Raw genomic sequence first — 57,671 nt, 5'->3', positions numbered from 1 at the left:
GATTGCCGACATGAACAACGCCATGATCCGCCCACGGCGGAAGGTCGGAAACCACTGCGAGAGGTACAGCACCACGCCTGGGAAGAACCCGGCTTCAGCGGCACCGGTCAACAGGCGCAGGCCGTAGAAGTGTGTCGGCGTGGTCACGAACAGCAAGCACGTGGAGAGCGTGCCCCACACGATCATCATCAGCGCAATCCAGCGCCGCGGGCCGAACCGGGTCAGCGCCAGGTTGCTCGGCACGCCGCACAGTACATAACCGATAAAGAAAATCCCGGCCCCCAGGCCGTAGACCGTTTCACTGAATTTCAACGCATCGAGCATCTGCAACTTGGCAAAACCAACGTTTACCCGGTCAAGGTAATTAAACAGGTAGCAGATGAAAATGAAGGGGATCAGGCGCAGGGTAATGCGCTTGTAGATGGCGTTTTTATCGTCATCGGTGGCCAGTGTGGCAGCGGCGCTCTGTGACATGTCAGTCTCTCTTTATTATGATTTTTCGCGATGCGAAGGTAACGTTGATCGCTCAATGAGTCTCGGCCACCTTGCGGGGTGCTGTCTTTGTGCTTGCGCACAGTCAGGCACGCTTTGCGCTGTGCCTATGACCAACTCGCTTTTTTCAGGAATTTAGCCCCATGTTCGAGCTGGATCATGACCTGGCGCAGGATATCGTCAATCGCACCATGGCGATCCTGCCCTATAACGTCAACGTCATGGACAGCCAGGGCCTGATTCTGGGCAGCGGCGAGCCTGAGCGCATCAATACCCGCCATGAGGGTGCGCAGCTGGTGCTGGCCAACGGCCGGGTAGTCGAGATCGACGGCCAGACTGCCAAGCACCTCAAAGGCGTGCAGCCGGGCATCAACCTGCCCTTGATGCACGACCAACGCCTGATCGGCGTTTTGGGCATTACCGGTGAACCCGAGCTGTTGCGCACCTACGCTGAACTGGTGCGCATGACCGCCGAGATGTTGGTCAGCCACCGGCATCAGCAAGCCGAGCAGCAATGGCGACGCCAGCGGTGCGACGACCTGCTTGCGTTATTGCTGGCCGAACGCGGTGACTCGCCGCGCCTGGTGGACGAGGCCCAGCAACTGGGGCTCAAGCCGCACATGCCGCGCACGCCGTACCTGTTTGAGCTGGGTGTGGGTCAGTCGGCCGACGCGCTGAGCGCCTGGCTGACCAGCCGTTACCCGGACAGTTGGTGTGTCAGCTCTGCGCAGTTTTCCCTGTTGTGGTGCCGGCCGGCGGCGGTGCAGGTGGACAACCCACGGCTGCTGGAAAAACTTCAGGGCCTGGGTTGGAACATCCTGCGGGTTGCCGTCGGTGGGCAAGCAGATGGCCTGGCGGGCCTGCGCCGGTGCTATCGCCGGGTCGGCGATCTGCTGGCCTACGGTCGTGACATCTTGCCCCAGTCACGTTTGTTGACGCTCAACCGCTATCGCCTGCCGGTGATGCTCTGGCGCCACCGCAACGACGATGCGCTGGATGAACTGCTGAACCCGTTGCGCAAAGTGCTGGCCAAGGACACCAACGGCCAGCTGCTTGCCACGCTGCGCAGTTGGTGCGACCACGACGGCCAGAGCCAGGCCTGCGCCGACGCGCTGGGCATCCACCGCAACAGCTTGCGCTACCGCATGGAACGCATTGCCGAGCTCAGCGGCGTCGACCCATTGACCCTCGATGGCATGCTGGCCCTGTACCTTGGCGTACAGCTTTTGCCCCAGGCTTTGTCGGAATGAACAACAAACCTGCGCCACACTTGTGCATCGGACCGGCGTCATTGCCGCAGCCAACTGGCAGCATGGGCATTATAAAAACCGGAGAACGCCCATGAAAATCATCATCGCCCCCGACTCGTTCAAGGACAGCCTGAGCGCCGAAGGCGTCGCCCAGGCCATCGCCGAAGGCTTGGCCGAGGTCTGGCCGCAGGCACATCTGGTCCAGTGCCCGATGGCGGACGGTGGTGAAGGCACGGTGGATTCGGTCCTTGCTGCCTGCAAGGGCGAGTTGCGCAGCCAAACCGTTCGAGGCCCCTTGGGCGCGTCGGTTGAAGCACGCTGGGGCTGGTTGGCCGACAGCCATACCGCCATTATCGAAATGGCCGAAGCCAGTGGTTTGCAACTGCTGGCGCCGGGCAAACGCGACGCCTGTTCGAGCAGCACCTACGGCACGGGCGAACTGATCCGTGCAGCCCTGGACGCCGGTGCCCAGCGCATCATTCTGGCGATTGGCGGCAGTGCGACCAACGATGCCGGTGCCGGGGCGATGCAGGCGCTGGGTGTGCAACTGTTCGATGCGCAAGATCAGGCACTTGCCCCGGGTGGCCTGGCGCTGGCGCGGCTTGCGCGGATCAGCCTTGAACAGCTGGACCCACGTTTGGCTCAGGTGCGTTTTGAAATTGCCGCCGATGTGAATAACCCGCTGTGTGGTCCGCACGGCGCGTCTGCCATTTTCGGCCCGCAAAAAGGTGCCAGCGCGCAGCAGGTCGAGCAACTGGACGCAGCCCTGGGTCACTTTGCCGATCATTGCACCAAGGTCCTGCCCAAAGACGTGCGCGATGAACCCGGCAGCGGCGCCGCCGGTGGCCTGGGCTTTGCCGCCAAAGCGTTCCTTGGCGCGCAATTTCGCGCGGGTGTTGAGGTGGTGGCCGACCTGGTCGGCCTGGATGCAGCGGTGCAGGGGGCTGACCTGGTGGTCACCGGCGAAGGCCGTTTCGACGCCCAGACCCTGCGCGGCAAAACCCCCTTCGGCGTGGCGCGCATCGCCCAGCAGCACAACGTGCCCGTCATCGTGATCGCCGGCACCCTGGGCGACGGCTACGAGCATATGTATAGCCACGGCGTGAGCGCCGCATTCGCCTTGCCGTCCGGGCCGATGAGCCTTGAACAGGCGTGCAGCGACGCGCCGCGCCTGCTGCGCGAGCGCGCGGCAGATATTGCGCGACTGTGGCGCACAGCGACCGGGCGCTGACGCAACACCGTGAACATGGGACAATCCGCGCCGTTTTTCGACACGGAGAGTCCCCATGCTGCGCACCACCGCTTTGCTGGCCCTGTTGCTGACTGGCATCAGCGCCCCGGCCCTCGCTCAACCCGCGACTGAAACCGTCCCGCTGCTGCGGGAAATCAAGAATTGGGTCACCGGCTGCGACAACCTGCGCAATTGTCACGCCCTCAGCGCGCCCAGTGGCGTGGATGAGGAAGATGCCAGCTCCCTGACCTTGCATATCTGGCATCAAGCCGGCCCCGAAGGGTACCTGCGCTTACGCGTTGATCATCGCGGTGAGGCGCTGGACCTCTCTACTCTGCAATTGGACGGAAAGCCCCTGGACCAAGCACTGACGCGCAGCCTGGAGGTGCAGTTGGACGATCAGGGTGTTGATCCCCACCTGCAATCCTACGGCGTGATCGAGGACGCGCCGGCGCGGCTCTGGCTGCAGCGCTTGCGCAACGGCCAGCGTTTGCAGTTACCGGGCGACGACACCGCGCATGTGTCCCTGAGCGGGCTGAGTGCCTCGCTGCTGTTGATGGACGCGGTGCAAGGGCGGGTGGATAACGTCACCGCACTTGCGCGGCCTGGCAAGGGCGCGGCCAGCGACGTGCCGGCACGCTTGCCGCCACCGGTGCTGCGCCCCTTCACGTCGGCGCCGGCGCTCAACGACCAGGAATACGCCGCGCTGGCCGCCGCTGCGGTGAAGGCGATCACCACCACCGACACCGCGATGAAACCCGAGGCCGAAGTCGGCGCATTGAGCGAAGCTCAAGCCCTGACAGTGGTGCGCTATGACTGCGCGGCCTACACCTGCGAGTACGAAGTCAGCAGCCGTGAGCGCAAGGCGCCGTACGCCGAAACCACGTTGAGCATTCAACCGCTACCTGTGGACGGCGCTGCCTTGCAAGGCTCGGTCGGCTACGACCCAACCACCGGCACCTTGAGCTATTTCTACAAACTGCGTGGCGTTGGTGATTGCGGCGAGGGCGGTGTCTGGGTGTTTGACGGCAAGGCTTTCCAACTGCGCGAGTTGCATCAGATGCCGCGCTGCAATGGGGTGGGTTACGGCGATTGGCCTACGTTGTGGACGACAGTGCCAGCACCCTAGCCAGCGTGGCGGCTTGGCCTCTACACTGGGCAGCCACTTGTTTTTCCAAGGAAGAAACGCAATGCGCACACCTGAATCCCCTATCGTGATCCAGCGCTTCACCGAGGCCCACCTTGAAGGCGTCGCTGCGCTCTACAACGAACCGGCTGTGTGCCGTCAGGTGCTGCAAATGCCTTTTCAGTCGGTGCAGGCGTGGCGTAACAAGCTGGCGCTGGATAACGAGCGGCGGCTACAGCTGGTGGCGATGCATGCAGGGGAGGTGATCGGCCAGCTTGGCCTGGAGCAAACCCTGCGGGTGCGCCGCAGCCATGTCGGTTCGTTCGGCATGGGCGTCGCCACGGCCTGGCAAGGCAAGGGCGTCGGCTCCAGGCTGTTGACGGCCGCGCTGGACGTGGCCGACAACTGGATGAATTTGCGCCGCGTCGAACTGACGGTGTACGCCGACAACGAAGCCGCGCATAACCTCTACCGCAAGTTCGGCTTCGAGGTCGAAGGCCGGATGCGCGATTACGCCCTGCGTGACGGCGTCTTCGTTGACACCCTGAGCATGGCGCGCCTGCGCCAGACGGCTTAACCCCCCAGAGCAAACGCCACTGCAGCCTGCGCATGCAGCTCGGTGGTGTCCAGCAATGGCAGGTTGCTGTGCTGCGGTTTGATCAGCAGGCCGATTTCCGTGCACCCAAGAATGATTGCCTGGGCGCCCCGTGCGGCCAGCGACTCGATTACCCGCTGATAGACCTGGCGCGAGGCAGCGCTGAGCACGCCGACACACAACTCCTCATAGATGATTCGGTGCACGGCCTGGCGCTCGTCAGCGTCGGGCACCAACACGGTCAAGCCTTGGGCGGTCAGGCGTGCGGTGAGAAAGTCCTGCTCCATGGTGAATGCCGTGCCCAGCAAACCGACTGTCAGCGTACCGGCTTCTACCGCAGCGGCACCGGCGGCATCGGCAATATGCAGAAACGGAATCGACACGGCCGCCTCGATACGCGCTGCAACCCGATGCATGGTGTTGGTACACAGCACCACGCAATCCGCACCGCCAGCCTGCAAGCGGCGCGCCGCATCCTCGAGGATCAGCGCGGCGTCATCCCAACGGCCGGTATGCTGGGCCTGTTCGACCGGGCCGAAATCCACGCTGTACATCAACAGTTGCGCCGAGCGCAGCGGGCCCAGCTGGTCACGCACGCGCTGGTTGATGATGCGGTAATACTCGGCGCTGGACTCCCAGCTCATGCCGCCGATAAGGCCGATGGTGCGCATGCGATGCTCCTGACAGGGGATGTCGCCTCACCATACCCATCGGCTGCGCAATAGTCATACGCAGTTGCCGGTCAAATGACCGGTGCAGTTAAGCCGCACGCTGAACCGCCGCATCTGCCATGATCAGCGTTCGCAACCTGGCCCACCCAAGGAAATCCGCAATGGACGATGTACAGCAATTGGGCGAGATGCTTCGTCATTACGCCGACAGCGAAGCGCACAAAAAACAGCAGTTCGACGTGCAGTCCGCACGCTGGGCGCAAAAGCTCGGCGAGCTGTTCGGGCAGATCGAGCAGTGGCTGGAACCCGTCAAGACCACTGGGCTGCTGGAAGTCCACCGTGAGGCCTATGTCGCCAGCGGCCCGAGCCTGCCGGTTGAGACGTCGACCTTCAAAACCGAAAAACTGACGGTGCACATCACCGGCAAGACGGTGGAGTTCGTGCCGGACGTGATGGGGGCGGGCGGCTCGATTGCCGTGTCGGTGATGGGCTTGACCGCCGCACGGCACGGCAGCGTATCACTGGTGCTGCCGGCTGATAAAAACGATTGGCTATGGAAAAAAACCAACGGCCTGAAGGACCCGGACACGTTTGCCTTCGACGCAAATTTTTTGGCGTCGCAGTTGCAGAGCCTGATCCCGCGCGATCGCGTTTGAGCGGGCTCGCCCGGCGCCGGGTGCCCCGGCGCAATCCTGAGCTGGGCGCAGCACGCACTCAGGGCTAGAACGCATTTCTTGCCGGGCGGTTGTAATAGCTGAGCAGCGCGTCGTAGCGGCGAGTCACGAGGTAGTAATCGTCACTCAGCTGTTGCGGCGGGGCGTGGTCCAGCCAGTCTTGAAGCAGATTGTGCAGTGCGATGAGGTAGGCATCGGCGGGCTGCCTGATGACGTACCAAAGGTGCAGGGCTTCATCATTAAGGTTTTTATTCGGGATGTGGTCCACGAAGGTTGCGCTGTTTTCGTTGGCGCGCTGCACCGCCGCCGTCAGCTTCGCCAGCGCCTGGGGCGTCAGGCTGGCAGTGCGCACGCCGTCGTCGATCTGATCCACCGCCGCGCGTGCGCTGATCATGTAATTGAGCAGGTGCCAGTGCAGGTCCTGGCCCAGACGCGCTTCCAGCACAGCCCGTTGCTCAACGCGCAGACGCTGATCTTGCACCGCCAGGGCGCGGCGCAGCTGGCTGGACACCGTCGCGTAGGCTTCGCCATTTCTGCTGAGTTCGTCTTCAATGCGTTGCTGCAAGACGTCGCCGAACAGCCGCCGCTGGTTCGAGGTGCCCAGCGTTGAGGAGATTTTCTGCAGGCTCGCGAGGTACTCAGCGGTCATCCCGATCAAGGGGCTGGCGGGGTGCTGATGCGCCAGCTTGGTGGTGAGGGTGGGGGCGCACACGTCGTTCTGGATCACCCGCGCCTGCGGCTCGCTGTTGTCGCCGAACTCTTCGCGTGACCTGGCGTAGCGACCTGCTGGCAAAGAGGTTCGCGCTTGAGGCGCTGACTCGGCCATTGGCGGGTGTACTAAACGCTGGTAGGCCAGCCGCGTGTCTCGGTCAACGCGGTTCATGCAGTCGATGATCGGCGTTAGCGCACTGGCGGCCGCGGTTTGCGGGCCGTCGAGCCTATCCAGCCACAACTCGAGCACCTGGGTGTGTTTGCCCGCGCCGGCCAGGCCGACCAGCATCAGCATAAACACGAGGCCAATGGGGAGTAACAGGGCTGGGTTCATTGCTCGGCCTCCTGGCCATACCATTGCGCGTGTGTGGCCGGGGCCTGACAGTCTTCAGCGGTTTGCGGCATGCGGCTGCACACGCGTTCGGTCCATTGCTGCAGACCTTGGTGGCGACCGACCTGATGGCGGCTGTCGAGGTATTTAAACCCGGCAAACACCAGGGCGAAGGCGAGGGCGCCCAGGCCGATGGCGCCCAAGGCCCGGCGCGGAAAATGGGCGGCCCACTCCTTCACGCTCATGCCTGCCCGGCGCTTGCCCGCGCCGACGGCAGCCAGGACCGCCACCAGTGTCAGGCCGGCGACGGGCCCGAACTGAGCGCTGATGGCAATGCCCATGGCCGCACCCGGGATCAGGTCGCGTACCGGCAACAACGGCAGGCGGGTGGGGCTCATCCAGCGCGGCAGTGTTGCACCGAGACGTTCATCCAGCACGCGCAGCCAATGCGCCAACGGGCGCCACACCTGCCAGGCCAGTGCGCCAACGGCCATGTAGGCCATCGACCAGGCCAACGCGTCCCCCGCAGTGTCCACTAACGCGCCCGCTTGCCAAGGCGACTGGAACAGCGCTCCGACAAGGCAGCCCAGCACAATCGCGAGCAGCAGCGGCAAGGTGTCGAAAGCAGTTTCCCAATCCTGCCAGAAATACGGCGTGCCGCCTGGCATCGCCTGTGCTATGTCGGGATGGTCGGCTTTAAGGGTCGCGGCCAAGGTTCGGCACGCCTCCCAGTCTTGTTCACTCAGGCGCTGGGCGAATGCACGCCGCTGGCCCAGAGACATCGGCGCCAGCAATAAGCGCGCGGCGCGTTGCTGTGGGGTATTGGGCGCTGTGGCTGCCAACGCGTACTGGTGGGCCATGAATACCGGGCCTTGCTGGCGCCGTATCAAGTGTTGCCATTCGTCTGCGGGGCATGCGTGGTCGCTGCCCTGCCATCCCTGGCCGGTGCGCACGGCCTCAAACACGGCGGGGGACCAGAACTGGCTTTCGGTCAACAGCGTCGCCAGCATGCGGTGAACCCACTGGGCATGCGCCGGTTGCTGGAGCCAGGGCTGATCAACGCGCGCGGCATAAGCTGCGAGAAAAGCCGCTTCGTCACGCTCGGCCATGGCCAAGCTCAGCGTGTGTTGGAAGGCTTGCCTGCGCTGTTCGGCCAAGGCTTCGATCAGCGCTTGCGGCAACTCCAGGCGTTGCCAGGCGCTAAGCCACTGGAAAGTGTCAAACGCCCAACGCCGATCCTCTTCGTTGAGCTCCTCGTCCCAGAGGCAGCGTTTAAGCAGCCCCACTTCAAATTCCAGCCCGGCACCCGCGGCCATCGCCAGCGTGTAGTGCTCCTGCAAGGTCTGGGCAGCCAAGGCCGTCGGCACCGTGGCCACTGCCAGCTCAGCGCCGTCGTCTTCCTGCGCCCATTGTTGCCAATTCAAGGCGTGTTCGTACGCTTCACGCAGGCGTTGAAAACCTTCCGGATCATCATCCGGTCGGGTTTTCTTCAGCAAGGTGGCGTATTGGCGTTTGATCGTGCGGCTATCGGCATTCGGGGATAGGCCGAGGAGATCCCAGCAAGTCATGTGCGGTAAAACTCCATAAATAACGCGCGCACCTTACCCGGTTTAGTGTCCGCTGAACCAGTGGGAGTGAGGGAGGGCGCGGTCTTGCTGGCGTACTTGGCGCACCCGCTTCGACGATCCGCAGGGTGCGTGCCCGGTCGCAAACCGGTGGCGAACGGGCACGCGGCTGTTAGCCGAGGATTATTTGAGCGGCGTCAGCGGTGGCAACTTCCATTGGCCGTTACTTGCTTCAGGCTTGGGCAAGTAGATGCGCAGTACTGCGTAGAACGGGCCGGGCGGTGCCGGCAGCCAGTTGCTCTGTTCGGCCTTCGGTGGCTCGTGGTGCTGCAATGCCAGGGTCAGGCCGCCGTCGGCATCCAGTTTGAGGTTGGGCAACATCCGCGAATTGATCAGGTAGCGCTTCTTGAGGTTGGGCGCCAGCAGCTTGGTCTTGGCGTCGTACATGGTCAGCGACCAGAACGCTTCAGCGGGCGGCAGTTGATCCTTGTCAAAGTGCACGGTGTAGCTGTGCCGTGCGCCGTTGGCCGGTTTACCCTCGCTGTCGACGAAGTAGTTCAGGTAAATGGCCTCATCGGGGGAGTTGCCGAAAATTCCCAGGTCCGCCCCGGCGTAGCGGTACAGGTAGTTGTTTTTCAGGCGGTCGCGGCTGCCGAACAGGTCGCCGCTGGCCACTTGGTGGGTGTCGATTTTGTCTTTCTTGAACGCGGCGAATTCGGCTCGGCCGTCGGCAATCCCGTCTTCCAGGGCTTTGCGCTGCTCTGCGGTCAAGTCCTTGACCTTGAACGGCGCGCCCGGGGCGATGCCGATCTTGGCAAAGCGCGCCAGCAGGTCCTTTTCGCTGTCCTGAGGGGCGGCGAAGGCCAACATGAAGTTCAGGTAACGAAACAGCTGCGGGCCTTCGGTCATGGTGGCCATCGGCTTGGGCCAGTCAATTTTCGGCACCGCGGCCGGCGCAGGCTGTTTTACGTAGCTGCTCAGGGGCTGCACTTTGTAGCCGTTCTGGATCTGCTTGACCTTGTTCAGGTCCTTTTCATCAAACAGCTGCGTGCGGTACAGGGCGTAGGCGATATTGCTTTCGCTGTACACCACGCGGTCAACGTCAACCGGCTGCTGACCTTTCCAGTCCGGGCCGGCGATCATGTAGTGGCCGCCGTTGTTGCCGGTGCTGCGGGTGCCCAGGTAAGCGATGTTCTGCGTGTAGAGGTCGATCAGCTGCACCGAGTAGTAACGGTTGTCTTCGATCTTGGGCAGGGTCAACACCAACGGCTCTTTGCGCAGGTCCATCCATACGAAGGAGTAGGGCGTGTCCGAATTCGGTGTGGCGAACGCAGTGTCCTTGGGGGTGAACACCTGCGCGGTATTGCCGATATGGTTGAACGGCGCCTTGAAGTTGGGCCCGCCTTTATCGACGGCCTGGGTGTAGAGCGTCTTGTACATCGCCACGACCGGGTAGCCATACAGGTAGGCTTCCTTGGCAATCGCCCGTGCTTCGGCGGGGGTTGCCGTGAAGTCAGCCCAGGCACCGGTGCTCATGAATATCGAGAGGCTCGCCAACAGCAGGCGCGTCGGTTTTCCAATCATGTTGTTGCGTCCTTCCAGAGTTCTTTTGACTGACGGGAGTTGAAGGCGACGAGTTTCCAGTTTTATTTCGCGAACGTCACGTTAATCCCTGCAAACCAGGCCAACTGAGGTAAATCATCGCCTTGGCGCGCCCCTGTCTGTTGCGGTTTGACGCAGGTGTTGACGATGACGCGCTTGGGCATTCACGGATGATATCGATTCAAGCTAGCAGCAAATCCCTGACGCGCGAGCGGCTCAGTCAAATGAGCGCGCAGCGCCATTGGGAATGGCGAAATACGCTGAGGTCGGGAATGCCCCCGTATCCGGCGGCCTGCGGCAAATGAGGGACTATGCGTGGGGCAGCATGGATTTGACTTTGTCGCGCAATTGATCGATCGAGAAGGGTTTGCCAATTACTTGCATGCCGGCCGGCACGTCGATGCTTTCGGCATAGCCGCTGGCAAACAGGATTGGCAGGGCAGGGCGTAGCTCACGCACCTTGGCGGCCAGTTCTTTACCGTCCATATCAGGCAGGCCAACATCGGTCATCATCAGGTCGATCACCTGTGAGGTGTTTTCGACCACTTTCAAAGCTTCTTCAGCGTCCGCCGCTTCTATCACTGTGAACTCCAATTCTTCGAGTACATCGACGATCAGCATGCGCACGATGGCGTCGTCTTCGACTACAAGGAGGGTGGAGGGGGTGGCGGACATAATCAAAATTCCCGAAAAAATGAAGTGGGCAGGTCTTTAGCGGTTGAAAGACCATTCTCTAATGAGTCGCGTCAATCTCGGCAAGTTCCGTTGGCGCAGGCATTGTGAAGGGAATGGGCGCAAATGTCGCGTGCAAGTCCGCGGCAAGGGGGATGACGCGCTGCGTGAATGGCACCGTCCAAAAGTGCCATTCACGCCAGTGAGTCACCTGTGGATCAGAGCGCGGTATTGAACAGTGCGTACGGGTTGTTGTAAGGAACCGTCGCCAGAAAGTCTAAGTCATTGAAGGTGCTGACGTCGTACTCCGGAATGCCGTGGTTAATGGCAACCGGTTTAAGCGTGCCGGCGCTCCAGCCGCTATTCAAGGTAGCGTCCAGCCCCCGGCGCATTGAAGCTTCGTCCGGGAACTTCGCCAGGCCGAAGTTGGGATCAAAGAAAAACCATTCTTTCTGGTTGTTATTGACAATGACGCCCGCCAGAAGCCCGTGATTTTGGGTGCTGATCTTGAGGGTGGTTGATGTGGTTCTATTACTGAGGTCAGTAATAATGTCGGTGTACGCTTGCCGGGAAACCGGATTGGTGCCGTGAAAGTTCACGCGAAGCGCTTGGTGCATGCTGTTCAGTTGTCGGCGGAAGCCAGTAATGGTGGGGTCGATGGAATTTAAGCTGGCTTTGAAGAAGTTATCGATCAGTACACGCTCTTTACCATGCTGAATAGCCAACGCCATGGTGTTAGCCAACGCAGCACATTCTCCTGATGAAGTAATGTCGTTTGAAGCCAGGTAGAAGGTTTGCGGCATGCCGATCGCTTTACCGCCTGCCTTTGCAATTTCTTCGCTAAACATCCTGGAGTACTCAAGACTGTTTTTGGTCTGGAGATTTTCTATCAGTTTGGCCAGTGCCCCTGTCTCTTCGGGGGTTCGGCGGGGGAGGATGGCCAGCTCTTTAAGTTCAAGCACGTTCATGGTGGGGTAGTAGCCGTCTATGGTTTGGCCCCTTGGGTTAGCGTAGCCACGGTTGTAACCAGCGATATCCTTGAGCTTGACGTCATCTATGGCCTTCTTAAACACTTCGCCAAGATTAGGGGTCCGGGGGGTTGGCGCCACCCACGTGGACAACCAGTTAATGAAGTTGTGGTTTATCTCACCATTCCCAGCAACAGTGACAGGTTTGAAGTCGAGCAGCGGTTGCCCAAAGGGTTTCTGGCTGAGGGGGTCAAGGGCATACCATTTATTGTTCTGTAGGGTCGCGCCCACGTCCACTCGTTGCTCCAAAAACTTGTAGGTGCCCGTTGCTGTTATGCCCTGACTTTTACTCGCGGCTTTAAGCAGGTCATAGCTACCGGTAGCCCCTTTGAGTTTGTTAACGGCTTCAAGACTTTTGTTCAGTGCGTAGCGCCCGCCTTTGAGCAGCAGTTTGCCCCCCTGCGCCGCCATTTCATTCAAGCCACTGAGAGGGTTAAGTAGGGAAATGGCTTCGGCGCCGATGACGCGGGTGCCGCTCAGTACCTTGGAGCCAATGGAGAGCGCTGAGCGGCCGATTTTGATCAGCTTGCCTGCGACTGCAGCGCCGGCAGTGAGAAAGCCGAATATATCCATGGTGAGGTCTTGGGCTGCTTCACCGTAGTTGCCGCTATTGAAATTGACAATGGCTGATCTGAACGGGATCAGATTCAACAAAAAATCGTCAAGTGGTTTGGGGCCGCCTTGTAACGCATCCAGGGTGGTTTGCCCGCGGGCGTCTTCTTTTATGCTGGGGTCATCAAGTTCGAGGTGATCGACAAATGCGCTGGCAATCAAGTTGGATCGAATGCTGTTAAAGCTATCCATAGGTAACGCCAGCACGCCACGTTCTGTACCCAAGTCATGCACGTGATGGTTGAACGTGATTTCCTTGGTCTCATGCACCTGGTTGGCTACTCTCGACACCTTGGTTTGTGCCCGGCTCAGATTGATCTGTTTGATCGTGCTTTCATTTAAATTGATTTCGTAGGCTTGAGACTGACCATTCAGTTCGGTTCGGAATAGCAGCCCTGGTTCTTTTTGGTGCTCCGTGTTATTCGGTAAAAAGCCCATGCCCAGCCGATGTGAACTCTCTTCAAAGACAGTGACTTTTCCAAACTCAAAGTTTTGTCTGTCTTCGAGTGGAAGCTGCGCGATCATATGCCTGACCGTTGCGTTAGTGCCGGTCTTTTTATCCCAGATCGCTTGGGTGAACTGCTGATCGAAGGCTTTCTGTACACCCACTATCGGGGCTGCATTGAGCTGCTCCAATGGGATGCTGGGGTCGTCTGACCTCCAAGGACGCGGATTCGGCATGTCCATCATGGCGATATCCAACATCGAATGTCGGCCGACCAACCCGGTTTGGTCCTCGGTGCCGCGATAGCTATCAGTGCCCAATACTTTCTTTTCAAATACCGGGCCCAGATCCCCAAAGCGTTCCTTTAATGCAGCCAGGGCAATTTCTTTTCGCGTCGGTATTGCTCCGTAGAGCATTTTGGAAGCCGAGAGCCGCTCTTCCAGTTGTTGGTTGAAGCTGTTTTTTATGCTGTCGAGTTGTGCGGGCGTATAGGTGTCGTCAGCATTTTTTGCAATGACGCCGTTGGCGACAGCCCAATCAACCAGCGCGGTACTTTGGGCGTATTCGGTAGCGGGTGATCGGCCTTTGGAGGCGTTGTACTCCAGCATGACCTCGGCGTACGTCATGTGCCTCACGGCGCCAGGTCGCTCGGCTTCTATAGTTGCCGCTGCAATCGACAGGAAAGCCCACGCCTGGCTGCCGACGGTCAGATTGCCGGGAATATCTTTAATCAGAAACTGCGGGGCCGTATGGCCTAACAACAGGTGAGTGGCGAGCTTGGCGGTATCTACCGTGGCTTTTTGGGTGGCGACAAGATGCTGGCCAAGGCTTTCAATGACCGAGGAGGGTGAATGACCCCAATGCTGCGGGTCCGCCAGGTCAAATTCGCCCACTACGTTGCGTTCATGCGAAAGATAGGACTTTGGATCCATTCCAAGGTTGAGCGCGGTCAATAGATAGTCGTAGATACTGCTGTCCGAGGAAGCGCCGTTCATCTGCGTTTGCAGGGTTTTACCCAACGCTTGGGCCCTGGGGGTGTCGAGCAGTTTTTGCAGGGCCTTTTCTGGGTCCTGCAGGTCGCTTGCCGTCAATGCACTGCCTCTGATCAAGTAACCGAGCGTCGCCTGGCTGTCAGGTGACAATGCCCCGCCTGGCGCACCGGGCTCGGCGCTGTAGAGGAAATCCAACATTTTTTGTTGATCGGCTTGCGACATCGGGATTGGCCAGGAAAGTGCGCCACCCAGATTGCCCAGAGGGCTCAATTGCGACTGCTGCTCCAACGTGGTCGCCAACGCAGTGAGCTCTTCCATGGTGCGCGGAAGTGCCAGGCCGAGGTCGTTCAGCGCTACTGCCAATGTGGGCGCCGGGCCTTGCGCCATGGCGTATGTTGAACCGACGAAAGGGACTAACCGTTCATTGTTCAAACTGTATGCGATCTGGGCAGCGGTAGCAGGCTGACCATCACCCTGGGTGGCTGCGTACCGGAGCTTGACGGCCAAGTCGTAAAGATCTGCCTTGTCTGCTATGAGGTGTTTTACCGTTTTGGTCAGCACCGCCGTGCCTGTGGCGCTACCGTCCTGGGGCTTGGCGGCATAGAACGTTTCAGCACTTAACCGTTGATCTGCAATTGCCAGCACAGAGCGGGTCGCGGCAGGTCGCAACGGGTCGCCTGCCGAGATAGGGCGCAAGCGCTTGGTGGCGATCAATATCTGGATTTCGCGTTCTACCTGAACCTCGTCACCGTCGATGCGCGGTTGGCCATAAAAATCGCCCACAACCGCCAGAGGCACCTTCAGGACGCCATTCTCGAACGACAGGTGCAACGGGGTGTCCGGCGTGGGCGTGATGACGCGCGCCGCTGCCAGTATTGGCTCGGCGATAGCCTTCCAGCCTGGGGTATCGCTCAGGGTAAATCTTCTGGCTACGCCATCAACCGTGGCATGCAACACGCCGGTGCTGGCAACGATGCTGACGGTGGCAGGATCGATGTGCTGCTGGCGCATCCACTCCTGTACAACCGGACGTTCAAGCTGGGCGTGATAGAGGGTTAACCACTGACCCAGCAGCGTGTTTTTTGGCACCTCGATCTTTTCATCGACGCCTTTCAACTTGTTCTGCAGGGCAGCGATATATTCGGCGAGCAACGTTACGTCATCGTTGGCGGCGCCGGTCGCGGCGTTCAGTGCAGCCGGTGTAGGCGCTTTGGCCATCGGCGCCAACTGTAGCCTGAAGGTTTGCTGTACTGCATTCGTGTTGGTCATCTGGTTTACCTTGCTGGGTTAAAAAGACGCCTTCCCAAAAGATCTTCCGTGTTCCCGAGGCGCACACCTGAGTGCTGAAACGAGGAAATTTCGTTCCAGCACGGCGCCACGTACCTGTATTTATTTGTGTAAATGAATTGATGAATTCGGACAGAATCCTTTGGAAATTCACGTTTAGAGCGTAGGAAGTCACCTCAAATCAATGCAGAAACATAGCCTTGGCCGTCGATATTCGGGCAAACTCCCAGCTTTTCCATACCTGGCCAAGGCATGCCCATGACTCCCGCGTCGTCTGTCGATGAAAAGAGCTTTCGTAAACTCCTGAGCCGTAACGTGGCCCTCCCTTTGGGTGTGGGCGTGCTCAGCGCGGCGTTTTTCGTCGTGCTGATCACTTACCTGTTGTCGGTGATCCAGTGGGTAGAGCACACCGACCGGGTCATCAATAACCTCAATGAGTCTTCGAAGCTGACGGTGGACCTGGAAACCGGGCTGCGCGGCTTCCTGATCACCGGCGACGAGCATTTCCTGGACCCGTATGAAGTGGCAAAGCCGCGCATCATTGGCGATTTGCACAATTTGCAGGAGCTGGTAGCGGATAACCCGCAACAGGTGGACCGCCTCAAGCGTCTTGAGGCCATGCAGGCCGAATGGAACAAATACGCCCAATCGATGATTGACCTGCAGCGCCAGAGCGGTGACTACCGCGCAGCGGTCAAGGCCGGCCGGGGCAAGAGCCTGACCGACGCGATTCGCCAGGAATACGCGGACGCGGTGGGCATGGAGCAGCAGTTCCGTGTGACCCGTAACCAGGACGTTACCCGTACGACGGTGGTCAGCGTTACGTTGTACCTGGTCTTTGTGCTCGGTCTGAGCGGCTTTCTTGCCTATGTGGGTCGCAAGCATTTAATCGCTCTATCAGACAGTTACAGCGCAAACCTCGCGTCGCAACAGAAGATTGCGCGTCGCCTGGAACAGCAAGCCTGGCTGCGTAACGGCCAGACCGAATTGGCCGAACAAGTGCTGGGGCAACTCAGCCTGAACATGCTGGGCCGTAACATCCTGCAGTTCTTTGCCCAGTACATGGGCTCGGCGGTCGCTGCGCTGTATGTGCGTGAAGAACACGGCGGTCTCAGGCGTGTGGCCACGTATGGTTTCTCCCGCGAACAGGAGCAACGCGAGCAGGCGATCTACAGTGACGAAGGCATTGTCGGCCAGGCGGCCCAGCTCGATCGCCTGATTCGCCTGGACGATGTACCGGTGGACTACTTCAAGGTCAGCTCCGGCTTGGGCGAAGGCGCTACCCGCAGCGTACTGGTGATGCCGACCAGCGACGACGACCGTGTCAACGGCGTGATCGAACTGGGTTTCCTGCGCCCACTGGACGAGCGTGACGTCGAACTGGTGGAGCTGATTGCCGGCAATATCGGCACCTCCATCGAAGCTGCGCGCTATCGCCAGCGCCTGCAGGAAGTGCTGGCCGAAACCCAGCAGCTCAACGAAGAGCTGCAAGTGCAGCAAGAAGAGCTCAAGACCGCCAACGAAGAACTCGAAGAACAGTCGCGCATCCTCAAGGAATCCCAGGCTCACCTGGAAACCCAGCAGGCCGAACTTGAGCAGACCAACGAACAGTTGGCCGAGCAGACCCAGACCCTGGCCGAGCAGCGCGACGCCATGGACCGCAAGAACGTCGAGCTCAACCAGGCCCAGCTTCAACTCGAAGACCGCGCCGACGAACTGCAGCGCTCCAGCAAGTACAAGTCAGAGTTCCTGGCCAACATGTCCCACGAGCTGCGCACGCCGCTGAACAGCTCATTGATCCTGGCCAAGCTGCTGGCGGAAAACCCTCAGGACAACCTCAGCGCCGAGCAGGTCAAGTTTGCCGAGTCGATCTATTCGGCAGGCAATGACTTGCTCAACCTGATCAACGACATTCTGGATATTTCCAAGGTGGAAGCCGGCAAACTCGAAGTGCGCCCGGAAAACTCCAGCGTTGTGCGCCTGGTGGACGGCCTGCGTGGCATGTTCGAGCCGCTGGCCGCCGATCGCAAGCTGGGTTTCCAGGTGGAGGTTCAGGCCGATGCGCCGACGCTGATGTTTACCGACCGCCAGCGTTTGGAGCAGATCCTCAAGAACCTGCTGTCCAACGCGGTCAAGTTCACCGAGCAGGGCGAAGTCAGCCTGTCGGTGTCCAGGGCGCCGGGCGAGGGCATTGCCTTTACGGTGCGCGACTCCGGCATCGGCATTGCCCCGGACCAGCAGGAAAGCATTTTCGAAGCGTTCCGCCAGGCCGATGGCACCACCAACCGTCGTTACGGCGGCACCGGGCTGGGCTTGTCGATCTCTCGTGACCTGGCGACATTGCTCGGCGGTTATATCAGCGTGAGCAGTGAGCCGGGCAAAGGCAGTGTGTTCACGCTGGTATTGCCAGAGCAGTACGTCGAACGCGAGGAGGGCGCCGCACCTGTCGAGCAGCCGCGCCAAGCCGTAACGGCCCCTGCGCCCAAGCCCGTGGCGGTCTCACCCCTGCCGGTGGCCGACGTTCAACAGATCCCGCGGTTTGCCGATGACCGTGACAAAGCGCCGTTCACCACCCGATGCATTCTGGTGGTGGAAGACGAACCGAATTTCGCGCGCATCCTGTTCGACCTGGCCCATGAGCTGGGCTACAACTGCCTGGTGGCGCACGGTGCGGACGAAGGCTACAGCCTGGCCGAAGAGTTCATTCCCGACGCGATCCTGCTCGACATGCGCCTGCCCGACCATTCCGGGCTGACCGTGCTGCAACGTCTGAAAGAACACGCCAGCACCCGCCACATCCCGGTGCACGTGATATCCGTCGAAGACCGCGTCGAAGCCGCCATGCACATGGGCGCAATCGGTTATGCCGTCAAGCCCACCACCCGCGAGGAGCTCAAGGATGTGTTTGCGCGCCTGGAGGCCAAGCTGACACAAAAGGTCAAGCGCGTGCTGCTGGTGGAAGACGATGACTTGCAGCGTGACAGCATTGCCCGCCTGATCGGCGATGATGACATTGAGATCACCGACGTCGGCTACGCCCAGGCCGCCCTGGACCTGCTGCGCACCCATGTCTACGACTGCATGATCATCGACCTCAAGCTGCCGGACATGCTCGGCAACGAGCTGCTCAAGCGCATGGCTACCGAGGATATCTGCTCGTTCCCGCCGGTGATTGTCTACACCGGGCGCAACCTGACCCGTGATGAAGAAGCCGAGCTGCGCAAGTATTCGCGCTCGATCATCATCAAGGGCGCGCGCTCACCCGAGCGCCTATTGGATGAAGTGACACTCTTTCTGCACAAAGTCGAATCCCAGCTGTCCCATGATCGCCAGAAGATGCTCAAGACCGCCCGCAGCCGCGACAAGGTCTTCGAGGGCCGCAAGATCCTGTTGGTGGACGACGATGTGCGTAATATCTTCGCCCTGACCAGCGCCCTGGAGCACAAAGGTGCGCTGGTGGTGATCGGGCGTAATGGCCGTGAAGCCATCGACAAACTCAATGAAGTTGACGACATCGACCTGGTGCTGATGGACGTGATGATGCCGGAGATGGACGGTTACGAGGCAACTGCCTTGATTCGCCAGGATCCGCGCTGGAAAAAGCTGCCGATCATTGCGGTGACGGCCAAGGCCATGAAGGACGATCAGGAACGCTGCCTCGCGGCGGGCTCCAACGATTACCTGGCCAAGCCGATTGACCTGGACCGCCTGTTCTCGCTGATTCGCGTCTGGCTACCGAAGATGGAACGTATTTAAGTGGAGCAACGTTTTTTGGATAAAAGCAGCGATATTGAGCTGCGCCTGTTGATTGAGGCGATTTACCTCAAGTACAGCTACGACTTTCGCGACTATTCCGGTGCGTCGGTCAAACGACGCGTGGCCCATGCCTTGCGCCAGTTCGATTGCGCCACGATCTCGGCGTTGCAGGAGCGCGTGCTGCACGACCCGTCCGCGTTCATGCAGTTGCTGCAGTTCCTGACGATCCCGGTGAGCGAGATGTTTCGCGACCCGTCGCACTTCCTGGCGATCCGTCGGGAAGTGGTGCCGCTGCTCAAAACCTACCCGTCGATCAAGGTCTGGATTGCCGGCTGCAGCACGGGCGAGGAGGTGTACTCCATGGCGATCCTGCTACGCGAGGAAGGGTTGCTGGAGCGTACGATCATTTACGCCACGGACATCAACCCGGCGTCGCTGGACAAAGCCAAGCAAGGTATTTTTTCCCTGGAGAACGTACGCGCCTACACCGCCAATTATCAGCAGGCCGGCGGACAGCGTTCATTCGCCGACTACTACACCGCGGCCTACGATTACGCGATCTTCGACAAGTCCCTGCGCGAGAATGTGACCTTCGCCGACCACAGCCTGGCGACCGATAGTGTATTCTCAGAAACTCAGTTAATTTCGTGCCGTAACGTACTGATTTATTTCAATAAAAAATTGCAAGACCGAGCGTTTGAATTGTTCCACGAGTCGCTGTGTCATCGCGGCTTCCTGGTGCTGGGCAGCAAGGAAACCCTGGATTTTTCCGCCTACAGCAAACAGTTCGAACCCTTGGTCAAGCAGGAACGGATCTACCGCAAATCATGAACGACGTTGCAGCCAACCCGATTGTCGGGATTGAAGCCATCGTCGTCGGCGCTTCTGCTGGCGGCGTCGAGGCGTTGCTGACTATTTTTGGTGCATTGCCCCAGGGCTTTGGCTTGCCAATCATCGCGGTGCTGCACCTGCCGGACGAACGCCGCAGCCAGTTGGCCGAGGTCTTTGCCCGGCGCCTGCGAATCCCGGTGCGTGAAGCGCGTGACAAGGAAGTGATCGAGGCGGGCACCCTGTATTTCGCCGGGCCCGGTTATCACCTCTCGGTGGAGCATGACCGCAGCCTGTCCCTGAGCCAGGAAGACCGCGTACACCATTCGCGGCCCTCCATTGACTATCTGTTTGCGTCAGCCGCCGATGCCTACGGCAAAAGTCTGCTGGCCATTTTGTTGACCGGCGCCAACCAGGACGGTGCCCGCGGGCTGGCGCACGTCAAGCGCTCAGGCGGGACCACCGTTGTACAAGACCCCAAGGATGCACGCATCGCCGTGATGCCGCTGGCGGCCCTGGCCCTGCAAACACCTGACTATATTCTGACTCTGAGCCAAATTGGCTCGTTGCTGGCTTTGCTGGAATCTTCCCCATGTTAAGTACTGTCCAGGCCAAACTGCTGATCGTCGACGATCTGCCGGAAAACCTGCTGGCCCTCGAAGCGCTGATCAAGCGCGAGGATCGCCAGGTCTACAAGGCATTGAGCGCCGACGAGGCCTTGTCACTGTTGCTGGAGCACGAGTTCGCCATGGCGATTCTCGACGTGCAGATGCCCGGCATGAATGGTTTCGAGCTGGCCGAACTGATGCGCGGCACCGAAAAGACCAAAAACATCCCGATTGTGTTCGTCAGCGCTGCCGGCCGTGAACTCAACTATGCCTTCAAGGGCTATGAAAGCGGCGCCGTCGACTTCCTGCACAAGCCGCTGGACATCCATGCGGTCAAGAGCAAGGTCAACGTGTTCGTCGACCTGTACCGCCAGAGCAAGGCGATGAAGCTGCAGGTCGAAGCGCTGGAGCGCAGCCGCCGCGAGCAGGAACTCTTGCTGACCCGCCTGCAGGCCACCCAGGCCGAGCTGGAGCAGGCAGTGCGCATGCGTGACGATTTCATGTCGATCGTCGCCCATGAGGTGCGTACGCCGCTCAACGGGCTGATCCTGGAGACTCAACTGCGCAAAATGCACCTGGCCCGGGACAACGCCGCCGCGTTCACCCTGGACAAAATGCACGCCATGGTCGATCGCGATGAGCGGCAGATCAAAAGCCTGATTCGGCTGATCGAGGACATGCTCGATGTGTCACGCATCCGCACCGGCAAGCTGTCGATTCGCCCGGCGCGGTTTGACCTGACCCAGTTGGTGCACAACCTGGTGGAAAACTTCGCGCCGCAAGTGGCCGCCGCCGAGTCGTCGATGCACCTGGAGGTCCAGGGGCCGGTAGAAGGCAACTGGGATGAGTTCCGCATCGAGCAGGTGATTTCCAACCTGCTGACCAATGCGCTGCGCTACGGGGCCAAAAGCCCGGTGGAAGTACGGGTGTATACCGAGCATAGTGAGGCAAGGGTTGAAGTGCGCGATCACGGGATCGGCATCAGCGCAGACAACCAGAAGCGAATTTTTCAGCAGTTCGAGCGCGTTTCCGCCAGCCATGTTGCGGCTGGCCTGGGCCTGGGGCTGTTTATTTCCGAGCAGATCGTGGCGGCCCACGGTGGCACCATCGAGGTAGAAAGCCAGATAGGCGAGGGCGCCTTGTTTCGGGTGTGCCTGCCCCTTGAGACGCCGGCGTGAAATCTATCGTCAGCTCGACGCAACCTCTGCGTGACCCGATGGTCGTAACTGCAGCAATTGACCGGACAAAGGCTTCCCATGAGTGAAGATGCACAAGATGTTGTTCTGATCGTCGAGGACGACGAATCGATTATGTTCGTGCTGGGTGAATACCTGGCCGGGCTGGGGTATCGAGTACTGAAGGCGATTGATGGGGAGCAAGCCTTCGAAATCCTCGCGACCAAGCCGCACCTGGACCTGATGGTCACGGACTACCGCCTGCCGGGCGGAATTTCCGGGGTACAGATTGCTGAACCGGCGATCAAGTTGCGACCGGAATTGAAGGTGATCTTTATCAGCGGTTATCCGCAGGAAATCCTCGACTGCAACAGCCCGATCACGCGCAACGCGCCGATCCTGGCCAAGCCGTTTGATCTGGATACGCTGCAGGAGCATATCCAGCGATTGTTGGCTTGAGTACGGTCTGTGCCAGGGACGCGTATCACCGTCCCTGGCAGCATTCACCGGCTTAGTCGCGCGCCCAGTCCAGAATTTCGTTGATCTTTGAGCGGTCGAAGACGCCCGCCCCCTCATCATCACGCAGCTTGAAATTGCCATCGGGATAGACTTCTACCCCGACGGAGCTGGCGTAGGTCACGGACACGTCTTTCTTTTGCAGGATCGATAACAACGGTTTGTTACCGTTGCTATCGACTTGGCCTATTACCCTGCCGACCATCAGCGATGAGCGTGTTGCGGTGCCGCCGACAAAAATCACCTTGCCGCCATTCTCCAATGCGCTGTCCAGCTGCTGGAGCAGGGCAAAGGCATTGTGCTCAGCCCCCACAGGCGCCTCCAGATTGCTGCCGTTCAAGTGCACCAAGGTGCGTTTGTGGTACACCCCGTTTTGCAGATCGGTCAGCACCACCAGTGCCGAGCAGTCACCGAGTCCATGGGTGCTGAGGATGCTTGTGGGGTCATCGAGGGTTTTCGCCTCGGCCACGAACACTTCAACATTTTGCACGCCGGGCTTACTGGCGCTGTTGGCTATGAGCGGTGGCTGCACAGCCGCATCAGCGACCGAAGGCTTCGCGCCCAGGGCGTCGTCGAACAGCGACTGAACATGTGCGTCGGCAATATGGTTGGTTTTCTTCCATGCGTCACTGTGAGTACTGACGTTGAACTCCAGCCTGGTGGGGTTGCCGCCCGCGGTTTTGTAGGGCAACGGCAGGTGTTTGTCGGTAAACAGCTTGCCCAGGCTCTTCTTCATGGCGGCAGCGCTCGTAAACTCGGCGAGGCCGTAGTTGGGGTCGTAATAAAAAAACCGCTTGGCGACGCCTTCGCCCTGCGTGCCGATCATCATGGCGTGGTCGGCGGTGCCGATCATCATGGTCTTGGGGCCGCTGGCGTCAGCAATGTCATCCATCAGTTGGGCGTAGCCCATTTTGCGAACGGGCGCACCGGCATGAAACTGCGTGGGTGTATCCAGTTGCTTTTGAATGTGCGTCAGGTTCGCCACGAACTGCCTGGACTCGGCGGCGGTGGGGTTGGCCGCTGCGCTGAATAAGTTGGCGGCGAAACGGGTGTGCTTGCCTTGCTCCATGGCCGTCGCCATGACGCGCGACATTGCTGCGCATTGGCCTTTGCTGAGCGGGGTGGTCTGGCTGAGATAGAACAGTTGGGGAACGGGCGTGAACGTGCCGCCGCCCCCGCTGATGTGCTGGTAAAACGCATTGACCCCGCTGAAGCTGTGCTGCACCGCTAAACGCTCGCGCTGGCGTACCAAGGCGCCGACCTCGGCCGGTGTGCGGCCTGGAGCGCGCGCCAGCGCCATCACTTCAGCGGATTTCATTCCGGCGCGATAGCCGCTGATCGTCAACGGGTCGACCTGGGTATAGCCATGGTTGAACTGCACACTGTTTGCACCGTGTTGGTGGTGTTCAACCCAGGCGGTCCAGGCGCTTTCACCGGCGGTCTGCTGAGCCTCGTGTAATTCGCCGCTGGCTCTGATCGAGGGGTGGAAGTCCTCCAGAGCCTTGCCATACGGCTGGCCACTTAGCGTGTCGAAGGCAAACCACTTGCCACGTTGAAGCACTGCCGGCCCTTCAGCGATGGCGTCGCCCAGCCTGAAGGTGCCCACTGCGCTGGCATCAAAATGTCGACTCGCCTTGATCAGGCTGTAACTCTCGGCGCTGCCGCGCAGCGTGTTGTAGGCATACAGACCGCCTTTTTGCACCCCACCCGCGGCACGGGAAATCAGGCTGCCCACGCCATCCAGCGGGTTGAGTGCGCTCAGCGCAGCACGCCCCACGATCTTCACGCCCTGGGCCAGCCTGGCCGCCGCGCTGGTACCTGCTTGCAGTGCCTTGGCGCCTTTGGCTGCGAAGCCTACGCCGACGACAAACCCGAAGGCGTCGAACGCCAAGTCAACGATGCCGTCGCCCACGGCGCCGGCTCGAAAGTTCTGGATTGCCGAGCGAAGGGGAATCAGGTTGAGCATGAATTCGCGGGCTCTTTTGTAGAATGGCTCCTCGGTATCAAACGTCGTCACACCCCGCGCCTCACTCTGCAGCGCCCGGATGTTCAGGTCTTCGACCAAGGCGTCGGCAATGTAGCGGGACCGTTCGCTGGCAAAGCTGTCGGGTGTGCCCGCTCGCGGTTTTTTTTCAGCAATGCGTGCTGAGTAACGGCCGGAAGGTTTAACCTCCAGCAGCATTTTCGCGTAGCGCCACTTATCCGCTTCATCAGTCTGGCGCCCGATCGGGTGGTCTTTGAGCTCTTCGCGCTGGCGGATGTTGCTGTCTCTTAAATTGACTTGATAAACAGTGACGACGCCGTCGAGCTCTGTTTTCAGCAGCAGGCTATCGGGTACCTTGGTTTCAACACGGTTCTGGTTGAAGGCGGTATGAGAGATGCTGTGCTCGGTCAGCAGGGTCACTTTCCCATACTCAATGGCTTTTCGATCTTCCAGGGGCAGTGTGGCGATCAGGTGTTTGATTTGCGTGCTCGTCGCCTGTTCTGCCGCGTGGAAGTACCGCTGAAGTTCAGTGTTAAACACAGCATTGATGTCGGAAAGTTTGTTTGCATGGCCCGCGAGCGTGCGTGTGTCGACGTCACCGGACGATGACGTCCATGCCGTTGCCTTGAGTCGCCCGTGCAGGTAAAGGTCCAGCACCGAGTACGGCCCGGGGAAGTCGCGGCTCTGATCAAATGGGGTGATGCATTTTTTCTCGAAGGGCAGGTCACCATACACACGCTTGAGTTCCTCCAGCGCCATCGCCCGGCGCTCGGGCATTGGGGTCGAGTAGGCTTTCGAGGCTTGGCCCAATGCTGAAATCCGCGCGCTGTAGGCGCCAAAGACGCGGTTCATCTGCTCGTCGGTGTAGTCATCCAGCGTGTTCAGCGGGAGCAAGCCTTGGGCAACCCCCCAATCTTTGAGCGCATCGCGCTGCGCCATGCCTTCTACCTGCCGGTCCTGGTCGGTGACAGGTGCCAGATCGGCTCGTTGCATGACCTGTGCGAAGGTCATATGCGCCGTTGAGCCGGGCGCCTGGCTCTCGAGGCGCGCTACCGCCGTGCTGAAGGTGACCCACGTGTGTGAGTCACACGTCACCTTGGCGGGAATGTCGTTGACCAAAAAAGCGGGGGCTTGGCGTGACAGCAACAGGTGGGCCGCAACGGGTGCCAATTCGGCGCTGACACGGCCCGAGGAAACCAAATGCGTCACCAGCCCCGCGACCACCCTTGAAGGATGCTGACCCCAATGTTGATGGCGGGCCCTATCAAAACCGGCAACGCCGGTTCTGGCTGGCGCCGAGGTGTTTGCGGCTTCATCCAGGGTCGCGCCAAGGGCTGCCAACGTCCAATCGTTAAGGCTCTGCGGGGTCGAGACGCCATTGAATTTTTCCTGCAGCGCCAGCCCCAGCGCCTGGGCCTCAGGCGTAGCGAGCAGGCGTTGAATAAACCGCCGCGGGTCGTGCAGTTCGGACGGCGCAAAACGCTGATTGCGCGTCAGGTAACCGAGTGCACCGGTGGCCTCGTGATAATTTTGCAGACCCTTGAGTCCCAGCGTGTTCTGACGCAGGGAATTTCTCAGGTTGTAACGATCGTCAGCACTCAATGGGGTTGGCCAGGACAAGGCTCCGCCGAAATTGCCGTCGGGAAGCTGCGAAAGGGCTGGCGTTGTCAGTAACCGTCCCAGATTTAACAGCTCGTCGCGGCTGCGGGGCCTGTCCCAGCCATTGTCACTGAGGTATTTGTCCAGGCTGACGGTAGGGTCCGCTTGCAACAGCCTGTGGGGCGAATCGGCCTGCAACGTGATGCGGGTGTTGCCCATTTTGTCGCGAATAAGTTGCTCAATCCGGCTTTGTACAAACGAGGGCGAGAGGTACAAGCTGTCGAGGGGATCTTTGGTGGTGCGGTCTAGCCACTGTTCGGACAAATCGTCGATCTGCTGAATGACCGCGATCAGTTTCAAGGCCACGTTGCTGTGATCATGAGCACTGGCCAGCTTGGCCCGTTCGTGTTGCAGCACCTCGGCAGCGCGGTCTGGCCGGGGGCGGGAAAGGCCGAAGCCTTTAGCGGCCTCTAGCTGCACTGCACGGGCTTCAGCGGATTCCCGCGTTTGCCCCGTGATGGCTTCGCCATAAAAGTCCGCGACCGCCCGGTAGGGTGCCGATGTGCGGCTGGAGGGGCTCAGAATATAACCAGCGCTTGAAGTCAGGGCTTTTGCCGCTTGCATGATGGGCGCCATCATCGAGGTCCAGAGGTGGCCATGCTCAAAGCCTGAAAAGGGTTTGCGCTGACCGCCGACGAAGGCGCTGATGAGGTTGTCTCGGGGATTGATCTCAATGGGCTTTGACAGATCGATCTGCTGATGCTTTGCCCAACTGACAAAGTACGGGCTCTTCATCAAATCGTGCAGGTGTGACCACCATTGGCCGAAGGCAGAGGCGGGCGCAATGGTGTCGATGTCGCCCAGTCGTCCGCTATTAGCCGCAGCGCGCAGCGTTTGTGCCAGATAACCGGCCAGCTCACTGTCGCCGTCGACTTGCGCACGCTCAGCCGCGTCCGGGCCCGCGGGGTTGCCGTCCCGATCCGCCAGGCGTGGCCGGCGTATTGTGGGGGGCTCAGGTGCAGCATTCAGCGGCCATTGATGCAGTGGAATAAGGTTGCGGGCAGCGATCATGATGGGACTCGTGAGGTAAGTTTCAGTTTAACGACGGGCACCTTTCATGCGTCGCGATTTGAAACTTCGTGTCCGATCCCTCAACGCCGGTTCCAGCCTGTCAGCCACCAGATATTGCGGTAACGTGCAGCAACTACCTCACGCCTGAATCATTTCCCGCACCTTCGCCGTCAACAAATCAAAGGTGAATGGCTTGGTGATCAACTGCATCCCAGGATCGAGGAAGCCGCCGCGCACCGCCGCGTGTTCGGCATAACCGGTGATGAACAGGACCTTGAGCTGAGGGCGAATCTGCCGACCAATTTCCGCCATTTGCCGGCCGTTCATACCCGGCAGGCCCACGTCGCTGATGAGCAAGTCGATACGCTGGTCGGATTCGATGATCGGCAGCGCCGTGTCCGCATCAGCGGCCTCGACGAAGGCATAGCCCAACTCGTTGAGCACGGCGCTGACCAACACGCGTACTGCCGGGTCATCCTCGACGATCAATACCGTTTCACCCGCATTGGCATAGGGCGCCAAAGCGGGATTGACGTGTTCTGGCGCCTGCAGTTCACCGACAAAACGCGGCAGGAACAGGCTCACCGTGGTGCCTTTGCCCACTTCGCTGTGGAGGGTGACGTGGCCATGGGACTGGCGGGCAAAGCCGTAGATCATCGATAAGCCGAGGCCGGTGCCCTGGCCAATCGGCTTGGTGGTAAAAAATGGATCGAACACGCGGCCCATCAGGTGTTCTGGAATGCCGCAGCCGGTGTCGCTGACGCTCAGCTCGACATAGTCGCCGGGCTTCAAGGTGCCGTAGGCCGCAGTGAACACGTTGTCCAGGTGGCGGTTGGTGGTTTCAACCACTAACTTGCCGCCGCCCGGCATGGCGTCCCGCGCGTTGATCACCAAGTTGAGCAGGGCGCTTTCGAGCTGATTGGGATCAGCTTCGGCGGTCCAGAGCTGACTGTCGAGGCGCATGTCGAGGCCAATGCTTTCATTGATGCTGCGTTGCAGCAGCTCACCCATGGAGGTCACCAGTTGGTTGATCTCCACAGGCTTGGAATCCAGCGATTGGCGACGGGAAAACGCCAACAGGCGATGGGTCAGGCCGGCCGCGCGGTTGGCCGAGGTCACGCCCAGGTCGATAAGGCCGTCCAGGTCATCGAGCTTGCCGCGCGCAATGCGCCGTCGCAGCAGCTCCAGGCTGCCGATAATCCCGGTGAGCATGTTGTTGAAGTCATGCGCGATGCCGCCGGTCAACTGACCTACGGCTTCCATTTTCTGCGATTGGCGCAAGGCTTCTTCATTGCTGCGCAGTTGCGCCGTGCGCTCCTCGACTTGCTGCTCGAGGGTTTCCATGGTGCGTTGCAGGCGCAGCTCGCTTTCACTCAAGTCAATCAAGCGGTCGCGGGCGTCATATTGCCGGCGCCGGCCACGCAGGGCTGCGCTCACCAGGCTGATCAAGGTGATGGGGTGGAAGGGGCGTTCGAGGAAGGTCACGTTGCCCAGCAGCCCGCTCAAGTGCGACGAACCATTCTGCTCGCTGCCGCCGTGATGGGTCATCAGCACAATAGGCAAGTCCGACCACGCCGGCTGCTGATGCAGATGCTCCAGCAACGGCTCCAGGTCAACCCCGCGCAACGCCTCCGCCGCAATTACCAATAAGCCGGCGCCGTCTTCGAGCAATTCGCACAGGTCGGCCAGGTTGCTGGCAACAATGCCGCTGTAGCCAGCTTCGTTCAGCATCATCAGCGCCAATGAGCCGTCGCGGCCCATCGGCGCGAGGATAATTGCGCGCTCGGAGGCAGGAGAAACGCCGATCACGATCCCTCTTCCTTGAGCAAGGGTGAGCCGCTGCCGTTGAAAGTCGGGATGCCGCGCAGCACGCCCTGGAAGTTGTCGAGCGGCTCGCCCACCGTCATGCCACGGCTGCCAATGCGGTACTCGCGAATGGTCGACTCATGCGAACCGGTGCGCTTCTTGATGATCGAGATGGCCCGGCGTACCTTGCCCAGTGCTTCGAAGTAACGCAGCAAAATCACGGTATCGGCCAGGTACGTAATGTCGACAGGGGCTTGCATGTCACCGACCAGCCCGTGCTGGGCGACGGTCATGAACGTGGCAGCTCCCCGGCGATTGAGGTACAGCAACAGCTCATGCATGTGCAGGATCAGTGCGTTTTCTTCCGGCATCGCCGCCTGATAGCCGTTGATGCTGTCGATGACCACGGTTTTGATCCCGCGCTCGTCAACACAACGGCGCACTCGGTGCGAGAACTCGCCGGGCGACAACTCGGCCGCGTCCACCTGTTCAATCAGCAGGTTGCCGGTGTCCTGCAGGGCAGCGAGGTCGATGCCCATGTTTTTCATGCGTTCGAACAACAAACCCAGTTCTTCGTCGAAGATAAACAGCGCAGCTTTCTCGCCACGGGCCACAGCCGCTGCGGCGAAGATCATGGAAATCAGGGATTTACCGGTGCCCGCAGGGCCAAGAATCAAGCTGCTGGAGCCGGTTTCGACGCCGCCGCCCATCAGCCTGTCCAGTTCGACAATGCCGCTGCTCAGGGTCTGGCGGACATACCCGCCGCGATGCTCGGCGGCGACCAGCCGGGGGAACACATGCACGCCGTCGCCCATGATGGTGAAGTCATGAAAGCCGCCGCGGTATTTTTGCCCACGGTATTTCACCACCCGCACCCGGCGGCGTTCGGCGCCGTAGTTGGGCGTCAGTTCTTCCAGGCGAATCACGCCGTGGGCCACGCTGTGTACGGTTTTATCCAGCGATTCGGTGGTCAGGTCATCCAGCAGCAGCACGGTGGCGTCGTAGCGCACGAAGTAATGCTTGATTGCCAGGATCTGCCGGCGATAACGCAGTGAGCTTTGCGCGAGCAGACGGATCTCCGAAAGGCTGTCGATGACCACGCGGGTCGGTTTGACCCGCTCCACCACTTCAAAAATCTGCCGTGTGGCTTCGCCCAGCTCCAGGTCGGAGGAGTACAGCAGGCTTTGCTGATGGTTGGCGTCGAGCAGGCTCTCTGGCGGGGTCAGCTCGAAGATGTGGATATTGTCATCCAGGTCCCAGCCATGGGACTTGGCGCCCTGGCGCAATTCGCGCTCGGTTTCGGAGAGGGTGATGTACAGCGAACGTTCACCGTTTTTCGCACCGGCCTGCAAAAAATGCAGCGCAATGGTGGTTTTGCCCGTACCGGGTTCGCCTTCCAGCAGGAACAGGTGGCTGCGCGATAACCCCCCGGAAAGAATGTCATCAAGACCTTCGATGCCGGTGGCCGCCTTTTCACTGAACAGCTCGTTGGATGTAGACAAGAAGTGCCCTCAGGTCACGTACAAATAGAGGAGCGCGCCGCCTCGGGCGCGCCATATTCACTTGACCGTGGAGGCCCGTGGCGGTTCAACGTTTCGCGAAAATTGTACAAGCCTGGGTATGGATTACAACTTTTTGCAATGCCCTACAGGCCTTGCTGCAACGCCGGGTCATCCGGGTTCTGTTGCTCAAGTTGCGCCAGCAATACCTGCACGTTTTGCAGCTGGCCGCTTTCTTTCCAGTAATTGACCAGCAACACCCGCGCCTTGCGGTTGGCCGGATGGCGCTGAATGATGTCTTCCAGCTGACGCTGGGCGGCTTCCAACTCTTCCTGGGCGTGCAGGGTCGTGGCGAGGTCGTAACGGTAATCCTGATTGTCCGGTTCAAGCTCTACCGCTTTGGACAGGCCGAGCAGGGCGTACGGGCGCTCGCCATGGTGCAACAGCCACATGCCCAGCGCATGCTGCAGGTAAGCCGAGTCGGGGTGAGCCGCCAACTGACGTGCCAGCAGTTGCCGCGACTCATCGGTCTTGCCTTGTTTGTCCAGCAGTTCGATTTGCGCGACCACCGCCTGCAGGTTGTCCGGTTGCAAGCGCATGGCCTGTTCGAGGGCATTTTGGGCGTCTGGCAGCAGCGCACTATGGATGTAGAGGCGCGCCAGTTGAATCCAGCTTTCGGCCGTTTCCGGCTCACTTTTGAGAGTCTTCACGAACTCATCGAGCACTTGCTGCAACGGCCCGAAGTACAGCCCCAGGGTGTCCGGCGACAGGCCGAGCAAGGCATTGGCAGCAGCAAAGCGCACCGCCTGTTCGGAATCGTCGAGCACCGGCCCCAGCAACAAGACGCGTTGGCCGCTGGGTACCAGGCCGACAATGCTGTGGATCGCCGCCTCACGCACCACTGGCGAATCATTGGCCAGGTCTTTGTCGGCGAGCTTCAGCGCCTGCGGGCTTGGGTAGTTGGGCAACTCGGCGTGCAAGGCAGCGCGACGTTCAGGCGACAGGTCCGGCCGGCCGAGCTGTTGGTACAGCACGCGCGCGGCGCCGGGTTCGCCGTTATGCGCCTGCTTCAAGGCTTTGGCGTAACCATGGGCAATCGCCGGCGGCACGGCCACCGGGGTAGGGCGGGAGAAAAACCAGGTGAGCAACACAATCAACAACAGGGCGCACAGGCCGATGATGGAGTAACGGCGTGACTTTGACATGCAGGCGTCCAAAAGCTGGTGGCAGCTAGTGCAAAGCCATCAGCTTCGGTCAGACCACGGCGAGTGTCAAACCCGCATCAGCTCAGCACGTATTCAATCGGTTCCAGGGCCGGCGGCAAGTCGCTTTCGCCCAGAGCGGCAAGAATCTCGCGCTCCAACGTGCGCACGATGGCATTGCACGGCAGATCATTTTCATCAAAACCGAACGGGTCTTCCAGGTCGCCGCCGATTTCATCCAGGCCAAAGAAGGTGTAGCTGACGATGGCGGTGAACACCGGCGTCAGCCAGCCCAGCGGCTCGGCCATGGCAAACGGCAGCAGAATGCAGAACAGGTAGATGGTGCGGTGCAACAGCAGCGTGTAAGGGAAGGGCAGCGGCGTGTGCTTGATCCGCTCGCACGACGCCTGCACCTGGCTGAGGCTGACCAGTCGGGTTTCCAGCTGGATGTAGCGCCATTCGCTGATGACGCCTTGCTCGGCCAGCCCGGAAAAGCGCGCGCCCAGTTGTTGCAGCACAGCGTCTGGAAGATTTGGGTGCGCGCGATCAACGCCGATCCACGGCGTGATGGCGCCGGCCTCGTCTTCATGGCGCAGGCGCGCAATCAGGCCATGGGCAAAGCCGCACAAACCGCGCAGTAGCCCACTGCGCTCAGCCGGGTCAGTCAGCACCTGGGTTTCGCGGATCAGTGAGCGCACATCGATGATCATTTGCCCCAGCTGCTTGCGGCCTTCCCACCAGCGGTCATAGCAGGCGTTGTTGCGAAAGCTCATGAAGATCGACAACGACAAGCCCAGCAAGGTGAACGGCGTGGCGTTGACCTTGGAAAAATACGCCGGGTGCAAGGTTTCAACCAGCACGATCACCGAGGCCAGCAAGGTCACCAGCAGGCTGCGCAGCGCGATGCGCTTGGCAATCGAGCCCTTGAGGGAAAACAGGATGCCCAGGAGGTTGGGTTTGGGACGAACGATCATTGCAGGGAGGCTTTTTTGGTGGCGCAGGCCCCAAGGTTAGAAGCAACCGTGGCGGGCGTCCAGTCACTTGAACTGACCGGCTGATCAGCGCGCTCAATGATTGGCCAAACCAGTCAGCCAAGTTGAAGGCTTTGACCATTGCTGCTGTAACGCTGCAGAGCGACTATTTCCACGGTTTACGTGTTCAAAAGCGTCCTGAAAATAAAAACCACAAGGATTTGAAACGATGCGTGAGTATTTGGCTGCCACTACCGAGTTTGATTACCAGCACACCGTCGACGCCGCACTTGCCGGCAACCTGCAGGCGCTCAATGCCTGCGTGGAATGCTGCGATCGGCATGCGCTGCCGGGCCGCATCGCGCTGTTCTGGGAAGGCAAGGACGGGCGCAGCGCCACGTCCACCTTCACAGACTTGCAGGACCAGGCTGCCCGCTTCGCCAATTTCCTCCTGGCCCAGGGCGTCAAACGCGGCGACAAGGTGGCCGGCCTGCTGCCGCGCACCGCAGAGTTGCTGGTGGTGGTGTTCGCCACGTGGCGCATCGGCGCGGTCTATCAGCCGCTGTTTACCGCTTTCGGGCCCAAGGCCATTGAACATCGCTTGAGCAGTTCGGGCGCCGCACTGGTGGTCACCGACGCGGTGAACCGGCCCAAGCTTGCGGACGTGGAAGGTTGCCCGACCATCGTCACTGTCGCCGGGGCCAGGGGCGAAGGCATTGTGCGCGGCGACTACAGCTTCTGGGCCGAACTGCCGAATTATTCCAACGCCTGCGAGCCGGTGATGCTGGACGGTGACGCGCCGTTTTTGCTGATGTTCACCTCGGGCACCACCGGCCCGTCGAAAGCCCTGTCGGTGCCGCTCAAGGCCATCGTTGCCTTTGAGCGCTACACCCGCGACGCAGTAGACCTTCGCCCCGAAGACGCGTTCTGGAACGTTGCCGACCCGGGTTGGGCTTACGGCATCTATTTTGGCGTGACCGGGCCGTTGTCCATGGGCCACCCGATCACCTTTTACGATGGGCCGTTCACCCTGGAGAGCACCTGCCGGGTGATCAACAAGTACGGCATCACCAACCTGACGGGCTCACCGACCGCGTACCGCCTGCTGATTGCCGGCGGTGAGCAGTTCGCCCGCGCGATCAAGGGCAAACTGCGCATTGTCAGCAGCGCCGGCGAACCCCTGAACCCGGAAGTGATCCGCTGGTTCGCCGAGAACCTGGGCGTGACCATCCACGACCACTATGGCCAGACCGAACTGGGCATGGTGCTGTGCAACCACCACGGCCTGGCGCATCCGGTGCATGTTGGCTCAGCCGGCTTTGCCTCGCCGGGGCACCGCATCGTGGTGCTCGATGACAACCATCAGGAACTGCCCGCCGGTCAGCCGGGCATTCTCGCCATTGACCGCGAACAGTCGCCGATGTGCTGGTTCGCCGGTTACGACGGCGTGAAGACCAAGGCCTTTGTCGGCAAGTACTACCTCAGCGGCGACACCGTGGAGCTGAACCCGGACGGCAGCATCAGTTTTGTCGGGCGCAGTGATGACGTGATCACCACCTCTGGCTACCGCGTCGGCCCCTTCGACGTGGAAAGCGCCCTGGTCGAGCATCCGGCCGTGGTCGAAGCCGCGGTGGTCGGCAAGCCCTGCCCGGAACGCACCGAGCTGGTGAAAGCCTTTGTGGTGATCAACGAGCAATACCGCGCCACACCTGAACTGGCCGAAGAGCTGCGCCTGCATGTGCGCAAGCGCCTCGCCGCGCATGCCTACCCGCGAGAAATCGAATTTGTCAGCGACTTGCCGAAAACCCCGAGCGGCAAGCTGCAACGTTTTATTTTGCGTAATCAGGAAATCGCCAAGGCTCAAGCAGCCTTGGCGTGATCCCTTTCAAAGGAACTAAAGATGCAGATTGAAAACAAGGTATTCCTGGTCAGCGGCGGCGCTTCGGGCCTCGGCGCGGCCACCGCTGAGATGCTGGTAGCCGCCGGTGCCAAGGTGATGCTGGTGGACCTCAACGCCGAAGCCGTCGCGGCCAAGGCCCGGCAGTTGGGCGATAACGCCCGCAGCGCCGTGGCGGACATCAGCCAGGAAGCCGCTGCCGAAGCGGCCGTGCAAGCCACCGTCGCCGCGTTCGGCGGTTTGCATGGGCTGGTGAACTGCGCCGGTGTGGTGCGTGGCGAGAAAATCCTTGGCAAGAACGGCCCGCATGCGCTGGCAAGCTTTGCCCAAGTGATCAACGTCAACCTGATCGGCAGCTTCAACCTGCTGCGCCTGGCCGCCGCCGCCATCGCTGAAACCGAGGCGAATGCCGACGGCGAGCGTGGCGTGATCATCAATACCGCGTCGGTGGCCGCCTTTGACGGGCAGATCGGCCAGGCGGCGTATGCCGCGTCCAAAGGCGCCATCGCCAGCCTGACGCTGCCGGCTGCCCGCGAACTGGCGCGCTTTGGCATCCGGGTCATGACCATCGCCCCAGGCATTTTCGAAACGCCGATGATGGCCGGCATGACCCCAGAGGTGCGCGATTCCCTGGCCGCCGGCGTGCCATTCCCGCCACGCCTGGGCAAACCGGCCGAGTACGCCGCGCTGGTGCGGCACATCATTGAAAACAGCATGCTCAATGGCGAGGTCATCCGTCTCGACGGCGCCTTGCGCATGGCCGCCAAGTAAGGAGAATTTTTCATGCACGATCCGATTGTTATCGTCAGCGCCGTCCGCACGCCCATGGGCGGGTTCCAGGGCGACCTCAAGGGCCTGACTGCGCCGCAACTGGGTGCCGCCGCGATTCGCGCCGCCGTCGAACGCGCCGGCATCGCCCCGGACGCGGTGGATGAAGTGCTGTTCGGCTGCGTATTGCCCGCAGGCCTCGGCCAGGCGCCTGCGCGTCAGGCGGCGCTGGGCGCCGGGCTGGACAAGGCCACGCGCTGCACCACGCTGAACAAAATGTGTGGTTCGGGCATGGAGGCGACCATTCTTGCCCACGACTCGCTGCTGGCCGGCAGTGTCGAGGTGGTGGTGGCCGGTGGCATGGAGAGCATGTCCAACGCGCCGTACCTGCTGGACCGCGCGCGCAGTGGCTACCGCATGGGCCACGGCAAGGTCCTCGACCACATGTTTCTCGACGGCCTTGAAGACGCCTACGACAAGGGCCGCCTGATGGGCACCTTTGCCGAAGACTGTGCCGAGCACAACGGCTTTACCCGTGAAGCCCAGGACGCCTTCGCCATTGCCTCGCTGAACCGTGCCCAGGAGGCGATCACCCACGGCAGCTTCGCCGCCGAAATCGTCCCGGTGCAGGTCACCGTCGGTAAAGAGCAAAAAACCGTCCTGCATGACGAACAGCCCCCCAAAGCCAAGCTGGACAAGATCGCCAGCCTGAAACCGGCTTTCCGCGAAGGCGGTACGGTGACGGCGGCCAACTCCAGTTCGATCTCCGACGGCGCGGCGGCGCTGCTGCTGATGCGTCAGTCCGACGCGCAAAAGCGTGGGCTCAAACCGCTGGCAATCATCCATGGGCACGCGGCGTTCGCCGACGAGCCGGGGCTGTTCCCGGTGGCGCCGGTGGGGGCGATTCGCAAGCTGATGAGCAAGACCGGCTGGCACCTTGGCGAAGTGGATTTGTTCGAGATCAACGAAGCCTTTGCGGTGGTCAGCCTGGTGACCATGAGCAAGCTGGAAATCCCCCACAGCAAGGTCAACATCCACGGCGGCGCCTGCGCGCTGGGGCATCCGATCGGCGCTTCGGGCGCGCGCATTCTGGTGACCTTGCTCTCGGCGCTGCGCCAGAAAGGCCTCAAGCGCGGCGTTGCGGCCATTTGTATCGGCGGCGGTGAAGCCACGGCCATGGCCGTCGAATGCGTGTATTAAGGACTTTTTATGCTGCCCAATGACGAACAACTGCAAATCAGCGAAGCGGCCCGGCAATTTGCCCAGGAGCGCTTGAAACCGTTCGCTGCCGAGTGGGACCGCGAGCACCGCTTTCCCAAGCAAGCCATCGGCGAAATGGCCGAGCTGGGCTTTTTTGGCATGCTGGTACCGGAACAGTGGGGCGGTTGCGACACCGGCTACCTGGCCTATGCGATGGCCCTGGAGGAAATCGCCGCCGGTGACGGCGCGTGCTCGACCATCATGAGCGTCCACAACTCGGTGGGCTGCGTGCCGATTCTGAAATTCGGCAACGATCAGCAGAAAGAGCAGTTCCTCACGCCGCTGGCCAGCGGTGCCATGCTCGGCGCCTTTGCGCTGACCGAACCGCAGGCCGGTTCCGATGCCAGCAGCCTGAAAACCCGCGCGCGCCTGGACGGCGATCACTACGTGCTCAATGGCTGCAAACAGTTCATCACCTCCGGGCAAAACGCCGGGATCGTGATTGTGTTTGCGGTCACCGACCCGGCTGCCGGCAAGCGCGGGATCAGCGCGTTTATCGTGCCCACCGACTCACCGGGTTACATCGTCGCACGGGTCGAAGACAAGCTCGGCCAGCATGCGTCCGACACCTGCCAGATTCTGTTTGAAGACGTACAGGTGCCGGTCGCCAACCGATTGGGCGAGGAGGGTGAAGGCTACAAGATCGCCCTGGCCAACCTTGAAGGCGGCCGCGTCGGCATCGCTTCGCAATCGGTGGGCATGGCGCGCGCGGCATTTGAAGCCGCACGTGACTATGCACGCGAGCGCGAAAGCTTCGGCAAAACCTTGATCGAACACCAGGCCGTGGCGTTTCGCCTGGCAGACATGGCCACGCAAATTGCCGTCGCCCGGCAGATGGTGCATTACGCCGCCGCCCTGCGCGACAGCGGCAAGCCAGCCTTGGTCGAGGCTTCGATGGCCAAGCTGTTCGCCTCGGAAATGGCCGAAAAAGTCTGCTCGGCCGCCTTGCAAACCTTGGGCGGTTACGGTTACCTGAGCGACTTTCCCTTGGAGCGGATCTACCGCGATGTGCGGGTCTGCCAGATTTACGAAGGCACCAGCGATATCCAGCGCATGGTCATCTCACGCAATCTTTAAGGAGCCATTCCATGAGTTACGAAACCATTTTGCTCGAGGTCCAGGGCCGCGTCGGGCTGATTACCCTCAATCGCCCGCAAGCCCTGAACGCCTTGAATGCGCAACTGGTCAGCGAGTTGAACCAGGCGCTGGACAGCCTGGAAGCCAACCCGCAAATCGGCTGCATCGTGCTGACCGGCTCGAAAAAAGCCTTCGCCGCCGGTGCCGACATCAAGGAAATGGCCGAGTTGACCTACCCTCAGATTTACTTGGACGACCTGTTCAGCGACAGCGACCGCGTAGCCAACCGGCGCAAGCCGATCATTGCCGCCGTCAACGGCTTTGCCTTGGGCGGCGGCTGTGAACTGGCGTTGATGTGCGACTTCATCCTCGCGGGCGACGGCGCCAAGTTCGGCCAGCCGGAAATCAACCTCGGCGTGCTGCCGGGCATGGGCGGCACCCAGCGCCTGACCCGCGCGGTGGGCAAGGCCAAGGCCATGGAAATGTGCCTGACCGGGCGTTTTATCGATGCGGTGGAAGCCGAGCGTTGCGGGATTGTGGCGCGTATCGTACCGGCAGATGAGCTGCTGGAAGAGGCGCTGAAGGTGGCGACGCTGATCGCCGGCAAATCCGTGCCGATCAGCATGATGGTCAAGGAAAGCGTGAACCGCGCGTTTGAAGTGAGCCTCTCCGAAGGCGTGCGCTTTGAGCGCCGGGTGTTCCATGCGGCGTTTGCAACGCAGGATCAGAAGGAAGGGATGGCGGCGTTTGTGGCCAAGCGTGCGCCGGAGTTCAACGATAAGTAACCGGCCTCAAGACTGCTGGAACGCAACGTGTGGGAGCGGGCTTGCTCGCGAATGCGCTGGATCAGTCGATACATTCGCTGACTGATACGCCGTATTCGCGGGCAAGCCTGCTCCCACTTTGGTTTTGCAGCGTATTGGTTAGCGTGGGGAGCGCTTGAATACCCTGGCAATCAGGCGAACACGTTCGCCGATTGCAACGTCATCACCGATCAAGTTGTGGGAGCTGGCTTGCCTGCAATAGCTTCACTTCGGTCCAACAGGTGAACCGAGGTGCCTGCATCGCTGGCAAGCGAGTGCCTGCACAGCCTGTATTAGCTTAGAGCTGGTAGTTCTTCAGCTCGCGCGCGATCACCATCCGCTGAATCTCGCTCGTGCCCTCGTAAATCTGCGTGATCCGCGCATCGCGGTAGTAACGCTCCACCGGATAATCTTCCAGATACCCATACCCACCGTGAATCTGCATCGCTGAGGAGCAGACCTTCTCGGCCATTTCCGAGGCGAACAGCTTGGCCTGGGACGCTTCCGACAGGCACGGCTTGCCGGCACTGCGCAAGCGCGCGGCGTGCAGGATCAGCAACCGTGCGGCATTCAGGCGGGTTTGCATGTCGGCCAGCAGGTTGGCGACACTCTGGTGCTCGATAATCGCCTGGTTGAACTGCACGCGATCGCGCGCATACGCCAGCGCCGCTTCAAAGGCCGCGCGGGCAATGCCCAGGGCCTGGGCAGCAATGCCGATGCGCCCGCCCTCGAGATTGGACAGGGCGATGGCCAGGCCTTTGCCACGCTCACCGAGCAAATTGGCTTCAGGCACCGTGCATTGGTTGAGGGTGACGGCGCAGGTATCCGACGCGCGAATGCCCATCTTGTGTTCTGTGCGGTCAACCACAAACCCTGGCGTATTGGTGGGCACCAGGAACGCGGAAATGCCTTTTTTGCCCAAGTCCGGATCCGTCACCGCAAACACAATGGCCAGCTTGGCGCGTTTGCCGTTGCTGACAAACTGTTTGGCGCCATTGATCACCCACTGGCCATCGCGCAGTTCGGCACGTGTGCGCAGGTTATGCGCTTCGGAACCCGCCTGGGGTTCAGTCAGGCAAAAGCAGCCGATGGCCTGGCCACTGGCAAGGTCGGGCAGCCAGGCTTCTTTCTGCGCTTGTGTGCCGTAGTTGAGGATTGGCCCGCAACCGACTGAATTATGGATACTCATCAGCGCACCGGTGGCGCCGTCGCCGGCCGAGATCTCTTCAACCGCCAGGGCGTAGGCGACGTAATCGACATAGGTGCCACCCCATTCTTCGGGCACCACCATCCCCAGCAGGCCCAGTTCGCCCATCTTGGCGACCAGGGCATCATCGATCCAGCCGGCTTTCTCCCACGCTTGGGCATGGGGCGCGATTTCACCGCGGGCAAAGTCGCGTGCCATGTCGCGAATCATTACTTGTTCTTCAGTGTATTCAATATCTTGCATGGCTTATCTCCCAAACTGCTTGAAGTCGTGGAAGAAGCTCTCCACATGGGTGGCGTTCAGGTCGTGGATCGTGGCCGGGCGCCAGCGCGGCGTTTTGTCCTTGTCGATGATCAACGCGCGTACCCCTTCGATCAGGTCGCCGCGCTCGAACCACTGGCGATCCAGGTGCAATTCCAGCGCGAAGCACTGTTCGAGCGGCAGGCGGCGGCCCCGGCGCAGCATTTGCAGGGCGACGGCCATCGCCAACGGAGAACGGGTCTGCATCAGCGCGACGGTGTTCAGTGCCCACTCATGGGAGTCGGCGACGGTGACTTGCTGCAACTGCTCGACGATGCTTGGCACGTCCGGTAGGGCGAAGAAATGGTCGATGGCCGGGCGCAATGCTGCCAGCGGCGCGTCGGGCAATTGCTGCACAGCCAGTTTGGCGAGTACACCTTGCAGGTCTTTGAGCGGCGAGTCCTGCCATTGCAGGCGGTCGAGTTTCTGGTCCAGGTCGGCGAGCCGGGTGCTTTCGAGGTACCAGTCCGCCAGCCCGCAATACAACGCGTCGGCCGCGCGAATCTGTACGCCGGTGACGCCCAGGTAAATCCCCAACTCGCCGGGTATGCGCGGCAGGAAGTAGCTTCCGCCCACATCCGGGAAATAACCAATGGCCGTTTCCGGCATCGCCAGGCGGCTGCGCTCGGTGACCACGCGCAGATCAGCGCCTTGCACCAGGCCCATGCCGCCGCCGAGAACGAACCCGTCCATCAGCGCCAGGACGGGTTTGCGGTAATGGTGGATGGCCAGATCGAGGGCGTACTCCTCGACAAAAAAGTCGGCGTGCAGGCTGTCGCCGTTCTTGAAACTGTCGTACAGCGAACGGATGTCGCCCCCGGCGCAGAAGGCCTTTTCGCCAGCACCGCGCAGCACCACGGCGTAGACCTGCGGGTCATCCGCCCAGGCCTGTAACTGCGCCGTCAGGCTGCGAACCATGTCCAGGGTGATGGCGTTCAAGCCAGCGGGACGATTGAGGGTGAGGTGGCCGATGTGGTTGCGAACGTCGGCCAGCACTTCGTCCTGAAGAATTTCGGCGCGGCTTGCTTCGGATGAAACCTGAGCAGTCATCTGTAACTCCCTGCTTTTATTGTTCTTTATCAAGATGTTCGCGGACGAACCTTCTCGCGATCGTACCAGTGCAAATTTGCCCAGTACAACCCGGAATCCTGCAGGTCGTTTTTGCATTTATGCACGCAGGCTCAGGCGGCGCGGCGGGCCAGTACTTCGCCGATGCTGCGGCGTCGCGCATGGCCTTCTGCGGCATGGATCAACTGTTCGAGCTCGCCCGGTTGCACATCGTAAAACTGCTCCATCTCGGCCAGCGCCCGTTTCAAGTCGGCCGCCGTGATGGCCGGGTCTGTTGCGGACGCCGTATTGCCCATGACCGCTGCCGGCGACTCGACCGCCCCCCTGGGATAGCGCGTGCGCGTGGCGTTGTTATACGCCAGTGCACACGCCAGCAGCGCACCCGCGCCCAGCATGACCGGCGCCAGCACCTGCCACCCAAGGGCGATGGAGGCCGGGTCTGCCAGTACCAACGTCATCGCCAGGCCACCGGCCGGCGGGTGCAGGCAGCGCAGCCAGCAAATCAGGATAACGGTCATGCCCGCCGCCAGGCATGCGCTGCCCAGCGTACGCCCCAATACGCGGGCGACCAGCAGGGCAACAACACCCGCGCACAGATAGCTGCCGATGATCGACCAGGGTTGGGCCAGCGCGCCGGAAGACACCGCAAACAGCAACACAGCCGAGGCACCCAGCGGGCCAAGCAGGTGCAGCGCGACCTCCATGCCAAACACTTGGGCGCACACCCAAACACTGAACAGCGTGCCCAGGGCCATGCCGATCGCTGCACGGCTCCATTCAGCAGGGCGGGTATTGATTGCAGCAGGTAACCAACGGGTAAGCATTAAAGCGGTCCTGAAATTGCGGGCGAAAAAAAAGGCTTGTCTGGTTGCCCGGAAAAGCCCTTGAAAGTTCCAACGTTTGGGGGAGGAACCTGCACAGTGTGCCGATCTTTGCTCAAGGGCTCCACTGCATATTAATGAGGGTTGAGTGCAAGTTTATTGAAATCAAATTGTTTTAAGCGTGTTCAAATGACTTCGCCGAAAGGAATCAGGCGCGTCATCTGCGCAAAGGGTGGGCTGACATGGCCTAATACGCGCCTGTCGGTCTCTTCATTGAATAGCTGTCTTTGCAGGTTTTCCTGCAGCATCAGGTCGCTGGCCAGTGGCCCCTTCAACGCCACCAGGGCGTCGCGCAGTGCCATCAACCGATCCAGCCTCGGCACGGGAATTGACATCGGATCTTGCGCCACGGCATTGCCCTCGTATGCGTAAACCGCCGTGTGAATGGGCGGGCCTACTGCGTTCTTGTTATCCAGGGTGCGCCAGCCTCGGGCTGGTGAGATAAGCCAGACGTTGGGGCCGGAATGGGTTACCGCACCTGGCAAACGAGTCTACATTTGGGTTCCAGGCGCCGGAAGACAAAGTGCACCAGCCGTTACGCATAGCTGTGTAGGTGCTTTCTCGGTTGCGGTAATGAAAACGCCCACTCTTGTTGAAGTGGGCGTCGTCTTGTACACACGGCCAGCACCGCGATCAGGGCGCCGGGGTTTTCCCCAGATGCAGCAGCACATAAGGGTCTTTGTCAAACTCCCCGGTGAGCGTCGGCGTAACCGATTTCAAGCGCGGGTCCTGCAGGTTTTCGAAATCCTGCGCGCTCATCACCAGCCAGGCAGGCCCTTGCAGCGGGGCCAGGTCTGCGGAGGAATGGGTAAACAACGGCACCTTGTCGCAGTTGAAGTTGACCATGAACTTGATGGCTTTCGCATCCTTGCCCAACCCGTGCAATACCACAGGCGCCGGCTGCTGCGTGATCTGGTCTTTGACCGCCAGGGTGAAGGTGCGCGTGTCGTAGAGCGCGCGCTCCAGGGGTTCAACCACCACGATGTAAGTTGTCCAGAGCGCCAGTACCGCAGCGAAGGCTGGCCCCGTCGCGCGTGTCCGCACGTTGAAGACCGCCAGCAGCGCCAGTACCTGAAGCACGCCCAGTACGCCGAATATCACCCCCAGGTTGCCCAGTTGCTCGGCGTAACGTCGGCGCGCCACCACCAGCCCGACGGCCAGCAGTGCCGGCATCAGCGTCCAGATACCCAGCATCAAGGCGCGCAGCCCTGCAAACAGCCGCCCCTGGGTGACCTGGAACGGGTAGGCCGCAAGGATCGCCGCCATCGGCAACATCGGCAGGATGTAGCGCGCCTTTTTTGCCTGAGGCACCGACAAGCCCAGCATCACCAGCAACCCGGCGGCGGCGCAATACAGCACCAGCTGCAAGGCCGGGTCTGGCGTGCGGCGCCCGCCGACGGCCACCGCCACCAGCACCAACAGTGCCAGTGGATAGGCCAGGGCATAATTGCCCAGCGAGCTGGTGAAGTAATACAGCGCGCCGCTGGAACCTTCGGTGCCATCCATGCGCCCCAGGAACTGCATGCGGATCACGTCCTGCATGAAGTCCTCGCCACCACTGAGCTTGGCCAGCAGCAGCAACAGGCCCACACAGGCCGCCAGCAACGCCAGGGCAATCAGGCCGAAGGTGAACAGTTGGCGCCACTGCCGGTTGAGCAGGTAATAGCTGCACAGCACGCCGGTTGGAATCACCAGGCCGATCGGCCCACGGATGGCGAAGCCGACGATCAGCAACAGGAACAGCCAGTGCAGGCGTTTCGGGCTGGCGAAGTGATCATGCGCATACCCCAGGTAAAACACCGCCAAGGCCACCGCCGCGAGCATCTGGTCGAGGGACACCGCCCGGGTTTCACTGATGAAGGTGCTGCTGAGCAGCAACATCGCAATACTCAGCAGGCCCCAGCGCACGGAGTAGGGCGCCGTCATCCGATACACCAGCATCACGATCAGCGCCGAAGCGATGGCCGTGGGCAACCATGCGGTCAAGCTGGTGACCTGGCCCAAGGGCAACGAGAACAACCACGTCAACACGGTCGAGGTGGCCAGGTAATCGGCGTAGGGCTGCCCGTAGGTCGTGGGGAAAAAGCTCGGCCCATGACGCAGCATTTCCTGGGCAAACACCACGAAGCGCGAGTCAAACCCGATAATCGCCTGGTGCCAGTTGCCGGCAATAAACAGCACCAGCGCCAGGAGCCCAAGCCCCAGCGACTGGTGACGGATCGTTGCAGTGAGCAGGGGCGGATAAGCTTTGTTCACGTATCAGGCTTCCTTGACCTGCTGTACCCAGTTTTGCTGAGGGATCGGCAGTTCACAGGAGTCGCCACGGCCCATCGGGAAGTACTTGAAGCCTTTGCGTGCCAGGCGTTCGCCGTCATACAGGTTGCGACCGTCGAAGATCACCGGGTTTTTCAGGCGTGCGTGGATCAGGTCGAAATCCGGCGCCTTGAACTGCTGCCATTCGGTGCAAACGATCAGCGCATCGGCGCCGCTCAAGGCCGATTCCGGCGTGCCCAACAGCGTCAGGCGTGACTCGTCGCCGTAGATGCGCTGAGTTTCCTGCATGGCTTCCGGGTCAAATGCACGGACATTGGCACCCGCGGCCCACAAGGCCTCCATCAGCACACGGCTCGGTGCATCGCGCATGTCATCGGTGTTGGGCTTGAACGCCAGGCCCCACAAGGCAAAAGTCTTGCCCTGCAGGTTGCCCTTGAAGTAAGCGTTGATACGCTCGAACAGCTTGCTCTTCTGGCGCTGGTTGATCGCTTCCACGGCTTCCAGCAAGTCACTGGAGCAGTTGGCTTGCTTGGCGCTGTGGATCAAGGCGCGCATGTCCTTGGGGAAGCAGGAGCCGCCGTAGCCGCAACCGGGGTAGATGAAGTGGTAACCGATCCGCGAGTCGGCACCGATGCCCAGGCGCACGGCTTCGATGTCCGCGCCCAGGTGTTCGGCCAGCTCGGCGATCTGATTGATAAAGCTGATCTTGGTCGCCAGCATGCAGTTGGCGGCGTACTTGGTCAGTTCGGCGCTGCGCAGGTCCATGAAGATGATGCGGTCATGGTTGCGGTTGAACGGCGCGTAGAGGTCGCGCATCACTTCACGCACTTCCTCGCGCTCGCAGCCGATGATGATGCGGTCCGGACGGCGGCAGTCGGCGACAGCCGAGCCTTCCTTGAGAAATTCCGGGTTGGAGACGATATCGAACTCCAGCTGCCGGCCGGCGGTGCGCAGGTTCTTTTCGATGTGCGCACGCAGGGTGTCGCCGGTGCCGACGGGAACGGTGGATTTTTCCACCAGGATCACCGGCTCCACGCGGTGGCGGGACACGGCATCACCCACCGACAGCACGTATTTGAGGTCGGCCGAGCCGTCTTCATCCGACGGCGTGCCCACGGCAATAAACAGCACTTCACCGTGTTCGACCGCGAGCTTTTCATCGAAGGTAAAGTGCAGGCGCCCGCTTTCCAGGTTTTCCTTGACCATGGCCGCAAGCCCCGGCTCGAAGATGGTCACATGGCCTTTCTGGAGCGACTCGACCTTGCTCTTGTCCACGTCCATGCAGATCACATCGTGACCGACTTCGGCCAATACGGTGGCCTGCACCAGACCGACGTAACCGCTACCAAATACACTGATTTTCATGGGACATTCCTGGGGCTTGCAACGCTAGCACGACGAGAGTTAATAACCAGAACACCGAGGATGACCAACGCCACCCCCAGGGTTTTTGAAAGCGAAAAAGCTTCGTGGAACACCGGCAGGCTGGCGGCCAGCAGGTAGACCAACGCGTAGCTGATGCTGAGCAGCGAATAGGCGCGACCCAGCGGCAAATGCTTGAGTGCGCCAAGCCAGCACAGCATCGACAGCGCATAGGCGATGATCGCCAGGATCACCACGCCCAAGGCGCCGAGGTCGATGGCATTGCTGTTGAACGCATTCAGCCAGTCGGCTGGCAGCGGCAGGCGCGTCATGCTCCAGCGCATGCCCAATTGGGCGGCGCTGACCAGGCCGACACTGCCAAGGGCCAGGGCAAAGCCTTGAGCCCGGCTCATACGTGACGCCCCAGCAACACCACACCGCCGATCACCAGCGCCACGCCCAGCCAGTGCCGGCCGTCGATGTGTTCATGAAAAACAAAGCGCGCCATCAGCGTGACCAGTACAAAATTCAGGCTGAGCATCGGGTAGGCGATGCCCACTTCCAGGCGCTGCAACACCAGCAGCCAGACCAGCAGACCCAGGCCCAGGCACACCAGCGCCGACCACAGCCACGGCGAGCGCAATTTGGGCGCCCAACCCTCCGGCTGGTCGCGCCAGCTTTCCACGGCAAACTTTTGCGAGACCTGGCCCATGCACGTCAGCAGGCATGCGCCCAGCAATAGAAGCAGGGTGATCATTGCGCGGCCTGTGGGAAAATCAGGATCACAATGTTGCCTTGCTCATAGCGTTTACCGTCCTTGGGCAGCAGGTTGACTTCGGCGACTTCATCGTCACCCTTGACCCGCATGACCACACCGACAGAACCTTTCTTGCGCGCCTCGCTCATCCATTGCTGGACTTCGTGGGTATCGATCCTGCGGTGCGCGGTGTCCGGGTAGGCGATGCCGTATTTCACTTCGCCGACCGTGTTGTAGAGGCTGACGTCCGGACGCCCCATGCGCCACGACAGCGCCGAGGCCGCGCCAAGGTCATTGCTGAGCAGGGAGGCAGTGGGTTGCAGTTCGTCCAGGTGATCGATGATGAACTGGTCCGGGGTCTTGTTGTAAACCACCGAATGCGGCAAGGCGGCGGGCACCAATGCCACCAGCAGCCAGCTGCCGATCACCGGCGCGGCCCACAGTTTCAGCGGGCGCGCCGCCTGGAGCAGGTTGACCACGATCCAGCCGAACAGGAAGGTGAACAGCAGCACCAGGCTGAGGGTTTCTTCGCCGTGGTCATACACAGGCTTTTTCATTTGGAACCAGCTGAGCGCCAGCACCGCCAGAACACCCAGCGCCAGGTTCAACCAGCCGTTGATGCGCAAGGCACGCCCGTGGCCCAGGGCGAGCTTGTCGCTCAGGGTCGAGCCCATCAACAAGGCCAACGGCAGCAGGCACGGCATGATGTACGACGGCAGCTTGCCTTTGGCCAGGCTGAAAAATGCCAGGGGCATCAGCAGCCACAGCAACAGGAAGGCGGTCTGCGGCAGGCGTTTTTGCAGCCACGCCTGTTTGATCGTGGACGGCAACAGCGCAATCCACGGCAGCGAGAACGCGACCATCAGCGGCAGATAGAACCAGAACGGCTCGGCGTGCTGGGCGTCATCACCGGCAAAGCGCTGGATATGCTCGTGCCAGAAGAAGAAGTTCCAGTAATCCGGCTCTTGCAGGTGCACGGCCAACGCCCAGGGCAGGCTGACGATAATGGCCACGACCACGGCAACCACGCCGTACCCGAGCAACTCACGAAAACGCTTCTGCCAGATTGCATAGGGCAGGGCGATCAACACCGGCAGCAACCAGGCCAGAAACCCCTTGGTCATGAAACCCATGCCGCAGGCAAAACCTAGCAACGCCCAGGACCCCAAGCGACCCTGGCGGGTGCTGCTGTCAAAGCAGAACCACAGCGCAACGCCGGTCAGGTTGACCCAGAAGGTGAATTGCGGGTCCAGGTTAGCGTAGCCACCCAGCAATGCCACGCTGACAAAGCTCATGTACAGCACGGTGCTGACCAGGCTTTTTTGCGGGTCATTCCACAAGCGGCGCGACACCAGGTAAACCAGCAGAATGCTCAGCCCGGTGCTCAGGGCCGAAGCAAAGCGCACACCGAACAGGTTCTGACCGAAGATCGCCTGGCCCAGCGCGATCATCCAGTAGCCGGCAGCGGGTTTCTCGAAGTAGCGGATGCCCATGAAATGCGGCGAGGCCCATTTGCCGGTCAACAGCATTTCCTGGCTGATCTGCGCGTAACGGGTCTCATCGGGAATCCACAGGCCGTGGCTGGCCAGCGGTAACAGGTAAAACACGCCAAACGCCAACAGGAGCAGGGGCAGTGCCCAGCGCCGGATCATGCCTGCTGCACTCCGAGCCAACCCTCACGGCCGCTCAACGCGCCGCGCACCAGGTGTTGCTGGGGCAGGGTGGTCACATCCGCGGGCAGCAGGTCGCCCAGGGGTTGAAAGTCGATGCCGCGCTGCCCGGCCTGGGCAAGCAACTGGCGAAAATCATCAGCCATCAGAATCCCTTCTACTTCTGCGTGGATCGTGTAGACGTTCAGCTTCGACGCGCCAAACCGGTCAAGAATGAAGCTGTTGAAGTCTTTGGCAGCCACTACCGGCCCGACCACTTCGTCGAAGGTCGGCAGGTCTACCGGAATTTGTGGGGTGCCCGCACTGCCATCGGCCAAGGTTGGACGAAACAGGCTGGTGCCCCGGCAATCGCTGTTGTAGCGAAAGTTGAACGTTTGCTTGGCTTGCACCACGCGCTCATCGGCACGCCAACCGGCGGCCGCTGAACAGTCGATGCGTTCACCCAGAATGTCGCTCAGGGTGTCTACGCCACGACGGATCTGCTCGATGAGCTGTGCCTCGCTCCAGCGCCCGGTGTTGGCCTGCCAGCCGTGGTGATCCCACGCGTGCAGGCCGACTTCATGGCCGGCCGCCTTGGCCTGGCGCATCAAGTGCCCCAGGTCACGGCCAATCGGTTTGCCCGGCCAGGCGGTGCCGGCCAGCAAGATATCCCAGCCATACAGCCCGGCGGCATTGGAACGCAGCATCTTCCACAGAAATTGCGGGCGGATCAGGCGCCACAAGTGGCGCCCCATGTTGTCCGGCCCAACGCTGAAGAAGAACGTCGCTTTAACCCCGGCTTCATCCAGGGATTCGAGCAACCGCGGCACACCTTCACGGGTGCCACGGTAGGTGTCGACGTCAATGCGCAAGCCTGCCTTCATTACTTCTTGTCCGCGATTTCGAGCATGGCTTCCTTGAGGAAGAAGTCCAGGGTGTTGCCGATGGTTTCGCTCATCTCAACGGTAGGCTCCCAGTTCAGCAGGCGCTTGGCGTTTTCGATGCTTGGCTTGCGGTGTGCCACGTCCTGGTAACCGGTGCCGTAGAACGCCTTGCTCTCTACGTCGCGGAAACCGGCGAACGGCGGGAAGTTGCTGCGCAGCGGGTGAGCTTCGAACTGACGCAGCAGTTCTTCGCCCAACTGGCGGATGCTGGCTTCGTTTTCCGGGTTACCGATGTTGATGATCTGACCGTTGCAGTTGTCATTGTCGTTATCAATGATGCGCGCCAGGGCTTCGATGCCGTCGGCGATGTCAGTGAAGCAGCGCTTCTGCTCGCCACCGTCGAACAGACGGATCGGCGTGCCTTCCACCAGGTTCAGGATCAACTGGGTGATGGCGCGGGAGCTGCCGATACGCGCAGAGTCCAGACGGTCAAGGCGCGGGCCCATCCAGTTGAACGGACGGAACAGGGTGAACTTCAGGCCTTTGTCGCCGTAGGCCCAGATCACGCGGTCCAGCAGTTGCTTGGAGACCGAGTAGATCCAGCGCTGCTTGTTGACCGGACCGACGACCAGGTTGGAGGTGTCTTCGTCGAAGTACTGGTCCTGGCACATGCCATAGACTTCGGAGGTCGACGGGAAGATCACGCGCTTGTTGTACTTGACGCAGTAGCGAACCAGTTTCAGGTTCTCTTCGAAGTCCAGTTCGAACACGCGCAGCGGGTTACGGGTGTATTCGATCGGCGTGGCGATGGCCACCAGCGGCAGGACCACGTCGCACTTCTTGATGTGGTACTCGATCCACTCGGAGTGAATGCTGATGTCGCCTTCCACGTAATGGAAGTTCGGGTGGCTGCGCAGGCGCTCGATGGCGTCGGAGCCGATGTCCAGGCCGTAGATTTCGTAACGGTCGTCACGCAGCAGGCGCTCGGACAGGTGGTTACCGATAAAGCCGTTCACACCCAGGATCAGTACGCGGGTACGGCGTGGCTTGCGGCCGGACTCGGCGCCGCGCAGCACGGAACCGTCCACCAGGCCCAGTTCATCAGCCAGGGAAGGGCCGGCCAGGTACAGGCCGTTTTCGTTGCGCTGGCCGAACTTGACCACCAGCGAGTCTTCGCCGCAGGCAATGCGCAGCGGGTTGACGCTGATTACGCGGCCTGGGGCCAGGCCTTCGTTGCCCTTGACCACTTCAGCGTGCCAAACGATCAGTTTGTGCTCGCCCACAGCGCAGAAGGCGCCCGGGTACGGTTGGGTGACGGCGCGAACCAGGTTGAACAGCTCTTCAGCCGGCTTTTTCCAGTCCAGCTTGCCATCGGCAGCGGTGCGGCGGCCAAAGTAGGTGGCCTTGGTTTCGTCCTGTGCGGTTTCAGCCAGTTTGCCCTGGGCCAGTTGCGGCAGTGCGTCGCGCAGCAGGCTGGTGGCGGCGTCACGCAGCTTGGCGTGCAGGGTCAGGCCGGTGTCGGTACGGTCGATGACGACTTTCTGCTGGGCCAGGATCGGGCCGGCATCGGCGCGCTTGACCATACGGTGCAGGGTCACGCCGGTTTCGGTTTCGCCGTTGACCAGCACCCAGTTGGCCGGTGCACGACCACGGTATTGGGGCAGCAGGGAGCCGTGCAGGTTGAACGCGCCTTTTTTGGCGGTGGCCAGCAAGGCTTCGCTCAGCAGGTTGCGGTAGTAGAACGAGAAGATGAAATCCGGGTTCAGCTTGGCGATGCGCTCGATCCACAGCGGGTGGTTGGCGTCTTCCGGTGCGTGCACCGGGATGCCGTTGCGGGCGCAGAGTTGGGCGACGGAACCGTAGAAATTGTTTTCCTTGGGGTCGTCGGCATGGGTGAACACGGCAGCAATGTCGTAGCCGGCGGTCAGCAGGGCTTCAATGCCTGCACAGCCAATATCGTGATAAGCGAAGACAACAGCTTTTGAATTCATGACGAAACCTGATCGGAAGGAGAAGTAGAAGTGGAGGTATGGGAGGACACCAGGCCGTCAACAACGACCACTGGAGCCGGTGCTGCCGGTTGGTTGCGCAGCACTTTTTCAATGAAGAAACGGGGGCGGGCGCGTACATCGCTGTACATGCGACCCAGGTATTCACCCAACAGGCCCATGCCGATGAACTGGCCACCGGTGAACACGAACAGCACCGCGAACAGCACGAACATGCCATCGCCAGCCCACTGTGCACCAAAGGCCAGGCGCAGGATGACCAGCGCAAAGGCGAACAGCACGCCGAGGGCGGCCAGGCTGAAACCGACAATCGACAGCAGGCGCAGCGGCGTGGTGGTCATGCACGTCAGCAGGTCGAACATCAGGCTGATCAGGCGCATGGCGCTGTATTTGGATTCGCCGTGCTCACGCTCGGCGTGATGCACCAGGATTTCCGTGGTGTGGCGAGCAAAACCGTTGGCCAGGATCGGGATGAAGGTGCTGCGCTCGCGGCAGGCCAGCATGGCGTCGACGATGGTGCGCCGGTAAGCGCGCAGCATGCAGCCGTAGTCGGTCATGGCCACGCCGGTGGAGCGTTGCACGGCCAGGTTGATCAGGCGCGAAGGCCAGCGGCGGAACGCCGAGTCCTGGCGGTTGTTGCGCACGGTGGCGACCACGTCGTAGCCCAGGGCGGCTTGCTCGACGAGGCGCGGGATTTCTTCCGGCGGGTTTTGCAGGTCGGCGTCGAGGGTAATTACCACTTCGCCACGGCACTGCTCGAAGCCGGCCATGATCGCGGCATGCTGGCCGTAGTTACGGTTGAGGATCACCGCCACCACGTGGCTGCCTTCTTGCGCGGCAGCGTCTTCCAGCAATTGGGCCGAATTGTCGCGACTACCATCATCGACCAGGATGATTTCGTATTCGTAGGCCAGTTGCTTGCAGGCTGCGCTCGTGCGACGCAGCAATTCAGGCAGGCTCTCTTGTTCGTTGTAGACCGGGATGACGATCGACACGCAATGAATAGGGTAGGGTTTCAAAGATTCATGACCTCGGGGCTAGAGCAGGTTGGCGCGTGAAAACAGCAGTCATCGGCGGCTGAAGGTTCAGAAAACTGATTAAACATAGCGTGGGTTTGCGGTGTTCATTCGACCTTCCTGAGACTGGCAATAATTTCTTCCATGGGCAAGCGTAGTAAAGACGAAATGTCTCAAAGGTAAAGCGTAATCAACAAGTTAGTCCGATAACACGCGCCTCGTTCTCAAGTCCTGGGGCCAAGATTAAGCGGAAAAATGTTGAACGAATATGAAAGGCGGATGAAAAACTCGTTTATTTGACAGGTAGACAGCTAGGGTTCAGCTAAGTAACTGAGGCGCCAGGGGATACCTTGAACCGGTAAAACCGTGGCGTTTTTTGCAGCTTGCAGTGTGCCGCCGGTTTTATTCAACAAACTTCTCTGCATTGCCCCTCAAGTGCCGGTAAAGTAAGCCATCTCTTGCCAGGGTACTCGGATGAATAGCGTGCAGCTTTTACGCGGCCAGTTGCGGCCTGCGTTGATGGGATTGTTGATGGCTGTGGCCTGCGTCACGACCGTGCGCGCCGATGATGGCGTGGCGCTCACCTCTGTCGATCAGGTGCCCGAAGGCGTCGAAGTGCGCGGCAAACAGGTCGCGGCCTACACCTGGGACGACAGCCAGGGCAAGAACCTTCTGGTGCTCGCCGAACAGGTCAGCGAACGCGATGACGATGGCACCCAGTCGGCGTTCGTCTACGCCGCGCAATACCTGCTCGCTGGCGATCATCCCAAGCGCGTGTGGATGCTCTATGACGATGTGCAGCATTGCCAGTTCGACGCCGCGCTGCGTTTTGACATGGCGGCCACCAAAGTCACCGACCTCACCGGCGACGGCATCACCCAGGCCACGGTGGGCTATTCGCGCACGTGCACCAGCGATGTCAGCCCGAACGAATTCAAACTGATCATGCATGTCGGCAAATCCCAGAAGTACCGCCTGCGCGGCGTCGATCGCGTTGGGGCGAGCTGGTGGGACGAGGAAGCCGGCGCCTTGCGTGGCATGCCGCTGCCCAAGGATTGCAGCGTGGCGGCGCAGCAGGCGCTGGTCAGTCAGTACAAGGAGCAGGGCACCGAGTTACCTCTGCCGGGCTGCTATGGCGATGAAAAGGACTTCGCCAAGGCGCCGGACAGCTACCTGGCGTTCATGCGCCAGCATTGGTTCGCGCTGATGCAGAAGCAGGACACCGAGTGGAGTCAATCCCAGACCCAGCCTCAGCCCGACGACGCTACCGGGGATGACGAAACGGCCCCGTGATTTGGTGCCAGGGCCGGTCCTGCGCTAGACTCGGCCTTCGCCAATTCACTAAATACCTCGATTAAACAATGGCTTGATCGAGGTATTTAATCCAAAGGCTGATCTACCTTGACTGAGTCCATCCGCAACCCGCTGACCCTTTACCTCACTCGCCTCGCGCCCTCCAGCCAACTGACCATGCGCTACGTGCTGCAGGACGCCGCCGACCGCCTGGGCTTCGAAGACATCAACCTCGAAGACATCGACTGGCACCTGCTGCAACCTGAACACGTGATTGCCCTGGTCGCCGCACTGCGCGAGGACGGCTACGCGCCCAACACCTCTTCGCTGTATGTGAATGCCGTGCGTGGGGTGATGAACGAAGCCTGGCGCATGAGCCTGATCAGCCAGGACCACCTGCTCAAGATGCGCTCGGTCAAGGCGGCGCCCGGGACCCGACTGGGCCAGGGGCGCAATTTGCGCCGCAGCCTGATTCGCGAACTGATGGAAGTCTGCGCTGCCGACCCGCGCCCTCAGGGCCTGCGGGATGCGGCGGTGATCGGCATTTTGTATGGGTCGGGCATGCGCAAGTCAGAGTCGGTGAACCTCGACCTGGCGCAGATCAACTTCGAAGAACGCAGCCTGCGCGTGACCGGCAAAGGCAACAAGGCGTTGATCAAGTACGCGCCCGCCTGGGCATTTGAAAAGCTGACAGCCTGGCTGGACTTTCGTCGCGAGCAGCTCAAGGACGGCGAGCAGGACGATACGTTCCTGTTCAACCGCATTCGCCGGGGCAGCCATATCACCCGTGAGCGCATTACCAAACACGCGATTTATTACATCGCACGTCAACGCGGCGAACAGGTTGGCGTGAAAATCATGCCGCATGACTTCAGGCGTTCGTTCATCACCCGGGTGATTGAGGAACATGACCTGTCAATCGCGCAGAAACTCGCGCACCACAGCAATATCCAGACTACCGCCAGCTATGACGTACGCGACGACAATGAGCGGCGGCGGGCCGTGGACCGGTTTGATTTATGACTTCAGTCAACCATGTGAGAGGGGGCTTGCTCCAGAAGACGCAGGGTCAGCGACTCACTGACTGACCCAGCGCTATCGGGAGCAAGCCCCCTTCGTTACTTGGTGCTTTACCGAGATTAAAGGATTGGCTTGCCGCCGGTAACCGCGTAGCGCGAACCGGAGATATAGCTGGCTTCATCCGAGGCCAGCAACACATAGATCGGCGCCACTTCTACCGGCTGGCCGGGGCGCCCCAGTGGGGTTTCGCTGCCAAAGCTCTGCACGTCTTTGTCCGTCATGGTCGCTACGATCAGCGGTGTCCAGATCGGGCCCGGCGCCACGCTGTTGACCCGAATGCCTTTGTCACCCAGCAATTGCGCCAGGCCGCCGGTGAAATTGGCAATGGCGCCCTTGGTGGCGGCATAGGCCAACAGCGTTGGCTTGGGCATGTCGGAATTGACCGAACTGGTATTGATGATCGAACTGCCGGCTTTCATGTGGGGCAGGGCGGCCTTGCAGATGCGAAACATTGCGGTGATGTTGATATCGAAGGTCCGCACCCATTCCTCGTCTTCGATCTCTTCGAGGGTTTCGTGGGTCATCTGGAACGCGGCGTTGTTGACCAGGACGTCAATGCGCCCGAACTGTTCGACGGTCTTGTCGACCAGCGCCTGGCACGTGGCCTTTTGGGCAATATCGCCGGGCAGCAACAGGCACTGGCGGCCCGCTTCTTCAACCCAGCGTGCGGTCTCCTTGGCGTCTTCATGCTCGTCCAGGTAAGCGATGGCCACATCGGCGCCTTCACGGGCAAACGCAATGGCGACGGCGCGGCCAATGCCGCTGTCGGCACCGGTGATCAGCGCGATTTTGTTGGCCAGCCGGCCCGTGCCCTTGTAGCTCTTCTCGCCGCAGTCGGGGTACGGGTCCATTTTCTTCTGGGAGCCGGGTACGGATTGGGCTTGGGGGGCGAAGGGTGGGCGAGGGTAGTCAGTCATCTCAGTCTCCATAGGTCTTCAAGGGTGCTATGGAGTTAGTAGTTTTGCCGGCGGCGATAGTTGTAGCGGATGTCGGGCAAGCCCGACGAATGGTTTTCAGCCAGCCGCAGGCAAGAACTCAAGGCCTGGCAGCTCCAGCGTCGGAACGAGCCGGCTCAGGCGCTCGTACAGTTCACGCAACGTGTGGGCGTGGCGGCTCGCTCTGGGCCAGACCAGATAGTAGCCATCACCCGAGGCGACGGCCGTTGCGCAGGGCAGCGTGATCAGGCCGTCGCGCACATCGTTGGCCACCAGGTGCAGGTCGCCGATCGAGACACCATGGCCGCGTATGGCAGCCGAAATCGCCTGGTCTAGCGTATCGAAGACCTTGCCACGGTCCAGGTCGATACGCGCGTCAGACGGTTGGGCGGCCAGCCAGCGTCGCCAGTCCCTGCGGTCGGCAGTGGGGTGGATGAGTTCGGCCTCGGCCAGGTCAGTGTGCACCCAGCCGGGCGCGCAAATGGGGATCAACCATTCATCAAACAGTTTGTGTGCGTGCACATCGGCGCCGAACTGACCGTTGCCGAGCAAAATCGCGCAGTCGTAAGGCTCTGCGTAAAAGTCCACGCTGTCGAAATCCATCCAGACACTTGCCAGCTGTATCGCCATTTCAGGCGCGCTGAGCTTGAGGAGGTCCAGCGTGTGCAGCAGCCAGCGCATGGTCAGCGTCGATGGAGCCTTCAAACGTAAATCGCCAGTGCCAGCCCGGAAAGGCGCGCACGCCTGTTCGATGATGCGAAAGCCGACCTTGAGTTCCTGCGCAAGCCGTTCGCCCGCAACGGTGAGTTGCAGTCGAGGCCCGAGGCGTTCGAACAAGCGACAGTTGAGGAGGCCCTCGAGGGTTTTGATATGGCGGCTGACCGCACTTGGAGTCAACGACAAGGCTTGCGCCGCGCGTGTAAACGAAGACGTGCGGGCCGCCACTTCAAAGGCGCGCAGGGCATACAGTGGTGGAAGGCGTTCGGCCATGGAGGGGCAGTCATTGTGATTAAAACTCATAGTAGGGCACAGGCTTTTACGTTTTTCAACGCGCGCGGCCTGGCGCAAGCTCACACGCCTCACTTCACAAGGCGTTTAAGCGCGATGAATAGCTCGTTACTTCTGATTTATGTCTTCAGCGTAGTGGCCCTGATTGTCACGCCCGGGCCGGTGGTGGCGCTGATCATCACTACCAGCCTGCAATCCGGAAGCCGGCGCGCACTGTTGACGGCGGCGGGCACCAACCTGGCGTCGCTGATCCTGGCCCTGGTGGCGGTACTGATTTTGTCGGGGAGTTTTTCCGTCAGTCCAGGCTTGCTGAGCGCGATCAGCTTTGTGGGCTGCCTGTTCATCTTGTACCTGGCGGTCCAGGGGCTGCGTTATCCACCTGGGCCAGGTGTGCAGACCCGCTGCGCGCGCAGCGGTGTCGGCAGGGGTTTTCTGGTGGGAATTTCCAACCCCAAGGACATCATTTTCTTCGTCGCCTTCTTCCCTCAATTCATCCACGTGGCGGACTCGTTCAGTGCCAGCGTGGCGTGGTTGACCGGGTTGTGGGTGCTTATCGACTTTGCGGTGCTGGCGGGGTACATCGCCCTCGCGCGCCAGGCGTTCGCGCTGAAATACCGTGCGGCTATCAACCGCGTGGCGTGCCTGGTGCTGCTGGCCGTGGCCCTGATGGGTATCGTGCATTCAGGGCGTTTGCTGGGATGACGATGCGTATCAGCTGCGTGGCGAAGGCTGTAGATGCACGGGCAAGCGGCGCAGTGTCCACCAGGTGGTCAGCATGGCCGCGACTGCGCACAGGGCGATGCCGATCAACATCGGTGCCGGCGTATGGTCGGCGTACAACCCGATCAGGGTCATGGACACGGCAGCGGTGATCATCTGGATGGCGCCCAACAGGGCCGACGCGGAACCCGCAACGGCGCCGTGGTCCTCCAGGGACAACACGCCGGCCGCTGGCAACAGCAGGCCGAGAAAGCCAAAGCCGATAAACAGCAGCGTCATCATTACTGCCAGGTGATTGTCCCACAGTGTGGTGGCGGCCAGCAGCACCATGATCGCCGCCACCGCCATGACCGACCAACGAATCACCGGCGCCAGACCAAAGCGCGCGCTCAGGCGCGCGGTCATTTGGCTCATGGCGAAGAACGACGCGGCATTGAGCGCAAAGCACAGGCTGAATTGCGTCGGCGTCAGGCCGAAATATTCGATGTACACAAACGGCGCGCTGCCGATGAACACAAAGAAGGTCGCCAGTCCGAAGCCGCTGACCACCGCCAAGCCGATAAACACCGGGTCGCGCAGCAGTGCGCCGTAACTGCCGATGGCGGTGCCCAGGGTCTTGCCCAATCGGCGCTCGGCCGGATGGGTTTCCGGCAACTGCACAATGGTCATCACCAGGCACAGCACGGACACCACAGCCAGTACGGCAAACACTTCGCGCCAACTCCAGAGTGAAATCACCACGCTGCCGGCCAACGGCGCCAGGATCGGCGACACGCTCATCACCAGCATCAGCAAGGCCATCAGGCGCGCGGCTTCGTGGCCGGTGTACAGGTCACGAACAATCGCCCGCGGGATGACCATGCCGGCGCACGCGCCGAAGGCTTCCAGGGCGCGAAAGCCGATCAGTACTTCGATGCTCGGTGCCAGGGCACAGCCGACACTGGCCACGGCAAAAATCACCAGGCCGGCGTAGATCGGCGGCTTGCGCCCGTACACATCGCTGAGGGGGCCATAGAACAGCTGGCACACGCCGATGATCATGAAGAACACCGTCAGGCTCATCTGCACCGCCGCCGGCGAGGCCTGCAGGCTGGCGCCAAGGGTGGGCAGGGCGGGCAAGTAAC

General features: G+C 60.9%; 45 protein-coding genes (1 of these 45 running past the window's edge). 18 read left to right on the top strand and 27 right to left on the bottom strand.

The genetic code is table 11. From position 1 onward, the window contains the following. On the bottom strand, positions 1-474 hold the beginning of the coding sequence (locus AACW30_RS15600; protein ID WP_200625246.1) for an MFS transporter. It extends 837 nt beyond the left edge of the window; only the first 474 of its 1,311 coding nucleotides appear in the window; its start codon is at positions 472-474; its stop codon lies beyond the left edge, outside the window. Positions 475-635: 161 nt separating this feature from the next. Here AACW30_RS15600 and AACW30_RS15595 point away from each other — a divergent pair, with 161 nt between their 5' ends. From AACW30_RS15595 to AACW30_RS15580, 4 genes are all read left to right on the top strand, one after another. Further along, positions 636-1,742 carry a sugar diacid recognition domain-containing protein gene (locus AACW30_RS15595; protein WP_200625245.1) on the top strand — a complete coding sequence of 369 codons (1,107 nt, stop codon included), beginning with the start codon at positions 636-638 and terminating at the stop codon, positions 1,740-1,742. 91 nt (positions 1,743-1,833) lie between these two features. Then, a complete protein-coding gene (locus AACW30_RS15590; RefSeq protein WP_200625244.1) occupies positions 1,834-2,973 on the top strand; it encodes a glycerate kinase in 1,140 nt (379 codons plus the stop codon). Positions 2,974-3,028: 55 nt separating this feature from the next. After that, entirely contained in the window at positions 3,029-4,102 is a 1,074-nt protein-coding gene (locus AACW30_RS15585) for a DUF1176 domain-containing protein (RefSeq protein WP_200625243.1), read from the top strand. A gap of 61 nt (positions 4,103-4,163) precedes the next feature. After that, a complete protein-coding gene (locus AACW30_RS15580) occupies positions 4,164-4,676 on the top strand; it encodes a GNAT family N-acetyltransferase (protein WP_106579175.1) in 513 nt (170 codons plus the stop codon). Here the strand turns inward: AACW30_RS15580 and AACW30_RS15575 are convergent. After that, complete coding sequence (locus AACW30_RS15575) at positions 4,673-5,365, bottom strand: aspartate/glutamate racemase family protein (RefSeq protein ID WP_106579176.1); 693 nt, start codon at positions 5,363-5,365, stop codon at positions 4,673-4,675. The genes AACW30_RS15580 and AACW30_RS15575 overlap by 4 nt on opposite strands. Before the next feature lie 161 nt (positions 5,366-5,526). Between AACW30_RS15575 and AACW30_RS15570 the strand changes: the two genes are divergently transcribed. Then, positions 5,527-6,021, top strand: a complete 495-nt coding sequence (locus AACW30_RS15570) for a hypothetical protein (protein ID WP_106579177.1) — start codon at positions 5,527-5,529, stop codon at positions 6,019-6,021. Positions 6,022-6,085: 64 nt separating this feature from the next. Here the strand turns inward: AACW30_RS15570 and AACW30_RS15565 are convergent, their stop codons facing one another. The 5 genes from AACW30_RS15565 to AACW30_RS15545 form a co-directional block, all read right to left on the bottom strand. Next, positions 6,086-7,084 carry a DUF3829 domain-containing protein gene (locus tag AACW30_RS15565; RefSeq protein ID WP_200625242.1) on the bottom strand — a complete coding sequence of 333 codons (999 nt, stop codon included), beginning with the start codon at positions 7,082-7,084 and terminating at the stop codon, positions 6,086-6,088. After that, entirely contained in the window at positions 7,081-8,649 is a 1,569-nt protein-coding gene (locus AACW30_RS15560) for a J domain-containing protein (RefSeq protein WP_200625241.1), read from the bottom strand. Before AACW30_RS15560 ends, AACW30_RS15565 begins: the two co-directional genes overlap by 4 nt. Positions 8,650-8,829: 180 nt before the next feature. Further along, complete coding sequence (locus AACW30_RS15555; RefSeq protein WP_200625240.1) at positions 8,830-10,230, bottom strand: DUF1254 domain-containing protein; 1,401 nt, start codon at positions 10,228-10,230, stop codon at positions 8,830-8,832. 327 nt (positions 10,231-10,557) lie between these two features. After that, positions 10,558-10,923 (bottom strand): response regulator, encoded by a 366-nt coding sequence (locus AACW30_RS15550; protein WP_169366736.1) that lies wholly within the window; start codon positions 10,921-10,923, stop codon positions 10,558-10,560. A gap of 215 nt (positions 10,924-11,138) precedes the next feature. Further along, on the bottom strand, positions 11,139-15,266 hold the full coding sequence (locus AACW30_RS15545; RefSeq protein ID WP_200625239.1) for a hypothetical protein: 4,128 nt from the start codon (positions 15,264-15,266) through the stop codon (positions 11,139-11,141). Between the two features lie 276 nt (positions 15,267-15,542). On the opposite strand from AACW30_RS15545, the gene AACW30_RS15540 reads away from it, so the two are divergent. The 5 genes from AACW30_RS15540 (at position 15,543) to AACW30_RS15520 (ending at position 22,110) form a co-directional block, all read left to right on the top strand. Next, entirely contained in the window at positions 15,543-19,040 is a 3,498-nt protein-coding gene (locus AACW30_RS15540; protein WP_200625238.1) for a response regulator, read from the top strand. Then, a complete protein-coding gene (locus AACW30_RS15535; RefSeq protein ID WP_200625237.1) occupies positions 19,041-19,871 on the top strand; it encodes a CheR family methyltransferase in 831 nt (276 codons plus the stop codon). Next, positions 19,868-20,467, top strand: a complete 600-nt coding sequence (locus AACW30_RS15530; protein ID WP_106579184.1) for a chemotaxis protein CheB — start codon at positions 19,868-19,870, stop codon at positions 20,465-20,467. Before AACW30_RS15535 ends, AACW30_RS15530 begins: the two co-directional genes overlap by 4 nt. After that, positions 20,461-21,654, top strand: coding sequence for a hybrid sensor histidine kinase/response regulator (locus AACW30_RS15525; RefSeq protein ID WP_106579185.1), 1,194 nt, complete (start codon positions 20,461-20,463; stop codon positions 21,652-21,654). The genes AACW30_RS15530 and AACW30_RS15525 overlap by 7 nt, the downstream gene beginning before the upstream one ends. A gap of 78 nt (positions 21,655-21,732) precedes the next feature. Further along, positions 21,733-22,110 carry a response regulator gene (locus AACW30_RS15520; RefSeq protein ID WP_003217591.1) on the top strand — a complete coding sequence of 126 codons (378 nt, stop codon included), beginning with the start codon at positions 21,733-21,735 and terminating at the stop codon, positions 22,108-22,110. Positions 22,111-22,162: 52 nt separating this feature from the next. Here AACW30_RS15520 and AACW30_RS15515 read toward each other — a convergent pair whose 3' ends face one another. The 5 genes from AACW30_RS15515 to AACW30_RS15495 form a co-directional block, all read right to left on the bottom strand. After that, on the bottom strand, positions 22,163-26,821 hold the full coding sequence (locus tag AACW30_RS15515; protein ID WP_200625236.1) for a hypothetical protein: 4,659 nt from the start codon (positions 26,819-26,821) through the stop codon (positions 22,163-22,165). 138 nt (positions 26,822-26,959) lie between these two features. Continuing rightward, positions 26,960-28,582, bottom strand: coding sequence for an ATP-binding protein (locus tag AACW30_RS15510; protein WP_234452712.1), 1,623 nt, complete (start codon positions 28,580-28,582; stop codon positions 26,960-26,962). 44 nt (positions 28,583-28,626) lie between these two features. Further along, entirely contained in the window at positions 28,627-30,129 is a 1,503-nt protein-coding gene (locus AACW30_RS15505; protein ID WP_200625234.1) for an ATPase domain-containing protein, read from the bottom strand. A 143-nt stretch (positions 30,130-30,272) separates the two neighbouring features. Beyond that, on the bottom strand, positions 30,273-31,331 hold the full coding sequence (locus AACW30_RS15500; protein WP_119740345.1) for a tetratricopeptide repeat protein: 1,059 nt from the start codon (positions 31,329-31,331) through the stop codon (positions 30,273-30,275). 77 nt (positions 31,332-31,408) lie between these two features. Further along, entirely contained in the window at positions 31,409-32,302 is an 894-nt protein-coding gene (locus AACW30_RS15495; protein WP_200625233.1) for a bestrophin family protein, read from the bottom strand. A 226-nt stretch (positions 32,303-32,528) separates the two neighbouring features. On the opposite strand from AACW30_RS15495, the gene AACW30_RS15490 reads away from it, so the two are divergent. From AACW30_RS15490 to AACW30_RS15470, 5 genes are read left to right on the top strand one after another with little or no spacing between them, the layout of a single operon-like run. Further along, positions 32,529-34,178 (top strand): AMP-binding protein, encoded by a 1,650-nt coding sequence (locus tag AACW30_RS15490; RefSeq protein ID WP_200625232.1) that lies wholly within the window; start codon positions 32,529-32,531, stop codon positions 34,176-34,178. Positions 34,179-34,199: 21 nt separating this feature from the next. Then, on the top strand, positions 34,200-34,967 hold the full coding sequence (locus AACW30_RS15485) for an SDR family NAD(P)-dependent oxidoreductase (RefSeq protein ID WP_106579192.1): 768 nt from the start codon (positions 34,200-34,202) through the stop codon (positions 34,965-34,967). Positions 34,968-34,979: 12 nt separating this feature from the next. Continuing rightward, the gene (locus tag AACW30_RS15480) at positions 34,980-36,164 is read left to right on the top strand and encodes an acetyl-CoA C-acyltransferase (RefSeq protein ID WP_200625231.1); all 1,185 of its coding nucleotides are present in this window, start codon (positions 34,980-34,982) and stop codon (positions 36,162-36,164) included. Between the two features lie 9 nt (positions 36,165-36,173). Beyond that, positions 36,174-37,301 (top strand): acyl-CoA dehydrogenase, encoded by a 1,128-nt coding sequence (locus tag AACW30_RS15475; protein ID WP_200625230.1) that lies wholly within the window; start codon positions 36,174-36,176, stop codon positions 37,299-37,301. 11 nt (positions 37,302-37,312) lie between these two features. Next, a complete protein-coding gene (locus tag AACW30_RS15470) occupies positions 37,313-38,086 on the top strand; it encodes an enoyl-CoA hydratase (protein ID WP_106579195.1) in 774 nt (257 codons plus the stop codon). Between the two features lie 316 nt (positions 38,087-38,402). Here AACW30_RS15470 and AACW30_RS15465 read toward each other — a convergent pair whose 3' ends face one another. From AACW30_RS15465 to arnC, 12 genes are all read right to left on the bottom strand, one after another. Further along, positions 38,403-39,554, bottom strand: a complete 1,152-nt coding sequence (locus AACW30_RS15465; RefSeq protein ID WP_106579197.1) for an acyl-CoA dehydrogenase family protein — start codon at positions 39,552-39,554, stop codon at positions 38,403-38,405. A 3-nt stretch (positions 39,555-39,557) separates the two neighbouring features. Further along, on the bottom strand, positions 39,558-40,661 hold the full coding sequence (locus tag AACW30_RS15460) for an enoyl-CoA hydratase/isomerase family protein (protein WP_200625229.1): 1,104 nt from the start codon (positions 40,659-40,661) through the stop codon (positions 39,558-39,560). A 131-nt stretch (positions 40,662-40,792) separates the two neighbouring features. Then, entirely contained in the window at positions 40,793-41,503 is a 711-nt protein-coding gene (locus tag AACW30_RS15455) for an HPP family protein (protein WP_200625228.1), read from the bottom strand. A gap of 182 nt (positions 41,504-41,685) precedes the next feature. Next, the gene (locus AACW30_RS15450) at positions 41,686-41,862 is read right to left on the bottom strand and encodes a hypothetical protein (protein ID WP_234452709.1); all 177 of its coding nucleotides are present in this window, start codon (positions 41,860-41,862) and stop codon (positions 41,686-41,688) included. 331 nt (positions 41,863-42,193) lie between these two features. Further along, positions 42,194-43,816: an ArnT family glycosyltransferase gene (locus AACW30_RS15445; protein ID WP_200625227.1), complete on the bottom strand. Its 1,623-nt coding sequence runs from the start codon at positions 43,814-43,816 to the stop codon at positions 42,194-42,196. Between the two features lie 3 nt (positions 43,817-43,819). After that, a complete protein-coding gene (locus AACW30_RS15440) occupies positions 43,820-45,199 on the bottom strand; it encodes a UDP-glucose dehydrogenase family protein (protein ID WP_106579201.1) in 1,380 nt (459 codons plus the stop codon). Continuing rightward, a complete protein-coding gene (gene arnF / locus AACW30_RS15435) occupies positions 45,196-45,609 on the bottom strand; it encodes a 4-amino-4-deoxy-L-arabinose-phosphoundecaprenol flippase subunit ArnF (protein ID WP_169366723.1) in 414 nt (137 codons plus the stop codon). The genes AACW30_RS15440 and arnF overlap by 4 nt, the downstream gene beginning before the upstream one ends. Then, a complete protein-coding gene (arnE, locus tag AACW30_RS15430; protein WP_106579203.1) occupies positions 45,606-45,953 on the bottom strand; it encodes a 4-amino-4-deoxy-L-arabinose-phosphoundecaprenol flippase subunit ArnE in 348 nt (115 codons plus the stop codon). The genes arnF and arnE overlap by 4 nt, the downstream gene beginning before the upstream one ends. After that, positions 45,950-47,605: a lipid IV(A) 4-amino-4-deoxy-L-arabinosyltransferase gene (arnT, locus tag AACW30_RS15425; protein WP_200625226.1), complete on the bottom strand. Its 1,656-nt coding sequence runs from the start codon at positions 47,603-47,605 to the stop codon at positions 45,950-45,952. Before arnT ends, arnE begins: the two co-directional genes overlap by 4 nt. Further along, entirely contained in the window at positions 47,602-48,486 is an 885-nt protein-coding gene (gene arnD, locus AACW30_RS15420; RefSeq protein ID WP_119740368.1) for a 4-deoxy-4-formamido-L-arabinose-phosphoundecaprenol deformylase, read from the bottom strand. Before arnD ends, arnT begins: the two co-directional genes overlap by 4 nt. Continuing rightward, on the bottom strand, positions 48,486-50,477 hold the full coding sequence (gene arnA, locus AACW30_RS15415; protein WP_119740370.1) for a bifunctional UDP-4-amino-4-deoxy-L-arabinose formyltransferase/UDP-glucuronic acid oxidase ArnA: 1,992 nt from the start codon (positions 50,475-50,477) through the stop codon (positions 48,486-48,488). The genes arnD and arnA overlap by 1 nt, the downstream gene beginning before the upstream one ends. Then, the gene (arnC, locus tag AACW30_RS15410) at positions 50,474-51,514 is read right to left on the bottom strand and encodes an undecaprenyl-phosphate 4-deoxy-4-formamido-L-arabinose transferase (protein WP_169366720.1); all 1,041 of its coding nucleotides are present in this window, start codon (positions 51,512-51,514) and stop codon (positions 50,474-50,476) included. The genes arnA and arnC overlap by 4 nt, the downstream gene beginning before the upstream one ends. Positions 51,515-51,985: 471 nt before the next feature. Between arnC and AACW30_RS15405 the strand changes: the two genes are divergently transcribed. Continuing rightward, positions 51,986-52,804 (top strand): M949_RS01915 family surface polysaccharide biosynthesis protein, encoded by an 819-nt coding sequence (locus AACW30_RS15405; RefSeq protein WP_119740374.1) that lies wholly within the window; start codon positions 51,986-51,988, stop codon positions 52,802-52,804. A 108-nt stretch (positions 52,805-52,912) separates the two neighbouring features. Then, positions 52,913-53,827: a site-specific integrase gene (locus tag AACW30_RS15400; RefSeq protein WP_106579209.1), complete on the top strand. Its 915-nt coding sequence runs from the start codon at positions 52,913-52,915 to the stop codon at positions 53,825-53,827. Positions 53,828-53,943: 116 nt separating this feature from the next. Here AACW30_RS15400 and AACW30_RS15395 read toward each other — a convergent pair whose 3' ends face one another. Together AACW30_RS15395 and AACW30_RS15390 are read right to left on the bottom strand one after the other, a co-directional pair. Continuing rightward, the gene (locus AACW30_RS15395; protein WP_200625225.1) at positions 53,944-54,801 is read right to left on the bottom strand and encodes an SDR family oxidoreductase; all 858 of its coding nucleotides are present in this window, start codon (positions 54,799-54,801) and stop codon (positions 53,944-53,946) included. 96 nt (positions 54,802-54,897) lie between these two features. Further along, positions 54,898-55,809, bottom strand: a complete 912-nt coding sequence (locus tag AACW30_RS15390; protein WP_200625224.1) for a LysR substrate-binding domain-containing protein — start codon at positions 55,807-55,809, stop codon at positions 54,898-54,900. A 114-nt stretch (positions 55,810-55,923) separates the two neighbouring features. Here AACW30_RS15390 and AACW30_RS15385 point away from each other — a divergent pair, with 114 nt between their 5' ends. Next, complete coding sequence (locus AACW30_RS15385) at positions 55,924-56,529, top strand: LysE family translocator (protein ID WP_200625223.1); 606 nt, start codon at positions 55,924-55,926, stop codon at positions 56,527-56,529. 9 nt (positions 56,530-56,538) lie between these two features. On the opposite strand, the gene AACW30_RS15380 is transcribed toward AACW30_RS15385, so the two are convergent. Further along, a partial coding sequence (locus AACW30_RS15380) for a multidrug effflux MFS transporter (RefSeq protein WP_200625222.1) occupies positions 56,539-57,671 on the bottom strand: 1,133 nt, incomplete at its 5' end.

Source organism: Pseudomonas sp. MF6747, from assembly GCF_963890955.1.
Taxonomy (GTDB): Bacteria; Pseudomonadota; Gammaproteobacteria; order Pseudomonadales; family Pseudomonadaceae; genus Aquipseudomonas.
Note: the sequence above shows the minus strand (reverse complement) of the source record. Positions and strands in the feature narration are given on the sequence as shown.

What these genes read in the sequence shown, in the direction of transcription:
- AACW30_RS15585 (WP_200625243.1), top strand. Translation starts at nt 3,029, where the DNA reads ATGCTGCGCACCACCGCTTTGCTGGCCCTGTTGCTGACTGGCATCAGC.
- AACW30_RS15480 (WP_200625231.1), top strand. Translation starts at nt 34,980, where the DNA reads ATGCACGATCCGATTGTTATCGTCAGCGCCGTCCGCACGCCCATGGGC.
- AACW30_RS15495 (WP_200625233.1), bottom strand. Translation starts at nt 32,302, where the DNA reads ATGATCGTTCGTCCCAAACCCAACCTCCTGGGCATCCTGTTTTCCCTC.
- arnD (WP_119740368.1), bottom strand. Translation starts at nt 48,486, where the DNA reads ATGAAGGCAGGCTTGCGCATTGACGTCGACACCTACCGTGGCACCCGT.
- AACW30_RS15485 (WP_106579192.1), top strand. Translation starts at nt 34,200, where the DNA reads ATGCAGATTGAAAACAAGGTATTCCTGGTCAGCGGCGGCGCTTCGGGC.
- AACW30_RS15385 (WP_200625223.1), top strand. Translation starts at nt 55,924, where the DNA reads ATGAATAGCTCGTTACTTCTGATTTATGTCTTCAGCGTAGTGGCCCTG.
- AACW30_RS15440 (WP_106579201.1), bottom strand. Translation starts at nt 45,199, where the DNA reads ATGAAAATCAGTGTATTTGGTAGCGGTTACGTCGGTCTGGTGCAGGCC.
- AACW30_RS15455 (WP_200625228.1), bottom strand. Translation starts at nt 41,503, where the DNA reads ATGCTTACCCGTTGGTTACCTGCTGCAATCAATACCCGCCCTGCTGAA.
- AACW30_RS15525 (WP_106579185.1), top strand. Translation starts at nt 20,461, where the DNA reads ATGTTAAGTACTGTCCAGGCCAAACTGCTGATCGTCGACGATCTGCCG.
- arnT (WP_200625226.1), bottom strand. Translation starts at nt 47,605, where the DNA reads ATGATCCGGCGCTGGGCACTGCCCCTGCTCCTGTTGGCGTTTGGCGTG.
- AACW30_RS15560 (WP_200625241.1), bottom strand. Translation starts at nt 8,649, where the DNA reads ATGACTTGCTGGGATCTCCTCGGCCTATCCCCGAATGCCGATAGCCGC.
- AACW30_RS15465 (WP_106579197.1), bottom strand. Translation starts at nt 39,554, where the DNA reads ATGCAAGATATTGAATACACTGAAGAACAAGTAATGATTCGCGACATG.
- AACW30_RS15475 (WP_200625230.1), top strand. Translation starts at nt 36,174, where the DNA reads ATGCTGCCCAATGACGAACAACTGCAAATCAGCGAAGCGGCCCGGCAA.
- AACW30_RS15540 (WP_200625238.1), top strand. Translation starts at nt 15,543, where the DNA reads ATGACTCCCGCGTCGTCTGTCGATGAAAAGAGCTTTCGTAAACTCCTG.
- arnE (WP_106579203.1), bottom strand. Translation starts at nt 45,953, where the DNA reads ATGATCACCCTGCTTCTATTGCTGGGCGCATGCCTGCTGACGTGCATG.
- arnF (WP_169366723.1), bottom strand. Translation starts at nt 45,609, where the DNA reads ATGAGCCGGGCTCAAGGCTTTGCCCTGGCCCTTGGCAGTGTCGGCCTG.
- AACW30_RS15520 (WP_003217591.1), top strand. Translation starts at nt 21,733, where the DNA reads ATGAGTGAAGATGCACAAGATGTTGTTCTGATCGTCGAGGACGACGAA.
- AACW30_RS15555 (WP_200625240.1), bottom strand. Translation starts at nt 10,230, where the DNA reads ATGATTGGAAAACCGACGCGCCTGCTGTTGGCGAGCCTCTCGATATTC.
- AACW30_RS15590 (WP_200625244.1), top strand. Translation starts at nt 1,834, where the DNA reads ATGAAAATCATCATCGCCCCCGACTCGTTCAAGGACAGCCTGAGCGCC.
- AACW30_RS15595 (WP_200625245.1), top strand. Translation starts at nt 636, where the DNA reads ATGTTCGAGCTGGATCATGACCTGGCGCAGGATATCGTCAATCGCACC.
- AACW30_RS15575 (WP_106579176.1), bottom strand. Translation starts at nt 5,365, where the DNA reads ATGCGCACCATCGGCCTTATCGGCGGCATGAGCTGGGAGTCCAGCGCC.
- AACW30_RS15510 (WP_234452712.1), bottom strand. Translation starts at nt 28,582, where the DNA reads ATGGGCCGCGACGGCTCATTGGCGCTGATGATGCTGAACGAAGCTGGC.
- arnA (WP_119740370.1), bottom strand. Translation starts at nt 50,477, where the DNA reads ATGAATTCAAAAGCTGTTGTCTTCGCTTATCACGATATTGGCTGTGCA.
- AACW30_RS15390 (WP_200625224.1), bottom strand. Translation starts at nt 55,809, where the DNA reads ATGGCCGAACGCCTTCCACCACTGTATGCCCTGCGCGCCTTTGAAGTG.
- AACW30_RS15565 (WP_200625242.1), bottom strand. Translation starts at nt 7,084, where the DNA reads ATGAACCCAGCCCTGTTACTCCCCATTGGCCTCGTGTTTATGCTGATG.
- AACW30_RS15490 (WP_200625232.1), top strand. Translation starts at nt 32,529, where the DNA reads ATGCGTGAGTATTTGGCTGCCACTACCGAGTTTGATTACCAGCACACC.
- AACW30_RS15530 (WP_106579184.1), top strand. Translation starts at nt 19,868, where the DNA reads ATGAACGACGTTGCAGCCAACCCGATTGTCGGGATTGAAGCCATCGTC.
- AACW30_RS15460 (WP_200625229.1), bottom strand. Translation starts at nt 40,661, where the DNA reads ATGACTGCTCAGGTTTCATCCGAAGCAAGCCGCGCCGAAATTCTTCAG.
- AACW30_RS15570 (WP_106579177.1), top strand. Translation starts at nt 5,527, where the DNA reads ATGGACGATGTACAGCAATTGGGCGAGATGCTTCGTCATTACGCCGAC.
- AACW30_RS15470 (WP_106579195.1), top strand. Translation starts at nt 37,313, where the DNA reads ATGAGTTACGAAACCATTTTGCTCGAGGTCCAGGGCCGCGTCGGGCTG.
- AACW30_RS15550 (WP_169366736.1), bottom strand. Translation starts at nt 10,923, where the DNA reads ATGTCCGCCACCCCCTCCACCCTCCTTGTAGTCGAAGACGACGCCATC.
- AACW30_RS15580 (WP_106579175.1), top strand. Translation starts at nt 4,164, where the DNA reads ATGCGCACACCTGAATCCCCTATCGTGATCCAGCGCTTCACCGAGGCC.
- AACW30_RS15545 (WP_200625239.1), bottom strand. Translation starts at nt 15,266, where the DNA reads ATGACCAACACGAATGCAGTACAGCAAACCTTCAGGCTACAGTTGGCG.
- AACW30_RS15395 (WP_200625225.1), bottom strand. Translation starts at nt 54,801, where the DNA reads ATGACTGACTACCCTCGCCCACCCTTCGCCCCCCAAGCCCAATCCGTA.
- AACW30_RS15450 (WP_234452709.1), bottom strand. Translation starts at nt 41,862, where the DNA reads ATGGCACTGCGCGACGCCCTGGTGGCGTTGAAGGGGCCACTGGCCAGC.
- AACW30_RS15405 (WP_119740374.1), top strand. Translation starts at nt 51,986, where the DNA reads ATGAATAGCGTGCAGCTTTTACGCGGCCAGTTGCGGCCTGCGTTGATG.
- AACW30_RS15500 (WP_119740345.1), bottom strand. Translation starts at nt 31,331, where the DNA reads ATGTCAAAGTCACGCCGTTACTCCATCATCGGCCTGTGCGCCCTGTTG.
- AACW30_RS15515 (WP_200625236.1), bottom strand. Translation starts at nt 26,821, where the DNA reads ATGATCGCTGCCCGCAACCTTATTCCACTGCATCAATGGCCGCTGAAT.